We start from the raw sequence: 54877 nt of genomic DNA, 5'->3' as shown, positions 1-54877 counted from the left end.
CATCCGTCGATGCGCGTGCCATCGACCACGAGCCCGATCCATGGCCGCGTGATCGCAGGCGTGGTCAGGTTGATGTACTTTCCGACCAGGCGCGCGCCCTCGCGCGCAGCATCGATCAGGCCGTGCCGGCGGCCATGGTCCCAGTCGAAACGCAGATAGATCCGGCTCCCCGCGATGCGGATTTCCGCGCGCCCCTCTTTCCATCTGTCTGGCGTATCGCCCGCGATGGTCGGATCGGCGCCACCGTTCCAGCGGCTCGCCCAGATGCCTTCGAGCGGGTCCGAGGGCGCTGCGATGGCCGCCCAATGTACCGCGTTGATGTCGGCCGCATCGCCGGCCAGCGTGGCGGTCGCCGCGTAGTCCATGACTTCAGAATCGTCCGGGCCCGGGACGTCCATGGTTCCGAACGGATTGCGGATGACGAGGTGCGTGATGGCTTGCTGCATGGCGATCTCCCGGCGCGAGTTGGCTTGATCGGCCAGCTCTATCGCCGGGTGCCGTGATGCAGCCACCCGATTCCTGCTTTGAGTGGCGCGCGCTACTTCGTCAGATGCTTCGCGAAAAATTCCATCGAGCGCGGCCAGGCGACATCCGAGCTCGCCTTGTCGTAGCTCGGCCGCTCGTCGCAGTGGAAGCCGTGCTGGGCGCCGGGATAGATGAAGACCTCCACATCCGGCCGCTTCGCCTTGACGGTCTCGACGTCGGTCAGGGGAATGCCGGCATCCTTCTCGCCGAAATGCAGTTGCGTCGGCACCTTCGGTTTCTCGTCGGCGAAGCGCACCACGGCGCCGCCGTAATAGCCGATCGCGGCCTTCAGGCCCGACAGCCGCGTCGCCGCGACAAAGGCGACGCTGCCGCCCAGGCAAAAGCCGATGATGCCGACCGGCCCGACGCTCTTCACCGCGTCGATCGCGGCCTGGGTGTCGCGCAGCATCGCGTCCCAGTCGGGACTGGCGACGAACTTGCGCGCCTCGGCGATCTCGTCGGGCGTGTAGCCCGACTGGAAGTTCGGCGAGGTCCGGTCGAAGATCGATGGTGCGATCGCGACATAGCCTTCCCTGGCGATGCGGTCGCAGACCGAGCGGATGTGGTGATTGACCCCAAAGATCTCCTGGATCACCACCACCGCGCCCTTCGGGGCGCCTGAGGGATCAGCGCGATAGGCGCCGAGCTGGAAATTGTCGGAAGCCGTCAGCTTGATGTCTTGTCCCACGCGGGTTGTCCTTCTTGGTTGTCGATCCGAAATTTCAGCTCTCTGCCCTCATCCTGAGGAGCGCTCCGACGGAGCGCGTCTCGAAGGATAGAGGCCCGGGACGCATCAGCGTGGCCTTCATCCTTCGAGACGCTTGCTCCGCAAGCTCCTCAGGATGAGGGGAGGCGGCTGCGCGTCGCACTCACTCCCACATCCAGTTCTCGCCGTAGTCTTCCTTCCATCCCGCCAGCCGTCCGTGACGGAACTGCAGGAACAGGCGGTGACGGTAGGGGATCAGTCCGCTGCCGCCGAGGTTGCGAAGCGCGAGATAGATCTCGTTGCCGGGCCGCCCGCGCACATATTGCAGAGGCTGACCCAGTGCCCGCGCGGTCTGCTCGGCATCCATGCCGAAGGCGAGCGGCGTGTTGTTCGACAAGGTCGCAACGAAGGGCCGGCGCGGCTGCGTGCCGCCGAACGGTTCGGCCTGCGCAGACATCGACAGCAGCACCGCGCTCGCAGCCAGTATCGCTTGCTTCATTGCCAGTGTCCCTGTCCGACCGTCCTATCCCGGCAAGTTCTTTAGGAAAGGCGTCACCGCGTCAATAAAAGCCTTGGGCTGATCGATGTTGACGGCGTGACCGGCGGCGGGGATCACGACCTTTTGTGCGCCGGGGATCTTTGCGGCCATGTAGTCGGACGCGGCGAGGAACGGCGCGTCGTCGGCGCCGACCACGATCAGGCAGGGCACCTTGATGTCGGGGAGCAGCTCGATCACGCGGGCGTCGCGCTGGGTCAGCATGCCGCGTGCGGCGAGCGCCAATCCCCTGGCGTTGCGATGGCTCGCGGTGGCGCGCTCGCGTGTCGCCGACTTCAGCATGTCGAGACCTTCATGGTCGAGCTTGTCGGCGGTCGCAAGCGCCCGCGCATTCCAGGCCTCGCGCGCGTCGTCCTTCTTGAAGCCGGGGCCGGTGTCGATGATCAGCAGGGCAAGGGCGCGTTGCGGATAAGCGCGATAGAACGCGAGCGACATGTAGCCGCCGAGCGAGAGCCCGCCGATGATGGCGTGCTCGGCGCCGACCGCATCGAGGATCGCGGCCATGTCGCCGATGGTGAGCGCTTCGCTATAGGCATGGGGATCGTCGGGATAGTCGGACTGGCCGTGGCCGCGCATGTCCCACAGGACGAGCTTGTGGTCCTTCGCGAGCGCGTCGACCTGGCCATGCCACATCGCCGAGGTCGAGGAATAGCCGTGGGTGAGCAGCAGCGGCGGACCCTCGCCGTGAACTTCGTAGTAGATCCCGACACCGTCCCGATCGACCTTTGGCATGTCTCCCGCCTCTTTATGCTGGTTGTTGTTTTCGCGTCGATCCTAGCCCGACGGGTTACCTGGAAGAAACTGCCTGAACGCGATGGCACGCATGCCTGATGCATTCTCTGTTGCGTCCAGTCGCTGCATCGGGTGCCGTTGTCGCAACGCACAACACTGAGCTGCCGCGATAGTTTCGATCGATTCCAAATTGCATTTGCCTCTGGCTGCGAACCCGATCATTCTTGCGATCAAGGTGGGCGCCAGCCCGGTGGGCGTCCACTGTTCAAGTTGCCGCCGTAAGCGGCTTCATGCACCGGCAGGGGAAGACGCCTATGCCAACTCTCACCATCAACGGGCGGAGTCTGTCCGTGGATGCGGCGAACGACACGCCGCTCCTCTGGGCGATTCGCGAGCAATTGCAGATGACCGGCACCAAGTTCGGCTGCGGTGCCGGGCTGTGCGGTGCCTGCACCGTGCACGTCAACGGCGAAGCCGTGCGCTCGTGCCAGACCATGGTCGGCGATGTCGCCGGCAAGAAGATCACCACCATCGAAGGCCTCTCCGCCAAGGGCGATCATCCGCTGCAGAAGGCGTGGATCGCCGAGCAGGTGCCGCAATGCGGCTACTGCCAGTCGGGTCAGATCATGCAGGCGGCCTCGCTGCTGGCCAAGAATGCCAATCCGACCAAGGAGGAGGTCGTGGCGCATATGGACGGCAATCTCTGCCGTTGCATGACCTATTCGCGGATCCAGAAGGCGATCATGCGCGCCGCCACCGAGATGCGCACCGCATCCGTCTCCGGCAACGAACGGAGGCCCACATGAATAAGCACGTGACAACCATCACACCCGAGACATCAGATCTCAGCCGCCGCTCCTTCCTGGTCGGCACGGCAGCGACCGGCCTCGTGCTCGGCTATGCCGGCGTGCCCGGCATCGGTGAGGCGCTCGCTGCGCCTTCAAACTTCGAGCCGAGCGTCTGGTATGCGATCGCGCCCGATGGCCTGGTCACCGTGACCTGCGGCAAGGCCGACATGGGCCAGCACATCGCCTCCACCATGGCGCAGATCGTCTGCGAGGAGCTCGGCGCGAAGTGGAGCGACATGCGCGTCGCGCTCGCCTCCAACGATCCGAAGTTCAACGACCCCGTGCTGGGTGCGCAGATCACCGGCGGCAGCTGGTCGACCATGATGAACTTCGACGCGATGAGCCGGGCCGGCGCAGCCGGACGGACGGCATTGACGGAAGGCGCGGCCGCCGCGATGGGCGTGCCGGCGTCAGAGCTCGTGGTGCGCGATTCCGTGATCTCGCATCCGAAGTCGAAGAAGCAGATGTCGTTCGCCGACGTCGTGAAGAGCGGCAAGGCGACCAAGACCTTCACGCCGGACGAGCTGAAGGCGATCAAGCTGAAGACGCCGGACCAGTACACCATGATCGGCGTGTCGGTGCCGCAGCTCGACATCCCCTCCAAGACCAACGGCACGGCCAAGTACGGCATCGACGTGATGCTGCCGGGCATGGCCTATGGCGCGGTGGTGACGCCGCCGGTGCGCTTCGGCGCCACGGTGAAGTCGGTCGACGACTCGGCTGCGAAGAAGGTGCCGGGCTTCATCAAGGCCATCACCCTCGACGACAAGACCGGCACGACATCGGGCTGGGTCGTCGCGGTCGCCAGCACCTACGCCAATGCCAAGAAGGCGGCGCAGGCGCTGAAGATCGCCTATGACGGCGGTCCGAACGCGAAGGTCTCGAGCGAGTCGCTGCTCGACGAAGCCAAGCGGCTTCAGAAGCTTGACGATTCCGGCCAGTTCTTCGTCAAGGATGGCGATCCCAACGCGGCGTTCGGCTCGGCCGCAAAAGTGCTGGAGGCGGAGTACACCACCAGCATCAACATCCACGCGCCGATGGAGCCGATGAACGCCACGGCGGAGTTCAAGGGCGACATCCTGCACATCTATTCCGGCAACCAGTTCGCGACGCGCTCCGGCGCGATTGCGGCAGGTGCCGCCGGGATCGATCCGAAGTTCGTGGTGATGCACCAGATGTGGCTCGGCGGCGGTTTTGGCCGCAGGCTCGATGCCGACATGATGGTGCCGGCGGTGCAGGCGGCGAAGGCCATCGGCAAGCCGGTGAAGGTGATCTACACGCGCGAGAACGACATGACGATGGATTTCTCGCGTCCGCTCACCTACCAGAAGGTCAAGGCCGGCGTGGACGGCGACGGCAAGCTCGTCGCGCTCAGCCACGACGTCGTCTCGGCCTGGCCGACCGCGCGCTGGGGCATCCCCGACTTCCTGACGCCCTCGGTCGACAAGAAGGGCCCGCTCGATTCCTTCACGGTGAACGGGGCCGACTTCTTCTACACCGTGCCCAACCATTATGTGCGCGCGATCAAGAACGAGCTCGCGCACAATGCGACGCCGTCCGGGCAGCTTCGCTCGGTGGCGCCCGGCTGGACGTTCTGGGCGGTCGAAAGCATGATCGACGAGATCGCGGCTGCGACCGGCAAGGACCCGGCGCAGTTCCGCATCGCGCTGCTCGACGGCAAGGGCAAGAACGACGGCGGCGCGCAGCGGCTGCGCAACACGTTGCTCGCCGCGATGGGGCTGTCCGGCTACGGCACCAAGCAATTGCCGAAAGGCGAGGGCATGGGCGTGGCCTGCGTCTCCTCGCAGGAACGCGCGACCGCGAGCTGGACGGCGTGCGTCGCCCATGTCGCGGTGGCGCCGTCGGGCGAGGTGACCGTGAAGAAGCTCACGGTCGCAACCGACGTCGGCACGCAGGTGCATCCCGACAACATCCGTGCCCAGGTCGAGGGTGCGGCGCTGTGGGGCCTGTCGCTGGCGATGTACGAGAAGGCGACGCTCAAGGACGGTGGCATCGAGCAGACAAACTTCGACAGCTACACGCCCTTGCGCATGAGCCAGATGCCCGAGGTCGCCGTCGCCGTGATCGCCAACGGCGAAAAAGCCACCGGCGTCGGCGAGCCCGCGGTGACGGTCATCGCCCCGGCAATCGGCAACGCCATCTTCAACGCCTCAGGCGCCCGCATCCGAGCCCTGCCGATCACGGCCGAAGCTGTGAAGGGGGCGATGAAGGCGTAAGGCGAGGCGTAATTGCCAAGTAAGCTGATCCGCCGCAGGGCAACTTCCGGCGGATTTGTTTTGGTAGGCGTCTCCACAATCTCGCTGTCATGCCCCGCGAAAGCGGGGCATCCAGTACGCCGCGGCCTCTCAGCTCCGGCCGCGCCGCCTCGGCGTACTGGGTCGCCCGGTCAAGCCGGGCGACGACAGCGGAGAGTGGGCGAGAGCGCCCCAAATTTCCCTTTCCATCAAGGCCCGTTCTACTGTGCATGGGGTTGTTTTCACCGTTTTCGACTAGAACCGCGCCGCGACCCCAATTCCCTAAAATTGCGCGCAATTCCGCAGGGTTCCATTGAGCACGCCTCTTAAGGGCCGGAGAACCTGATCCGGCTTAGGCTGACGCCAAATACACTCCCGTGCTCTGGGGAAGCCATGAACGCGCCAGCCAAATCCGCCGCCAAACGCCGGCTCTTGCTCGCTTCCGACCGGAGCGACGAGAGCACCGAGCTTGCCAGCATCCTGAAGGCCGTGGGCGACGTTTCGACGGTGACGACGCAGGACATTCCCGAGCAGCCGTCGCGCGATCTGTCCGGTCTCGTGGTCGACATCAATCTGCGCTCGCCCGAGAGCGTGCAGCGGGTGCGCAACAAGCTGCGCGGCGATGCCTATCGCACGATGCCGCGCCTGTTCGTGCTCGCCGATGCCCTGCATCACGGCACCATGCAGGCCTGGGCGCTGGGCGCCACCGACACGATCTCGCGGCCGCTGCAGCCCGATGCGATTCTTCAGCGCATCCGCGCCGCGTTCCCCGACACCGCCACCTATGACGCAACCGATCGCGGCAAGACGCTCAACCGTGGCGTCGAGGCGGCGCATGCGGTGCTGGCGAAGATGTTCGAGAAGCTGCCGCTCGGCGTGCCCCTGACCTTCGACGACGTCATCGCCGCCGAGAGCAAGATCCTGAAGGCGATCAAGCATTCATCGCTGCGCGAATGGCTCACCACCGTCGGCTGCCATCATGTCGGCAGCTACCGCCACTGCCTGTTCGTCACCGGCTTCGCCGTCGCCTTCGCGCAGCATCTCGGCATGCGCGAGGACGACCAGCGTCGCCTGACCCGCGCCGCGCTGTTGCACGACGTCGGCAAGGCCTTCGTTCCCTCCGTGCTGCTCGACAAGCCCGGCAAGCTCACCGACGAGGAGATGGCCGAGGTGCGCCAGCATCCGCGTCGCGGCTATGACGCGCTCGCGGAGCAGGGCGGCTTCCCGCCGGAGATGCTCGACGTCGTGCTGCATCACCACGAATTCCTCGACGGCTCTGGCTATCCGAACGGCCTGTCGTCGAACCAGATCAGCGACATCGTGCGGGTCACGACGATCGTCGACATCTACGCGGCACTGGTGGAGAAGCGCGCCTACCGCATGCCCTTCACCCACTCGCGCGCCTTCACGATGATGGAAGGCATGGGCGGCAAGCTGGATCAGCAACTGCTGCAGGCGTTCCGGCCGGTGGCGCTGGGATCGTTTTGAGCAAGATGCCGTAGGGTGGGCAAAGGCGCAAAGCGCTGTGCCCACCATGCTTCCTCAATTGCGACCCAAATGGTGGGCACGCTTCGCTTTGCCCACCCTACGGCAGCGTGCCGCGTGGCGACGCTCACCCCACCATCTTCCTTAGCTCCGCCTTCGCCACCTTCTCCAGCGTCGAGCGCGGCATATCGTCGACAAGCCTGATCTCGCGCGGCACCTTGAAATCCGCGAGTCCCGCGCCGCAGGCCGCCATCACGCGATCATGCAGATCGGGCGCCGCGCCCGCGACGCCGCCGTGCGGGATGATGAAGACAACAGGCACCTCGTCCAGCATCGGGTGCTTCTTCGCCACCACCGCGGCCTCGCGCACGCCTGCTACCACCGCGATCACCTGCTCGATCTCGGAGGCCGCGACGTTCTCGCCGCCGACCTTCAGCATGTCCTTGGCGCGGTCGCCGAACCTGATGAAGCCGTTCTCCAGCCGCTCGACGCGGTCGCCGGTGAGAAAGAAGCCGTGCTCGTCGAAGCTTTCGCGCGTCGCCTTTTCATTGTGCAGATATTCGGCGAACAGCGACAGCCCGGCGATGCCCTTGATCGCGAGATTGCCGGTGTCGCCGACTTCAGTCGGCCGTCCGTCATCGTCGGTGATGCGGATCTGATATTCGGGAGCCGCGCGCCCGATCGACATCGGGATGTTGGGCTGGTCGACCTCGCCGATGATGCCGTGGGTGATGGTCTCGGTCATGCCCCACCAGCCGATCATCTTGACGCCGAACGCAGCAAACGCCGGCGGCTCGTTGATGGCGGTGCCCCACAGGCGAAATTTGTGGTCTTTCGGGATCTCCTGCTCGAGCAGCGCCTTCATGCAGAACGGAATCGTCGAGGTCCAGGTCGAGCCATGCTCGCGCGCGACGCCCCAGAACCGGCTCGCGGAGAACCGCGGCTGGATCACGCAGGTGGCGCCGACCCACAGCGTTGCCAGCATCGAATAGGCCAGCGCATTGGTGTGGAACAGCGGCAGATAGGTCTGGTGCACGTCGTTCGCATGAAGGTCCTCATGCGCGGCGTTGATCTTGGCGCCCCACAGCGCGTTGGCGTGGGTCCACAGCACCGCCTTCGGGCGCGAGGTCGTGCCTGACGTGTACTGCACGCTGCACGGCGCGAACGGGTCGGTCGCGCGCCTGGGACGGTCGGCGCTGTCGGCGAATAGCGATTCAAAACTGTCGCCGCGCGAGACCGCTTGCGCGGGCGCCGCGCCTGCATCGTGCGAGGTCACCGCCAGCCAGCGGATGTTGCGGCAGCTTTGCGCGACGAGCTCGGCATAGGCCGGCTGCGTGATCGCGGCGACCGCGCCGCAATGATCGGCGAAATATTCCATCTCCGCCGGCGCCGAGCGGGTGTTGGTGGTCACCGCGATGGCGCCGAGTTCGACGCAGGCGAACCAGGCCAGCAGCGCCTCGATGCAATTGTCGAGATGAATGAGCACATATTCGCCCGGCTTGACGCCGCGCTTGGCCAGCCCCGCCGCGAGCGCGCCGACGCGCTCGTGAAACTCGCCGTAGCTCCAGCGCCGCGCCGGCGCATCGAACGGCGCCCAGATCAGGAATGCATGATCGCGGCGCACCGCGGCGCGCATCTTCAGCAGCCAGGGTACGTCGAGCCCGTCGAACGGTCCTACGAGTCCGGATTCGGTGTATTGAGGTGGCATGGCTCCTCCCGTGCAGCCTGCATCTTGATGGCGGCTGCCTTTTGATTATTGCGTCTTCCTGCCATTGGATGACGCAGGGAGCAAATCGGGGGAGGCGTAGCGCCCGCTCTCTCCATTGTCATTGCGAGCGCAGCGAAGCAATCCAGACTGTCTCCGCCGGGGGCAGTCTGGATTGCTACGTCGCAATGGCTCCTCGCAATGACGATGGGGTGGGCAGCGCGGCCCTATCGACCACCGTCCTCGTACGACGAAATCTCGATCAGGCTGCCATCCGGATCCCTGCAATAGACCGAGCGCAGCGCGCCGCGGGCACCCTGCTTGGGAACCGGGCCTTCCTCGATCGCGACGCCATGTGCCGTCAAATGCGCCACCACCTCGTCGGGCGATGCAGACGTGAGGAAACACAGATCCTCGCTGCCGGCGGTCTGATGGTCCGCAGTGAACCACTCGACCTTGTCGGCATCGCGCGGCCGGACGTTGATCTTCTGGTTACCGAATTGCAACGAAGTCCGCGGCGCTTTGCCGCCGTCGGGGTCGAACACCTTGACTTCCATGCCGAGAATCCTGCGGTACCACTCGGCGGTCACCGCGACGTCCGCGACGTTGATGACGAGATGATCGAGGGCTTCGACCTTGACCGGCATGCCTTATCCTTTCGTCGTGATGCGCCGGGCGCACTTTCCGCCTGCGGCAAGCTTTGTTACAACCGCGTCGACGCCATTTTGAAGCCATCTGGCTTTCAAGAACAACACGTTGGGAGAACCCTTGAGATGATCACTCGCCGTACCGCGCTGGGCCTGCTCGCAGCCAGTCCGCTTGCAGCCACCCCGCTGTCGAAGGCCCTTGCCGCCGACTATCCGGCCCGGCCCGTGAAATGGGTGGTCGGCTATCCGCCGGGCGGAGCCACCGACATCCTGGCGCGGCTGATCGGTCAGCGGCTGTCGGAACGGCTCGGCCAGCAATTCGTGATCGAGAACAAGCCCGGCGCCGGCAACAATATCGGCACCGAATCGGTCGTCAATGCCGAGCCCGACGGCTACACGCTGCAGCTGGTCAATCCGGCCAACTTCATCAACGCTTCGCTCTACACCAACCTCAAATTCAACTTCGTGCGCGACATCGCGCCGGTGGCCTCGTTCCAGCGGGTGCCGAACGTGATGACCGTCAACAAGGACGTTCCGGCCAAGAACGTCGCCGAGTTCATCGAATATGTGAAGGCCAATCCCGGCAAGGTGAACATGGCTTCGTCCGGCAACGGCACCTCGGTGCATCTGTCCGGCGAGATGTTCATGGCGCTGACCGGCTGCAAGATGCAGCACGTGCCCTATCGCGGCGCGGCGCCGGCGATCACCGACATGCTCGGCGGCCAGGTGCAGGTGATCTTCGACAACATGCCCTCGATCATCCAGCACATCCGCTCCGGCTCGCTTCGCGCGATCGGCGTCACCACCACTGAGCGCTCGCCGCAGCTGCCCGACGTCCAGGCGATCGCCGAGACCGTGAAGGACTACGAGGCCAGCGCGCTGTTCGGCATGGGCGCGCCGAAGAACACGCCCAAGGAGATCATCGCCAAGCTCAACAATGAGATCAATACGCTCATGAAGGAGCCCGACATGACCAAGCGACTGGTCGAACTCGGCGGCGAGCCGCGGGTGCAGACGCCGGAGGCGTTCGGCGAGGAGATCAAGGCCGAGACCGAGAAGTGGAAGAAGGTCGTCGAGTTCGCCGGCCTGAAGGTCGAGTAGCGATCTTGTGATCCCTGAGATTGGAGCCCTGCCGCCTGGCAGGGCTTTTTTCTTGCGTACTTCGTTCCGTTGATCTGGAATAAAACGGCGCGGCGAAACCTGATGATACATGGCGCGTATCTCGCCCTGTGAAGAGAGGAGTCTGGATCATGCGCAAGACGCAATTGGCGCTGCTGACGCTGGGCGCGACGGTCCTTGCCGGCTTCGTCACCGTCACGCCCGCGGCGGCCCGCGACTACCCCTGGTGCGCCCAGGGCGGCGAGTATGACTATCCCGGCGAATGTGCCTACAGCACCTATGAGCAATGCCAGGCCAGCGTCTCCGGCCGCTTGCTGTACTGCGGGCCCAATCCAATGGTGGCCTATGGCCAGGCGCCGCAGCCGCAACCTCGGCCGCACCGTCGCGCGCGGCCCGTTGCACCGTACTAGCCGCGCGCGCATTGCGCAGCCGCGTATTTTTGCGCGATCGCTCCGGAATAAACCGGCTCCGCGAGCCTTTCACTCTGTGAGGTCGGATGTCGCGCGGCGAACACGGGAGGTCGGTCATGGGCAAGGCGCAATTTGTGCTGGGCACCATAGTCCTTGTGTGGCTCGCTGGCGGGAGCCCGGCGCGCGCGGACTATGATTACGCGTGGTGCATTCAGAACTCGGAATACGGCTATCCCGGCGACTGCTCCTATCAGACCCGCGAGCAGTGTCAGATGAGCGCGTCGGGCCGCAAGGGCTATTGCGCGCAAAATCCTGCCCAGGTGGCCGTACGGCCTCCGCTTCAGCCGTCACTACGCGGTCGGTACGTTCGTCCGTACTAGTCGCGGCTCACACTGAGCACCGCCTGATCACGCAGTCGTGCAGATCCGGACGCGCGGGTTCCTGCTTGACGCCCTCTCGTTCACGTCTATACTAAACCAAATGGTTAAGTATAGAGACGAGACGCTCGACCGGACCTTTGCGGCGCTGTCCGATCCGACGCGGCGTGCCCTTCTCGCGCGGCTCGGCGAGCGGGACGGCCTGTCGGTGAGCGAGCTGGCCGCGCCGTTTCCGGTCTCGCTGCCGGCGATCATGAAGCATCTCGACGTGCTCACGGATGCGGGCCTGATCGTGCGGGAGAAGACCGGACGCACGGTGTCCTGCCGGCTCACCGCGCAGCCGATGGAGCAGGCGATGAACTGGCTCAATCGCTACGCGCAGTTCTGGTCCGAGAAGTTCGACCGCCTCGCCGCCTTCGTGGAGGACAAGACATGGCCAACGCAGCCGTCAGCACCGATCCCCGCACAGCCGAGCGTCCAAGCGAGCGTCCAAACGAACGTCCAAGCCTCACGCTCACGCGCCGGCTCCGCGCACGGCCGGAGAAAGTCTACGCCGCCTGGACGCAAGCCGCGCAGATAGTCCAGTGGTTCGGGCCGCCGAACATGAAGCCGGCGACGCTGGATGCCGAGCTCGATGTCCGTACCGGTGGCCGCTACCGCATCAGCTTCACCGGCGACGACGGCGAATATTTCGAGGCTGGCGGCATCTATCGCGAGGTCGTGCCGAACGAGCGGCTGGTGTTCACCTGGGCCTGGCATTCGACGCCGGAGCGCGAATCGCTGGTGACGATCACGCTGAAGCCGGATAGCGCCGGCACGCTGATGATCTTCCATCACGCCCAGTTCTTCGACGAAACCGCACGCGACAATCACCAGCGCGGCTGGAGCTCGTGCCTCGACAAGCTCGACGCTTTCGTCGCCTGACACCATGGAGGATACCGTGCAGCAACATCAGATCGTCTCGCGCGAGCAATGGATCGCGGCCCGCAAGGCCCACCTGGCGCACGAGAAGGAGCTCAGCCAGGCCCGCGAGCGCCTCGCCGAGCAGCGCCGCGCGCTGCCCTGGGTGAAGGTCGACAAGAACTATGTGTTCGACGGACCGAACGGCAAGGTGACGCTCGGCGATCTCTTCGGGGGCCGCCCGCAGCTCGTGGTGCAGCATGTGATGTTTGCACCCGACTGGGAGGCCGCGTGCAAGAGCTGCTCGTTCTGGGCCGACGGTCTCGATCGCATCGTGCCGCACCTCGCCGCGCGCGACACCTCCACGGTTGCGATCTCGCTGGCGCCGGTCGCCAAGCTCGAGGCCTTCAAGAAGCGGATGGGCTGGACCTTCGACTGGGTCTCGTCAGGGGGCAATGACTTCAACTACGATTACGAGGTCTCGTTCACGCGCGAGCAGATCGACAAGGGCGTGCCGAAGTACAATTTCGGCACCACGCCGTTCTACGGTCCGGAGCTGCCCGGTATCAGCGTGTTCTACCGCAACGAGGCCGGCGAGATCTTCCATACCTATTCTTGCTTCGCGCGCGGTCTCGACATGATGAACGCGGCCTATCAGTATCTCGACCTCACCCCGCTCGGTCGTCACGAGGACGGCCTGCCCTATCCGATGGACTGGGTCCGCCTGCGCGACCAGTACGAGCCGCAGGCGAAGGGGGCGTGCTGCCACGGGTGAGACGGCGGGTGCGCTGTGCCCACACCAACGGTGTCATCGCCCGACTTGATCGGGCGATCCGGTATTCCGAGACGGTCGTGTCGAATCTAGAAGCCGCGGCGTACTGGATGCCCCGCCTTCGCGGGGCATGACAGCGGAGGCTGAAGCGCAGTCTACCGCTTCGCGTCGGCCTGCTCCGTGCCATTGCACGAGATCAGCATCGTGTACGGCCGCGCGTTGCCGGCGATGTCGGTGGTCTTGAGCTCGCCCTTCGGTTCGGAGGTCTGGTAGGGCACCACGGAATTGTCGAGGAAGTCGCGCAGCATGCCGGTCTTGATGGCGAAGTTGATGTTCTCCGGAATGTTGCCGGTCGCAGCGACGATGCGAAGTGCGGGGATCTTTGCGGTGACCACGCCCACGATCTGACCGGTGGTGTCGAACAGCGGGCCGCCGCTATTGCCGGGCTGCACCGGCGCGCTGATTTGCAGGAAACGCGTGTCGTTGCGCATGCCGCTGAGCGAGCTCGCGATACCGGTCGTCACGGTGAAGTCCGACGTGAGCAAGCCATGGAAGGGAAAGCCGATTACGATGACGGAATCGCCGGAGCGGATCGAGCGATCGCGGATCCGCGCAAAGTCCTTGAATGTCGTCGTCGACGGCGCCTGCAACAAAGCGAGATCGTTGTTGACGTCGCTCGATACGACGCGCAGCACCATCGCGGCCTCACCGGTGAGGTTGCCCTTGATGTCGCCGACGCAGCCGTCGATCACATGGTTGTTGGTGACGACATGGCCGTTCGCACTGACCACGAAGCCGGTGCCGGTCTTGGCCCTGGCAACTTTGCTGCCGGCCGGCGGCGCCTGCTTGTCCGGCGCAGGCTGCGGCTTGGCGGCCATCTTGGTGAAGTCGCCGGCCTTGTCGAGCCCGTCGGCTTTCACCTTGGTCACGCAATTGGCCAATGCGGCGATCACCGGCCCGGTCGAGGTAAGATCGAAATTCAGAACGGCGCGGCCGGCTGTCGCCACCATCAGGCTCGCCTTCTGAAACGTGCGCACAACATTGACCGGCATGATGGCCGTGAGCATGTTGGGCTGGTACGCCGTGGCGAACAGCCTGGCTTGCTCCTGCCCGTCAAAGGTCACGTCGATCGCGGCGTTCTCGCCCTTGTTGAAGCGGTAGCTGGGACTCGCAAAGGCGAGTGACCATGTGCCGGCTGCATTTTGGCTCACGACGAGGATGACGCCGTTCGCATAAGGCGTCGTCGCGGCGCAATGGGAGAAAGCGCCCGTCTCGTCATTGCTGAAGGCGCCGCCGATCCAGTTGCCGACATTGACGCTGCCGAATGGTCCTTTCGCATGGGCAGCTCCGACGACACTCGCCTGCAAAAGCGATGCAACGACAAACGACTTAAGCCACATACCATCCCCCCATAATGCTTTTCGATCCATCTTATCCGCGGGAGGATACGCAGTGCAATCGGCAGTTGTTTGTCCGGACAGGACCTCCTCGCCGGGCTTGCCTTTACTTTGCGGTGCTATATACTTTGCAATACAAAGTGACGGGACGGCGGTCCCGGTTAATTGGGCGGAGCGGGGTTTTGGCGTTGCCAATGCGCGATCTCGACAAGGCACTGGCCGACATCGTGGCGATCCGCAACCAGATTGCGGCGGGCACGGCGTTCCGCGGCTACGGCCCGGCGACGATCGCTGCGACGGGCGCCGTCGCGCTTCTCACCGCAATCCTCCAATTCTGGCTGCTCGGCGATCCCACCAGCGAGCCGGTCGGCTTCTTCTTCGGCTGGTTCATGGCCGCGGTGCTCTCCGTTCTGATGATCGGCATCGAGATGCGCGCGCGCTCGCGCCGTCATCATTCCGGCCTGGCCGATGCCATGATCCATCAGGCGGTCGAGCAGTTCTTGCCCGCGGGCGTCGCCGGCGTGCTGCTCGCGGTGGTGATGTGGAAGTTCGCGAGCGAGACGCTGTGGCTGTTGCCCGGCCTGTGGCAGATCCTGGTGTCGCTCGGCATTTTCGCTTCCGTCCGCTCGCTGCCGCGCACCGTCGCGCTCGCCGGCGCCTGGTATTTTGTTTCCGGCTTCGCGGTCGTGGTGCTCGCGAGCCGGACTCACACGCTATCGCCGTGGACCATGGGGCTGCCCTTCGTGATCGGGCAGTCGGTGATGGCGGGCATTCTGTATTTCGCGTCCGGAGACCATGATGTCGAAGACTGACAGCGCACCCTTCTCCTATGAAGGGCTCGACCGCGTCATCCACGAGAAGGCGAGGCTCGGGCTTCTGACCTCGCTGATGGCGCATCCGAAGGGTCTGGCGTTCGCCGACCTCAAGCAGCTCTGCGGCCTCACCGACGGCAATCTCAGCCGGCATCTCGCCGTGCTCCAGGAGGCCGGCCTCGTCGAGGTGACCAAGGGCTATGAGGGCAACCGCCCGCACACGACCTGCCGCCTGACCAAGGCCGGCCGCCGCCGCTTCCTCGACTATCTCGCCGTGCTCGAGCGGCTGGTGCGCGACGCCGCCAAGGCCGCCGGCCGCGACGCGCCGCCGCTCGGCCGTCTCGGTATCATCTCGACCTGATCCCCCCTTTTTTGACCGGAGACTTTGCAATGCAAAGCGACATGACCTCTCGCAACGAGAAGCTTCACGTCGGCATCATCATGGACGGCAACGGCAGGTGGGCGACGCGCCGCGGCCTGTCGCGCCTGCGCGGCCACGAGGCCGGCGTGGAGGCGATCCGCCGCATCGTCGAGGCCGCACCCAAGCAGGGCATCGGGACGCTGACGCTCTACGCCTTCTCAACCGACAATTGGCGCAGGCCGAAGACCGAAGTCGCCGCGCTGATGACGCTGCTGCGCTTCTATCTCGCCAACGAGGTGCAGAGCCTCGCCAGGAACGGCGTGCGCCTCACCGTGATCGGTCGACGCGACCGTCTGCCCGACGGCATCGCAAATGCGATCGCGCGCGCGGAGGACGCCACGGCGCACGGCAGCGCGCTTCACCTGCGCATCGCGGTCGACTATTCCGCGCGCGACGCCATCCTCAACGCCGCAGCGAAGGCGGCGGCACTGACGAGCCTCACCCGCGAAGCCTTCTCGCAGCTCGTCACAGGTGAAGCAGGCCTTCGCGACGTCGATCTCATCATCCGCACCTCCGGCGAGAAGCGGCTGTCGGACTTCCTGCTCTGGGAAGGCGCCTATGCCGAGCTGCACTTCACCGAGCGGATGTGGCCCGAATTCGACGCTGGCGATCTCTCCGCGGCGCTGGTGTCCTTCCACGGCCGTGAGCGCCGCTTCGGCGGCCTCCAGGCGATCATGCCCGACGAGGTGCCGTCACTCTCCCGTGTGTGATGCGCGGCACGGGACAACGAGCTGTTCGTTTTCAGCCGCATGATTGGCAGTGGTGTCCAAGCCGCGGAAGCGCGGTCTCGGTTAGGTGTGCGGTCCACGCAACCTGCCGAGAGCATTACGCATGTCACAGCTGTTTCCGGGAGCCGTCGTTGAGGCGCTCGAACTGGCCGAAGCGAAGGGCATGGTCTGCATCAGGACCGCCAGCGTATCCGACGTCGAGAACCTGTCGGTCTATTTCACCGGCCTGTCCACGACGTCGCGCAACAAGCGCTTCATGGGCGCGCGCGCCGACGTCGCCCTGGTCGCGGCCGAATGCGTGGCGAAGACGGGCCGTCCCGGTCATTTCACCCTGCTCGCCGAAGTCAGGCAGGAAGGGCAGCACACCATCATCGGCGAAGCGAACTACGCCTATGATGCGACTGCACGGCATGGCGAGTTTGCCATTTCGGTCGCCGATGCGTTCCAGCGCCTGGGCCTCGGCTTGCAGATGATGACGGCGATGGAGACGCGGGCGACCGATCTTGGCCACGAGATGATCGCCGCCGAGACTGCGCGGACAAATGCCGAGATGCGCGGTCTGGCGAAGAAGGCAGGCTTCCGGGATACCGGTCTCGGAGACTGGCAGTCGGTTCATCTCGCAAAGCGCTTGTCGCGGTAGCCGTCCGCGCGTTGCCGCCTGGCACGGATCGTGCTCTAGTATCGCCTGGATTTCCCCAGCGATGGGAGCTTCGGCGATGCGCGCAGTTCTGGATCATTGCACCGGCGGAACGGAGCGGCAGGTCAAGGCCGGCACGTCGGTCGTCACCGAGGGTGGCACCAGCAGCGGCCACCTCTACGTGCTCGTCGAGGGCAGGCTCGACGTGCTCAAGAGCGACACGGTGGTCGCGACCATCACCGAGCCCGGCGCCGTGTTCGGCGAGATGTCCGTGCTGCTTGGGTTGCCGCATACGGCAACGGTGCGGGCCAGCTCGGATTCCGTCATCTATGAGTTCGAGGACGCGGCGTCATTCCTCATCCAGCGGCCCGAGGTCGCGCTGCTGCTCGCGCGCACGCTGGCGCAGCGGCTCAACGTTGCCAACACCTATCTCGCCGATCTCAAGCGGCAATATGCCGGCCACGGCACGCATCTCGCCATGGTCGGCGAGGTGCTCCAGAGCATGATCAACCTGCCGCCGCTCGAGGTGTCGCCAGGCTCGGATCGGCAATCCGATCCAAGGATGTGAGCCAGTCCGGCGGCTCCTCGATGGTGTTTGCGGGCCGCTTCAGCGGTGCGGCGAGGTCGATCCACTGCGCTTCGCCCGCAGCCAGCCAGAACGCCTTGTCCGCAGCGAGATCCAGCACGATATGCGTCGGCGGCCGTCCCGGTTGCAGGCCGGCGTTGAACACCCATGTCTGCCCGAGCCGGTCGAACCACGAGCCGTCGGCGATGAAGGGCGACTGGTGCACATGGCCCGAGATCACCATCGACGGCTGATACTGCATGATCCACTGCACCAGATCGACATCACCGAAGAAGCGCTTGCCGCCCCAGCTGGTCGGTGAATTCGCCGGCGGCGCGTGATGGGCCCAGATCCAGCGCTGCGGGCGGCTTTCGGCGGCGTCGCGCAGCTGCGCGACGATGCGCTGCTTGACCAGCGGGCCATCCCACCACGGGCACACCGTGAACAGCGTGTCGCCGATGGTGAGGCTGTCGCCGTCGCAAATGATCCCGAGCTCCCGCACCTCCGAGATCCAGCGCGAGATCTTCTCGCCCTCCGCGTTGCGCTCGTCGAGGTCGTGATTGCCGGAGCAGAGGATCACGCGGGTCTGCGCCGCGAGCAGCGCGAGGTATTTCTTCAGCACCACGATCTGCGCGCGAAAATCCACCATCGAGCCGATGTCGAGCGCATCGCCGGCGAAGATCACGAGGTCGAACTGCGGCGCCGCGCTGGCCAGCCAGTCGAGCTGCGGCAGCGAGTAGTGCAAATCGGCCACGACCAGGCAGCGCATTGAAAATCCATGGGCGGGTTTGAAAAGGTCTGGGAATTCCAAAACGTCATTTACAAAGCAAGAAGCAGACCAGAATGGCTGCCTCTCTTCGTCAAGCCAATGGCCGGCAGCATGCTGCGGTGCATTGGTGTGCGCAAGTAGCCGGGCACCGCAGGGCTGGACCGTGTCATCGAATTCTGATGTCGTGGCGCATCCTCAAACGCCCGTATCCGCATGACCTCCTTCAAGACCATTCGTGCCCGCGCCGAGAAACGCAAGGGCGGCCCCAAGGCGCTCGACAGGCTGATGCCCGAAAAGCCCGACCTGAAGGGGCTGGCCAAGCTCGGCGACGATCGCATCCTCGCCGAGATGACCAGGCGGGTGTTTTGTGCCGGCTTTGCCTGGAGCGTGATCGATTCGAAATGGGACGGCTTTGAAGCGGCGTTCCTGCATTTCCAGCCGGCCAAGCTCACCTTCCAGCCCGAGGATTATTGGGAGGGCCTCGTGCGCGACGCGCGCATCGTGCGCAACGGCGCCAAGATCATGTCGGTGCGCGACAACGCGGCCTTCGTCCAGGAGATCGCGAAAGAGCACGGCAGCTTCGGCAAGTTTCTGGCGAAATGGCCGCCATCCAACGAGGTCGGCCTGCTCGATCTCCTGACCAAGCGCGGCAGCCGGCTCGGCGGCAACACCGGGCAGATGCTGCTGCGCTTCGTCGGCTGGGATGGTTTTGTCACCTCCAGGGATGTCGTCGCCTGCCTGCGCGATGCCGGCCTCGACATCGCCGAAGAGGTCAAATCAAAGGGCGATCTCGCAAAAGTGCAGGCACAGTTCAACGCGTGGGCCGAGGAGACCGGTCTGCCATACACATATCTGTCACGCATCTGCGCGCTCTCGGTTGGCGAGAACCGAGGCGAGCACTAGTTCACGAGAACAAGGAGAAACAAAATGGCAAAAGCTTATTGGGTTGCGACCTACCGCGCGATCAAGAGCCCCGACGCCATGGCGGCCTACGCCAAGCTGTCGCGTCCGGCCATTGAGGCCGCCGGTGGACGCGTGCTCGCGCGCGGGATGCCGGTTGCGGCCTACGAGCACGGCCTGATGGAACGCGTCGTTCTCATCGAGTTCGACAGCGTCGAGCGCGCCAGGGCGGCGTATGAAAGTCCCGCCTACAAGGCCGCTCACGACCTGCTCGGCGACGGTGCCGACCGCGACATCCGGATCGTCGAAGCCGTCGAATAGCGGCATCGACAGGCGGATCATGTGCATCGTGTGGCGATCCCGTGCCGTGAGCGCGGCAGATGAAACTGGCGATCACGAAATGCATTTTTCCGGAACATTCGTGCGCAACACCCGTTCGGGAATTTGAGCCAGGCGACACAGGCGCAGGGAACGCCCGTTTTGGCTCAACTCACTGAAACCCGGCACGACAGAAACGGAGCAGCTCATGAAGCTCACATCCGAACAGGTGAAGCAGACCGTCAACCAACTCGGCGCCCAGGTGCTCCCCGACGAACATCCCGCCATGCCGCAGCTCAACAGCATGTTCGGCGAGCACACCTTCTTCGTCGACGAGACGGGCCTGAAGGTGCTCGAGCCGACGCCGTCGCTCAGCGCCGAGCGCCAGACCGGCGAAGTCGTCAGCCTCGCCAACTGGAGCGATGCCGACCTTACGCGCCTGATGGCCCACGAGCCGGAACCGACGGGCGTGATCGTCGTGTTCGAGCATGTGAGGCATTGATTGGCCCGAGAGGATCGGCCTTCATCGTTGGCGGGTCTGAAAATCCCGCCACCTTCCATGACTGGTCTGGGGCCACGCCGCGGACAAGGATCTCGCTTTCGCGGCGGGGCTTTCCAGGCTGGTTCAAATACCGAAAGTCAGCTGCGGCTCCGCATCGTCCCCGTCCTGGAGGGCAGACAGCGATACCCCCACGAGCCTGACGCGCTTGGGCAGCGGCATTTCGACTTCGAGCAGGCCGCAGGCCAGCCGCTCCAGATCGTCCCGGCCTGCAACCGGCGCTGTGACGGACCTGCTGCGCGTGATGATCTCGAAGTCGGCGAACTTGATCTTCAGGGTGACGGTGCGGCCGCGATTGCCGGTCGTCTCGCAATGGCGCCAGACCTTGTCGACGAGCGGCTTGAGCTCGGCGGCCAGCGCGCCGTATTCGTCGAGGTCGGTCGAGAATGTCGTCTCCGCGCCGATCGACTTGCGGATCCGGTTGGCCCGGACCGGCCGCTCGTCGACGCCACGTGAGATCCAGTAGTAATAGGCGCCCGACTTGCCGAAATTCGCATTCATGAACTCCAGCGTCTGGTTGCGGATGTCGAGGCCGGTGAACAGGCCGAGCGCATTCATCTTCGCACTGGTCGCCGGGCCGATCCCGTGGAACTTGCCGACGGGCAGCGTCTCGACGAAGGCGGCTCCCATTTCCGGCGAGATCACGAACTGACCGTTGGGCTTGCGATGATCGGAGGCGAGCTTTGCAAGAAACTTGTTGTAGGAAATGCCCGCCGAAGCGTTGAGGCCGGTCTCGGCCTTGATCTTCTCACGGATCAGCAAGGCGACGTCCCGCGCCAGCGGGATGCCTTGCAAATTCTCCGTCACGTCGAGATAGGCCTCGTCGAGCGACAATGGCTCGATAACAGGCGTGTGCTCGGCAAAGATGTCGCGGATCTGCCTGGAGATCGCCTTGTAGACCTCGAAGCGCGGCCTGACGAAGATCAGATCGGGACATTGCCGCTTCGCGGTCACCGACGGCATCGCGGAGCGAACGCCGAACTTGCGGGCCTCGTAGCTGGCGGCCGCGACGACGCCGCGTTCCGCGGAGCCGCCGACCGCGACCGGCTTGCCGCGCAGCTCCGGATTGTCGCGCTGCTCCACGGACGCATAGAAGGCATCCATGTCGATATGGATGATCTTGCGGACGGGCGTGGCCTCGCCAGTCACCGTGCCGGATTCGCTCATGGAACGATGATACAATTGCCCGAAGAGAAGCGCGAGGTGATGGATGCTTCAGTTGTTGGTCTTCGTCGTCGGTGTGGTCGGCATCGGCTGGCTGATCGGCGCGACCAATCTTCCGGGAGAGTGGTATGCGGCCCTTGCCAAGCCGGGTTTCGTGCCGCCGAACTGGGCGTTCCCGGTGGCCTGGACCATCCTTTACATCCTGATCGCCATCGCGGGCTGGCGGACTTTTCGCCGTGAGCCGTCGGGTCGAGCGATGCAGGTCTGGGCCGCGCAGCTGGCGCTGAATTTCGTCTGGTCCCCGGTGATGTTCACGATGCACCAGATCGGCGCCGCGCTCGTCATCCTCATCTGTCTGTTCGTCGCGATCGTGACCTACATCAGTCTCGAGACATCACGGGACAGGCTGGCCGCTGCGTTGTTCGTGCCTTACGCAGCCTGGGTTGCCTTTGCCGGCCTGCTCAATGCGGCCATCTGGCGCTTGAATTGAGGCGATTTGTCCAAGGTTCATCAAAGAGCAATCTCAGGCTTGTGAGTGGCGAGCCTAGGCCCGCGTTCCTAAATGGGAGCGCGGAGGACAGCCAATGCAATACAGCTCCGAGCTCATTCAGACGATGCGCCAGGCCCTCGAGACCGTGATGGCGAGCGTGCCGGCCCATCAGTCGGTGTTCGGTCTGAAAGCCGCTGTCGCCGAATGCATTTTGAAGACTGCCGCGCACGGTCATACGTCGTATGACGCCCTGGTGACGTCCGCCTCCGATCAGATCCAGTCGATCATCTCGATGCTGACGTGAGTGCTTGCCGTGGGAGGCAGGCGGCAGATCCGGAGTTCATGCCGACGGAGGCGCCCATAGGAACTCAGGACGAATGCCCTGCTGGATGAGGTCCGTGCCAAGCGACTGAAGTGTGAACATGGCGCCGATGCTGGGTCTTGTACCGCTTGTCCAGCACGTTTGAAGGCCGATCAAGAGCTGCGACAGGGCCTGGTTGAATGCAAGCGACGGACTCGGTGTGACGGTTGATTGCTGAAAATCGAACCAGGTCGGAAACGGGATTGGTGCTCCCGTAAAGCTCCAGTGGCCCGCCGCATCCTGCACCAGCGTTTTCTCGGTGTAGATTTCCTTGAAGACATAATAGTGGGCGAATGTTGCATTGCCGGTTGGGGGTTGGTTAGGAGAGCCTTCCGTACCTTCACCTTCGCCCTTGATCAGCAGGATCGCCGCCTGCGCATCGGCGATGCTCTTGATCGGCGTTGCTTCCCCCGAATTGACCGCGAAAGCGCTGGCATTGATCGCGGGATTGACTGTGGTGAAGCCCTCGGCGATCGCATCGTAGAAATCACCGATCGTCGCGGGTCCCGTTCTTGCGGTGAGCGCGACCGGTGGAAATTCCGGATACTCGATCTGCATGAAGACCTGAACTTGATCTGGCGTAAGCGGCTTCAGATCAACGGGCAATTTTTGCAGAATTTCTCCGGGCAGGACATTGGTCGGGTAGCTCGGAATGAAGGCCGCATTGGCAATGGATGGCACGCCGCCGATCGCGGTCAGCATGTTGCCTGCCAGGGCAAAGTGATACATCTCTTGCACCACAATGTCCTCAATCATACCGCCGACGCCGCCCGGGTCGCTGTTGATCGACCATTGCGCGCAAAGATAAGGCGGGATGGTGGAGAACTCCAATTGCATCGCGGTCTGGAGTGCGTCTTTCAGGTCTGAAAGCGTCGTAATGCGATCCTCGACGAACTGGGCGATGGTTTTCATCTGAAGCACCCCTCCCGACTCGGTTGATTGCGAAGCCCTGTTCCTGGCGCCGCCACTGGATCGACGTCGTCAAGCAGGTGCCGTGTTGGCTCATTGCTTGCGGGACGAGCGCTCCTGGGGTGATTCAGTCCGACAATAACCGGATATCGGTCTGCGACATCACGCCTACAATCGGACCTACCCCGATGATCGCGACCAGAAACATGCTGCGATCAGGCTCATTTTCCGCAACCCATGAACAATAGTACAATTTAAGGGTGCAATCAATTGCGCCGCTGGTCAGAGATTTGTGACCGCTTTTCCATTCGACGTGCTTAGCCGGACGCGCGCGCGACGTTGCGAAGGCCAGATTGCGAGCCGCAACATTTGATGGATGGTGCCGTCACAGCGTCAAAAGCCGGCACACAGTCTCGGTCCGGCACACAGTCTCGGTAAAGAGTAAGGAGACTGGCGCACCCGACACGATTCGAACGTGTGACCTTTGCCTTCGGAGGGCAACGCTCTATCCAGCTGAGCTACGGGTGCTAGTCGAGGTTCATTTAGCCGATTGGCGGGGGGTGGGCAACCTCCGCTTTGCCCGGGCCCGGACGCCCGGCATCGCCCGATTCCTGGTCTTATGCTTCGCTCTTCAATCCCGGAGGGCGGCCGGTCCCGAGATCTCCCCGGAATCGGTCACGAACATCAACGGGCCCGTCTCCGAGGTGGCGAACACGGCCGCGGTGAGCGGGCCGCCAAAGCAGGCGCCGGTATCCAGATTCAACCGGTTGGCTCGCAGATCAGGTGTCCCGGACCGGACCGGCGTATGACCATGGACAACGAAAAGCCCGTGGTCGTGATCCGACGACAGGAAGGGTTCCCGGATCCACAGCAAGTCTCGCTCGGACTGCGACGCCAGCGACACGTCCGGCCGTAGCCCAGCGTGGACGAAAACTCGTCCATGCTCGATTTTCATCAGCGGAAGCGCGCGTATCCAGTCGAGATGCTCGCTCGGCAGGTCGGCGGGATCGTCGATCCCGTAACTGTCGAGCGTCTGCTCGCCGCCGTTGCCCCACCAATTCATCAGGTCGCGGTCGGTGCGCTCCATGTCGGCTGCGCGAAGCAGCATCTCCTCATGGTTGCCCCGCAGACAGACGAAGGGGCGGTCCTGCTTCCCTTCGCTGCCGACGAGAAAATCCATCACCCCGCGGCTTTGGGGCCCCCTGTCGATGTAGTCTCCGACAAGGACGAACTGGGCGCTCCGCAGGCCGCGAATCTGGTCGCACGCGGCGAGAAGCGACGTCAGCTTCTCAAAGCAGCCGTGGATGTCGCCGATCGCGAAGGTGAGCTCTTCGTGCTCGGGAAGATGCAAAGCCAGGTTTCTCCCGCGTGCCAACTTAGATGGTGAGACCCTTTGTCGTGCCTTTGAACCTGATCCGCTCCGGACCCACGCCCACCTTCGCGAGCGATTCAATCACTCTGTCGCTCAGCGTCTTGCCGTCCTTGTCCTTGCGATCGCGTTGAGCCGCGGTGAAATCATACACGAGCAGCCCGACATTGGCGCTGCTCACGTTGATCTTTGCCCCCTTCGCGACGGCGCTGATCGCCGCAGCCACATTGCGGTGTCCGTTGCTCCATTCCGCCATCTCGGCCAGATTCTTCGCAACCAATCGATAGCTGTCATCGAACTCCGTCTTGTGAAGGTCGATCACCTTCTGATAGTCCCCGAGCTGACCGACAATGTCGCCGTTCTCCAGCTCGGGGTTGCTCAACGTCTTGGCCTCCCAGAACACCAGATCCACGCCGGTCGCCGTCGTTTCGAAGTTCGCCAGGTCCATGCGGGGGAGGTTCCGCTTGATGCCGGGGACGCCGGATGCGTTGATCGCAATCTCGACGTCGACGACGGAGAGATTGGACGTCGCGATCTCGTGGACGCCTTCCTTCTCCTGTCCGGAATAGGGCGATGCGGCCCTTTTGAGCTTCGCCAGCGTCTCTGCGCCTTCGTAGTCGCGCGTCAGCATCCTTTGCTCGGCGTTGCCGAAGGCGAACTTCCCCTCGACCAGCGAAACCTGATCCTTGAGGTCCGGATTCAGCAGATATTTTTCATGCGTCGAGGCGGTCACTTTCCCGCCCTTGAATGACACTTTGAAGATGGATTGTCCCTGCCAATAGACGTTCAGGTACTCGTCCCGAATGCCGATGATGAGCGTGGGATCGGCGAGAACGTCTTTCCACCACCCATCCTGCTGGGCGAGTGTCTCGAGTGCCTTGCGAAAGTCGTCGCCCCGGATTCCGCGTCTGAAGCTCATCTCATACCTCCCACCATTCGCCATCGCTGCGTCGCGTGACGTTGTCAAAATATCTGGAGAAACTGTCGCCTTCGAATGTGTGAACGGGCACCAGCCTGTCCGGCTGTATTGCGTTCGCGAGTCGCTTGAGATCCAGGATGCTGGCGTGGCCCGAGGTGTGGATGATCTCGATGGGAACGCTGCGTGTCGCGAGATCCGCCTTCAGTCTGGCGCCAGGACCGTCCTTCAGATATCCGTCCCATTGCGACCAGATCGCTCTGGTGCCGGGCCAGAGATTTGCGGCCTCCACGTCGTGGGCCATTGCCGGACGAAACAGCATCACGGTGCGATCGGCGATCTCGGTGATGCGCTCGCGGTAGATCCGTGCGGATTTGTAGGGATCCAGCAGGTCGAAGCGCTTGTTCCTTGCGATCTGTCGCCGCTGATATTCCGGCACATAGACCGACAAATTGGGCCAGCCGGCGTTCGGCAAGCGCTCGTTGCCGGTGGCCCGCAATATCTCCATCGCATAGAGGTCCAGCAGCAGCGTCCGGCCGCTGCGCTTGCAGGCGCGATAGATACTGACGACGCGATCGATGTTCTGCGCGGACGCCGAGAGGATGACGAAGCCTGGCTGTTTAAAACTCTGGGTCAGCCTCGCCTCGATGTCGTCCTCCGTCGGGAATTGCGTGTGCTCGTCGAGACGGCCGAGGCTCGACCCCTCCATCAGCATCATGTCGATATCGCGGGGCGGATGGCTGACCAATCGCTCGAACAGACCGCCCTTGCGACCGTGGGCACGGATGTCGCCGCTGTAGAACAGACGCCGGCCGGCAGCCTGGATCAGCAGCGCATAGGCATCATAGGCCGAGTGATCGACGAGATAGGGCGTGATGCTGAACGGACCGATCTGGAAAGTCCTGCGATCGTTCAGCTCGAATGAAACATTTGGCACGAAGGCGTTGGGCACGAAAGGAGCCGCCGCACACATGATGCGCGCCGTCGCGGCGCCCATGGCGAGGGGGACGTCGGGTTTGCACAGGGGAAGCAGACCCCAATGATCGCCGTGTCCGTGCGACAGGACGATCGCACGCAGGGTTGGATCTTCGACGCGAAGCCCGGCCACCGGCGGGAGAAGATCGTCGGACGCGCCGTCGGCATCCAGCGGAAGGCCAAGGTCGAGCAGGATTCGCTCGCCCGCGGCCTCGAGCTCGATGCAGGTGCCACCAATTTGCTGCGTTCCGCGGTGGACACGTCCGCGAAACGAACCGGCTGCTTCGGTCATCAGCGGTTGGTCTTGGCGGCCGAGCCGGGTTCGGCCGTCACTCGCGACCAGGCGATGGCGTTTTTGGCGGAGGGGAGGGCACTGCGAGATGGGCGGGGAAATTTCAAAGCGAATACGGCTCCAGGCAACGACTTATCTATATTCAAACGAGCGCCCGAGAAATTGCGGCTTTTCGAGAAGAAAATGTGAGTGTTGTTCCGGCGCAACATCACCCGTTGGTGAGGCCGAACGCAATAGAACCTTCGGTGGGATGAACGTCAGCCGCGGCTGGACCGGCGATTGGCGACGATGGGAATGGCGGGCGCGTCGCGATCGGCGCGCGCAAACTCCGCCAGCAGGCGTTCGGAGCAGATGACGCGGTTGCGGCCGAGCCGTTTTGCCGCATAGAGCGCCTCGTCGGCCGCACCCAGCAGCCGGTCGGGGTTGCCGTCGGCCTCAGTGGGAATATGGCTGGCGACGCCGACGCTGAGGGTGACGTGGTCGCCGGCGCCAGCAGCGCCATGAGCGATCCGCAAGGCCATGACGGCACGGCGGATCTCCTCGGCGATGGCGCAGGCGGCATCGCACTCCGTGTCGGGCAGGATCAGCGCGAACTCTTCCCCGCCATAGCGGCTGGCGAGGTCGAGCGGGCGTACGGCATGGCGGCTGACGACATCAGCGACCGCGCGCAGGCATTCGTCGCCGCTCTGGTGGCCGTGCCGGTCGTTGAAAAGCTTGAAATGATCGACGTCGACGAACAGCAGCGCCATCGGCTTCTGCGTCCGCTGGGCGCGGGCCCATTCGCTCATCAGCATCTGGTCGAAGGCGCGCCGGTTCGACAGGCCGGTCAGCCCGTCCTTGGTGGCGAGCTCCTTCAGCGCCATCTCGGCGCGCTTCTGATCGGTGAGGTCGCGCAGCGTCTCCACCACGGCGATCAGATGGCCGGCCTCGTCGTGGATGGGGCCGGCGTCGATCGCGAGATAGAGCTGGCTGCCGAGCTTGGGCATCACGCACCAGTTCTCCGCGGAAAAGCCGAGCCCGTTGTGGCCGCGTGCGGCATATTCCGAATAAAACTCCGGCAGCTGCTCGGGACGGTCGAGCGCGACCAGGTCGGCGAGGCAGGGGCGCCTGGTCTCGTAGAAGGCCTGCCAGTGTTTCGTCGTGCCGATCACCTCCGCGGCGGGAACGCCGGTCAGCCGCTCGCAGGCTCTGTTCCAGATCACGACGCGGCGCTTGGGGTCGATCACGAAGGTCGGCACCACCAGATGCTGCATCAGCCGCACGGCATAGGAATCCGCGACGTCGACGGCTTTCGCTGACGTTTTCCGCGGCTTCGCCATCTCAGGCCACCGCCGCCACCGGCGCGGCATCGTTCGGACCGAACAGCTTTCGTACCTCGGCGGCCGGCTTCGGTTTGCTGAACAGATAGCCCTGCATCTCCGTGCAGCCGAGCGCGCGCAGCATCTCACGTTGCGCCTCGGTCTCGACGCCCTCGGCGACGGTGGTCATGTGGCTGGCTGCGGCGATGTTCACCACCGCCTGCACGATCACGGGCGCGCCGCTGGTCTCCGCGATGTCGGCGACGAAGCAGCGGTCGATCTTGATCTTGTCGAACGGGAAGCGCTTCAGATAACTCAGCGAGGAATAGCCGGTGCCGAAATCGTCGAGCGCGATGCGCACGCCGATGGACCGGAGCTGGTGCAGGATCGAGAGCGCGGCCTCGTCGTCGCGGATCAGCACGGCCTCGGTGATTTCGAGCTCGAGCCGGGAGGGAGAGAGCCCGGAGGCGGCGAGTGCGCTGGCAATCCGCAGCGCCAGCGTGTCGCATTTGAGCTGCACCGGCGAGACGTTGACCGCAATCCGCACATGCGCCGGCCAGGTCGCGGCCTCGTTGCAGGCCATGCGCAGCACCCAGTCGCCGAGCTCGTTGATCAGGCCGGTATCCTCGGCGATCGGAATGAACTCCGCCGGCGACACCCAGCCGCGTTCTGGATGCCGCCAGCGCAGCAGCGCCTCACAGCCCGACACGTCGTTGGTGCGCAGGTCGACCAGCGGCTGGTAGTGGATCTCGAAGCCGCCGTTCACCAGCGCCTGACGCAGATCCTGCTCCATGGTCAGGCGCGCCTTGGCGCTGGCATCCATCTCCGGTTCGAAGAAGCGATGGGTACGGCGTCCTTCGGCCTTGGCGCCGTACATCGCAAGATCGGCGTGCTTGATGAGCTGGTCGAGATCGGTCCCGTCCTGCGGCGCCAGCGCGATGCCGATGCTGGCGTCGGTGGAGAGCTGATGGCCGAGGCAGTGATAGGGCTGGCGGATCGCCTCGTAGATCCGCGTCACGAACGACAGCACGTCCGCAGAGGACTGGATTCCGCTCTGGATCACGGCGAATTCGTCGCCGCCGAGCCGCGCGATCAGGTCGCTCTTCTTGAGGCAGCCGCGGAGACGGGTCGCGATTGCCTTCAGCAGCTCGTCGCCGACGTGATGGCCGAGCGAATCGTTGATGCCCTTGAATTCGTCGACGTCGATATAGAGCAGCGCGAACTGCCCGCCGCCGGCGACCTTCGCCAGCTCGCGCTCGATCTGTTCGCGGAACAGCGTGCGGTTCGGCAGGTCGGTCAGCGCATCGTAATGCGCCATATGCGCGATCTTCTCGTGGGCGCGCCGCCGCTCGGTGACATCCTCGACGACGCTGATGAGGTAGCGCGGCTCGCCGGACTTGTCGCGAATGCCGATCCGGGTCGAGGTGATGTAGCGCGGTCCCTTGGTCTGGCTCTGCCAGGCGTGCTCGTCCTTGAACAATCCCCCGGGCGCCTGCAGCGCCTTGCTGTCGTCGTCGTTGACGATCCTGGCGGCGGCCTCCGGATACATGTCGAAAGGAGTCTTGCCGACGATGACGTCACCCGACTGGCCGAACTGCTCCTCGGCGGTCCGGTTGACCAGCAGATATTGCCGCGTCAGGGCATCCTTCACCGTGATCTGCGAGGGGATGTGATCGATGATCTCGCGCAGGAACATGTAGTTGCGGTCGCGCTCCTGCTCCAGATTGCGCCGCTCGGTGATTTCCTCGATCGTGGCGACCCATCCGCCCTGCGCCAGCGGGGTGTTGATGACCTGGAAGGCGCGGCCGTTGGGCAGTTCGTGGATCCTGCTGGAGACCTTGCCCTCGGCGACGACCCGCATCACATCGGTGCAAAACGTCTCGACGTCGCCGCCGAACGTGCCACGCTCCTTGCGATGCTGCATCGCCTCGCGGATGTGACAGCCGGGCTTGATGATGTCGTCGGACAGGCCGAACATCTCGGAGTAGCGGCGGTTGCAGGTGACGATAAATCCGGCGGCGTCGTACAGGATCAGCCCTTGCGACATGTTGTTCAGGGCGGTGTCGAGCCGCAGCCGTTCCGCTTCGATCCGCTCCTGGGCTTCCCGGTTCTGCCGGCTGATCTGGCGGATGATCAGGAAGAGGATCAATGCGATCACGATCGCCGAAAGCGTTGCCGTGGTGACCATGAAGCCGGTCTGCTGACGCCAGTCGGCCAGCGCGGCGCTCGTGGTGTTGGTCGCGACAATGACCAGCGGGAAATGCGACAGCGAGGCCCCCGAGCCGAGGCGGTCCTCGCCGTCGATCGGTCCCTTGACGCGCAGCGTGTGCCGGCCGCCCTCGGCCAGCATCTTGCGCATCAGCGGCGCGTCCTTGAAATTCCTGCCGATCAGCTCTTCGACATGTGGATAGCGCGCCAGCATCTTGCCTTCGCGATCGAACAGCGAGATCGCCGTACCCTCGGCAAGCGCGACAGAAGCGAAATACTGCCGGTAGCTGTCCGGATCGATCCGCCGGACCATGGCGCCGAGGAAGGTGCCGTCCGCGCCGCTCAGCCGCCGCGCGACGATCGTGGTCCATTTGCCGATGATGAAGCTGCGGACCGATTCCAGGATGACCGATTCGGCCATCGGATCGGATTTGAACGTCTGGAAGTAGGCGCGCGAGGAGACGTTGATCTTGGGCAGCGGCTCGGCCCGCGACCAGTTGATCAGCTCGCCGTCGGCATCGTAGATCGCGATGTCGCCGAGATAGGAGACGGAGCTGATCTTGCTCCGCAGCATCTGGTTCGTCGCGAGCCCGGACATGCGCTCGCGGAACATCGCCGGCGAGGTGATCTCCGGCAGGTTCATCTGCCCGATCAGGTCGGCGGCGACGACGTCGGAATCCTGGAATTGCTGATCGAAGTGCCGCGCGATCAGCTGCACCGTGTTTTCCAGCTCGCGCTCGCGATTGGCCAGGGTGCGCTCGCGGAATTCGCCGATGGCCATGGCGGTCACGGCGAAGATCCCGGCGACCAGCAACACGCCGCACAGGGTCAGCCAGAGGACAGGACCACGCCGCGCCAAGGCCGCCCAGCCGTTGGTCGCGGCTGATGACATTCCGGCTGTCACCGTGGAAAAGACCTGGCGCATTTCCCCCCTCCCTGGAAGGACAGGAATACACCGCACAAATGGCGCAAACCTTAGGAAAGCCAGTTACCTAAGCATTAATCCGGTTGTGCAGTCGCGCCCGTATGCAGTGGGGCGGGAATCACGTCGCGGTTGTGCCGTGCCCATCACAATCGCTGCGCTGCATCATTAATGCCGGCTTAATGCGAAGCGCCCGCGCTCTTGTCGCGGCCGGCATTGCGCAGACGTCCGACGACGCCGGTCGGGAAGAAGTAGACGCTGGCGATGAACAGCAGCCCGAGCCACAGCAGCCAGCGGTCGGGATGCAACAGCCCCGGCAGCAACGGCAGGCCGGCTTCGCTCGCCGCCTTGGAGGCCACGCCCATCAGCGACTGAAGGTAGTTCTGGGCGAGGATGAAGATGGTGGCGCCGATGATCGCGCCGTAGATCGTGCCCATGCCGCCGATCACCACCATCAACAGAATGTCCAGCATGATCGAGAAGCTGAGCGAGGTGTCGGGACCGGCATAGCGCAGCCACAGCGCGTTCAAAATGCCGGCGCTGGCGGCGACCAGCGCGGCGAGGCAGTTGGCGTAGGTCAGGTGGAAGACGGTGCGAAAGCCGAGCGCCTCGGCGCGAAAGCGGTTCTCGCGGATCGCCTGGAGCACGCGTCCGAACGGCGAGTTCACGACACGCAACAAAGCGAGGATCATCAGGGCCGAGACGGCGAACACCAGGTAGAAGGTGAGGATGCGGCCGTTGATCTCGAATCCGAACAGGTTCTTGGAGATCAGCACCGTTCCGGGCCGCAGCAATTCCGGCAGCTGGAAGCTGCGTCCGTCCTCACCGCCGGTCAGCCAGGAGAGCTGCGAGGCCAGCACCTGGAAGGCGGAGGCGACCGCGAGCGTGATCATGGCAAAGAAGATCGCGGCGACCCGCAGCGAGAACAGGCCGATCGCGAGCGCGAGCAGCGCCGCGAGCGGCAGGCCGACCACGATGCCGGTTGCGACCGCGGCCCAGTTCGGGCCCATCCCGTACAGCGCGATCGCGATGGCGTAGCTGCCGATGCCGTAGAACATGGTGTGGGCGAACGATACCGAGCCGGTATAGCCGAGCAGGAGGTCGTAGGAGGCCACGAGCGCGGCGAAGACGCAGATCTTGGCCGCGACGTTCAGCGCCTTGGCCCCCGGGAACAGGAACGGCGTCGCCGCCAGCGCCAGGATGATGACGATGAGGAGAAGCGTGAGCACGCGGCTCTTCGGCGGATCGCCTGACAGGAGCATCATCGGCTGGTCACCGCATAGAGGCCGCGCGGCCGCCACATCAGAATGGCGACCATCAGCAGGATGTTGGAGACGAGGGCGAGTTTCGGCACCAGGAAGCCGCCGTAATTGGCCACCATCGCGACCAGGATGGCGCCGATGAAGCAGCCGCCGATCGAGCCGAGGCCGCCGATGATGACGACGATGAAAATCAGGACGGTGAGGTCGTCGCTCATGGAGGCATGGACCTGCTCGCGATAGAGCGCCCACATCACGCCGCCGAGGCCGGCGAGCGCCGATCCCGTCATGAACACGCCGAGGAACAGGCGGCGGATGCGATAGCCGAGCGCCTCGACCATCTCGCGGTTCTCGACGCCGGCGCGGATCAGCAGGCCGAGCTTGGTGCGGTTGAGCACGAGCTGGATCGCGATGAAGACGGCGAGGCCGATCAGCATCGCCAGCACACGGTATTTGGCGATCGCGACGTCGCCGAGGATGAAGGAGCCTCGCAGCGAGGTCGGCAGGGGCGTCGGGATGATCTGCGGTCCCCACAGCGCATAGAGCGTCTGCTCAGCGACGATCAGGCCGCCCGTCGTCATCAGGATCTGCTTCAGATGCTGGCCATAGACGGGCAGTATCAGCACGCGCTCGACGACCAGGCCGAGCGCGCCGGATACCGCCATCGACAGCAGCGCCGCCGGCGCCAGCACGGCGAGGTTCATCCACAGTGAATCCGCCTGCATCGAGGCCGCGAACGGCGCGAGCACGAGGGTTGCCACATAGGCGCCGACGGCGATGAAGGCGCCGTGGCCGAAATTGAGCACGTCCATCAGGCCGAACACCAGCGTCAGCCCCGAGGCCATGATGAAGATCATCATGCCCATGGCGAGACTCGCGGCGGTCAGCGTCAGCCAGGTGCTGGGTGACCCCACCAGAGGAATCATCGCAAGCGCCAGCGCGATCGGCAGCAGGATCGGCGCGAGATCGCGCTTCGGCTTCGGCAGCGGATCATTTGCGGCGAGTTCAGTCACTGATGCGCCTCCAGGCTCAGGCCGAGCAGCCGCTCCTGCAGCGGCACGTCGGCGGCGAGCGCCGCCATCTCGCCGCGATGGACGATGGTGCCGTTGTCCATGACCAGCACGTTGTCGCCGAGCTCGCGGGCGGCAAAGAAATTCTGTTCGACCAGCAGGATCGTCGCGCCCTTGCGCTTGATCTCCTTCAGGCACTCGATCAGTGCCATGACGATCGCGGGCGCCAATCCCTTGGTCGGCTCGTCGATCAGCAGCAGCTTGCGCGGCTCGACGATGGCGCGCGCGATCGACAGCATCTGCTTCTGTCCGCCTGAGAGGCTTCCCGCGCGCGACAGCCAGAACCGGCGCAGCGCGGGGAAGAAGCCGAAGATCCAGTCGAGCTGGGTATCGTCGAGCGGCCCGTCGCGCGCCGCCAGCACCAGGTTTTCCTTCACCGTGAGGTCGGAAAACACCGCCATGCTCTCCGGCACGTAGCCGACGCCGAGCCGCGCGATGTCGGGCGTGGCGCGGCTCTCGATGCGCTCGCCTCCGAGCGTGATTTCGCCGCTGGAGGCCTGCCACAGGCCCATGACGGTGCGCAGCGTCGTGGTCTTGCCGGCGCCGTTGCGGCCGAGCAGCATGGTGGTCTGGCCCTGCGGTACCGCGAGGTCGATGCCCTGGAGGATGTGGTAGCGGCCGATATGCGTGTGCACGCCGGAGAGTTTGAGCAGATCGGTCATGCGGCACTCTTTGGAGCAATGCCGAGATAGGCTTCCTGCACGATCGGCGAGGCGATCACCTCGGCCGGCGGCCCGTCGGCGACAAGTTGTCCGTTGTGCAGCACGATGATGCGGTCGGCGAGCGAGCGCACCACGTCCATCTTGTGCTCGACCAGGAGGATGATCTTGCTCTTGTCCTGCTTGAGCTGCGCGATCAGGTTCAGCACGACCGGCACCTCGTCGATGCTCATGCCCGCGGTCGGCTCGTCGAACATGAACACTCTGGGTTCGAGCGCGATCATCAGCGCCACTTCGAGCTTGCGCTGGTCGCCATGCGACAGCGCAGTGGCGGCGACGCCGCGGCGATTGCCGAGTGCGACCTGGTCGAGGATGGCATCGGCGCGGGTGATCAGGTCGCGGCGGACCATCCAGGGCCGCAGCATGTCGTAATGGGTGCCGCTGGCCGCCTGCACCGCGAGGCGGACGTTCTCTTCCACGGTGAGGTTCGGAAACAGGTTGGTGAGCTGGAAGGCGCGCCCGAGGCCGGCGCGGGTGCGCAGCGGCGCGGAATGCTGCGTGATGTCGGTGCCGTCGAACAGGATGCTGCCGTGTGAAGCGCGCAGCTGGCCCGAGATCAGGTTGAAATAGGTGGTCTTGCCGGCGCCGTTCGGCCCGACGATGGCGGTGAGCTCGCCCGGGCGGAACGTGCAGGTGACGTTGTTGACCGCGACATGGCCGCCGAAGCGGATGGTGAGGTCGCGCGTCTCTAGCGTCAGGGCCATCGGGAGAACTCTGGGAATGTGGAAGAAGCCTCTCCCCGCCGATGCGGGGAGAGGGGACTTGATATCAACGCTTGTTGCGGACCGGAACGTCCATGTCCTCGATCTTCAGCTCGCGCACCGGCTCGAGCACGGCCCAGGCGACGTTCGGATCGACCTTGACCTTGAAGTGATACATGCTTTGCAGCGCCTGATGGTCCTCCTTGCGGAACACCATCTTGCCCTTCGGCGTGTCGAACTCCAGGCCTTCCATCGCCGTGATCAGCTTCTCGGTGTCGGTCGACTTCGCCTTGGTGACGGCGGCGACGACGGACATCGCGGCGGCAAAACCGCCGGCGGTGAAGAAGTCCGGCGGCGCGTTGAAGCGCTTCTGGTGCTCGGCGACGAACCAGTCGTTCACCGGGTTCTTCGGGATGTCGTAGTAGTAATAGGTCGCGCCTTCCATGCCGGGCAGGCCCTTGTAGGCGGCCAGTGCCGGCAGGATGTTGCCGCCGGTGGAGAGCTCGATGCCGTAGCGCTTCGGATCCATGTCCTGGAGCTTGGCCAGCGGATTGCCGGCGCCGGCCCAGATCACCCAGATCACCTTGCGGCCGGGTTTGTCCTTCAGAGCGTCGAACAGGCGCTGACCGACCGCGGTGAAGTCGGTGGTCGAGGTCGGGGCGTATTCTTCCGCGGCGAGCGTCGCGCCGGTCTTGGCGAGCGCCTCCTTGAAGGCGGCGACGCCGTCGCGGCCGAAGGCATAGTCCTGCGCCAGCGTGGCCACGGTGACGCCCTGCTTGCCGATCGCGACCGCGTTCGAGATTGCGTCCTGCGACGAGTTGCGCGCGGTGCGGAAGATGTAGCGATTCCACTTCTCGCCGGTAATCTGGTCCGCGACGGCGGGCTCGACGATCAGGATCTTCTTGTTCTCCTCGGCGACGGGGAGGATGGCGAGCGCCGCGGCCGACGAGGTCGTGCCGATCGCGATGTCGGCCTTGTCGTCCTGATAAGCTTCCGCGAGCGCGGCTTTCGACAGGTCGGGCTTGCCCTGGTCGTCCTTGGTGATGACGACGATCTTGCGGCCGTCGAGCGTCATGGTGCCCTTGGTGGCGTATTCAAAACCCATTTGCAGGCCGGTTTCGGTCTGCTTGGCATAGGCTTCGAGCGGGCCGGTCTTGCCGTAGATCAGCGCGACCTTGAGGTCGTCGGCCTGCGCGGAGGTGTTCGCGGCCAGGCCGAGGATGGCTGCCGTGAGAATGAGCGATCGACGCACGATGATTTCCTCCTTGAATGAACTGCCTTGATCACAGCGATTTGCACAAGTGTGCATACATTGCAATTCCACCTTCCGGCGGAGCTTGCACGAGGCACATGTGACAGTCTCTTGACGTGCGCGTGCCGGATCGTCGCAGGCCGCGACGCGTTCGCGTTAGCGATCCCCTGGCTTCACATCAGCCCTTGCGTTTCCTCAGGCTGCCTCAGAGCAAGCCCTGCGCCAGATCCGGAGCTTTGCGCGGGAATGCCTGAAATTGCGGCGGATCGCGCGCGAACGCCACAGGCGAGTGCCGATATGACGGTGTCAGGAGTCCGAGACTCCGGACACGTGCCGTCTCGAAAGTCAGACAGGCGGCGACCCCGACGCCAGTCCGAACTTGGCGAGCTTCTTGTAGAACGTCGCGCGCGAGATGCGCAGCATCCGCGCGGCTTCCGAGATCTGGCCGTTGCTGGCGGCAAGCGCATGCTCGAGCGTCTGCTTCTCGAACTCCGCTTCGGCTTCGGCATAGGGGACGACCGAGCCGGTCATCTGCGTCGCCGGTCCGGGGCCGGCCTCCGCGCTGACCGGCAGGATGTGAACGAAATCGTCGCCGGTCAGGCGCCCGGAATCGCTCAGGATCAGTGCGCGTTCCAGAATGTTGCGGAGCTCGCGGACGTTGCCGGGCCAGTCGTAGCGCGCGAGCGCCGACAATCCGCTCGGCGTGATCCTGGCATTGAGGAAATCGCCGGAGGCGCTGATGTCCTCGATCAGCCGCGCGCAGATGTCGGGCAGGTCGTCGAGGCATTTTCTGAGAGGCGGCAGGTCGATCGAGAGCACGTTGAGGCGGTAGTAGAGATCGGCGCGGAAGGCGCCGTCGCTGACGCGCTTGCGCAAATCCACGTTGGTCGCGGCGATGACGCGCACATCGACCTTGCTGATCTTGTCCGAGCCGAGCGGCTCGATCTCGCGCTCCTGCAGCACGCGCAACAGCTTGGCCTGTAATTGCAGCGGCATCTCGCCGATCTCGTCGAGGAACAGCGTGCCGCCATCGGCGATCCGGAACTTGCCCTCGCGTCCCCTGCGGTCGGCGCCGGTATAGGCGCCAGGCGCAGTGCCGAAGAATTCGGACTCGATCAGCGTCTCCGGGATCGCCGCGACGTTGACACTGACGAACGGCTTTTCCGCGCGCGAGGACGCATTGTGGATCGCCTGCGCCAGCAGCTCCTTGCCGGTGCCGGTCTCGCCGGTGAGCAGCACGGTCACGCTCTGCCGCGCCGCGCGCTTGGCGAACTCCTTGGCCTGCGCGATCGCCGCTGTCGTGCCGACGAAATCGGCAAGGGTGAAGCGCGCCGCGCGGGCGTTGGACAATTGCCGCCGCGCCAGCCGCAGATCGCTCTCGAGCTGGGTGACGCGGGCGAGCAGCGGCTTGAGGCTCTCGAGGTGGTCGTAGAGCACGAACCCGATCGCGCCGATGACGTTGCGGTCCTCGTCCTCGATCGGCATGCGCGTCACCACGAGCTGCTCGCCGTCGAGCTCCATGATGTCGAGCAGGATCGGCTCGCCGCTCTCGGCGACGGTCCGCATCAGGCTGTTCGGGATGATCTCCTCGATCGGCCGGCCGATCGCTTCGGTGGTGTGCTTGAGGCCGAGCGAGGCCAGATATTTCTCGTTGACGTAGATCACCCGTCCGCCGCGGTCGATCGCGATCGCGCCCTCGCACAGATGCTCCAGCCGCTCGAACAGCGTCACCATCGCCCGCGCGCGGACATAGGCGGGATCGCTGACATCGGGGGAGGAGGGCATGGCGTACCTCAGGGAAGTCCGCCTGTGTATTAGCAAAAGGGCAGCAATTTCAAAGGGGGGAAATGGCACGTAAGCAGCTTAGCAATTGCCGTCGTCCCGGGGCGCGAAGCGAACCCGGGACCCATACCCACAGGGAGAAGTTTGGCGAAGACTAGGAGTGGGAGCCTCGCTCCACAACTGCTCCCTGGGGTTATGGGTCCCGGGCTCGCGCTTTGCGCGCCCCGGGACGACGGCGGTACTCGTTGCGCCGTTGTCGCCTTACCGCCGATACCCGCTCGCCCGCGAATAGCCCTGGCGGTTCTGCTGCGTCGGGCGGTTGGACACGCCGGGACGGGATTCGCTGGAGGCGGGGGTCGCGAGCTTGAGCTCCTCCAGGAAGATCGGCCGGGCGAAATAATAGCCTTGCGCGTAGCGGATCTTGGTCGCGGCCTGGAGATAGGCCAGCTCCTCGTAGGATTCGAGGCCTTCGGCGATCACGGTCATGCCGAGCGCTTCGCTCAGGGATTCGATCGCGCGCAAGATGCCCTGGCTGCGCGGGCGCTTATGGATGTCGGTGATGAACGAGCGGTCGATCTTGATCTCGTCGGCGGTGATGTCGGCGAGCGCCGAGAGCGAGGAATAGCCGGTGCCGAAATCGTCGATGGAGATGCCGACGCCGAGCTTGCGGAACATCGGCAGGATCTCGGTCTGGAAATGATTCTTGGCGACGAAGGCATCTTCCGTCACCTCGATCATGAAGCGCTGTGGAAAGCCGGTCTCGTCCAGCGCCCGCGCGAAACTGCGCATGAATTCGGGGTTGCCGGCCTGCTTGGCGGCGACGTTGATGCTGATGGTCGCTTCCGCGCCGAAGCTGTCGTTGATCAGGTCGATCGACTTGACGATCTCGGCGAGCACGAGATGGGTGAGCTCGTCGATCAGTCCCAATTCGCCGGCAAGGTTGATGAACGAGCCCGGCGCCTGGATCACGCCCTCGTCGTCGCGCAGGCGCACCAATGCCTCGATGCCCGTCACGGCCTGGGTGCGGATGTCGACCTTGGACTGGAACGCGCAGCAGAAGCGCTTTTCGAGGATGGCGAGCCGCAGCGACTGCTCGATCTTCATCCGCGCCAGCGCCTCGCGCTCCATGCTGGCGTCGAAGAAGGCCGCCGATCCCTTGCCGCTGTTCTTGATGCGGTACATCGCGATGTCGGCGTTCTGGCGCAGCGTCTCGAAGCTGCGGCCGTGGTCGGGATAGAGGCTGACGCCGACGGAGGTGGAGGCGAAGACTTCCGAATTGTCGATGAAGAACGGTGCGGTCAGCCGCTCCAGCGTCGCTTGCATGAATTCGGCGACTTCCTCCTGGCTCTGGATCGGGGAGAGCAGCAGCAGGAATTCGTCGCCGGAGATGCGCGACAGCATGTCGGAATCGCGCAGGTCGCGCCCGAGCCGCTTCGACAGCTCGACCAGCAGCGCATCGCCGACGGCGTGGCCGTAATAGTCGTTGATGTGCTTGAAATTGTCGACGTCGAGAAAAGCAAGCGCGAAACGCTCGCCTTTGCCGTCGCGCGCGAGCAGGCTGCCGGCGCGATGCTCGATCACGCGCCGCGAGGGCAGGCCGGTCAGCTCGTCGAAATAGGCCGAGCGGAACAGCTGGTCCTCGAAATTCTTCTGTTCGGTGATGTCGGAGGACGCCGAGATCAGCAGCTCGCGTCCGGCAACGCGGACGGGGCGATGGGTGGTCAGCAGCACCTGGCGTGCAGCTCCGTCCTGGAGCGCTTCCTCGGAGATGACCGCCTCGCCGGACCTCAGTGCCCGCTGGCAGGCTTCCCGGCGCGGCGTCGGATCGGGCGACGGACGGCTGCCGTCCATGCCGAGCAGGGCGGCCGCGACATCGTTAACCAGCAGAAGCTCACCCTGCGCATCCTGCACGGTCAGACCGGCAGGCAGCATTCTAACGATTTCCTTGAGAAATCCGAGTTCGGCTTCACTCGCGCCGGAATATCTGTTGTCGTTCATAGAAGTCATGAATCTTGTTGTTTCAACGCGCCTTTGCAATGGACGCGATCTTGCGCAGTTCCCTCTTAGGTTTGGTTAAGGGGTACGGAGAAATACGGGGGTGTTTTGCGGCGATGCGACGCGCCCGACCCATCGTCATTAACGGAGCGTCAACGCGCGCAACGAAACTGCGAGCGGGGCGCGCGTCTCTTGCGCTCGTGCCGCGTCTAACCGTTCTGCGGGATGCGGCATTGCATGATGCAATGCAGGCCGGTCTTGAGATACGAGACCTCGGACTTGCCGTCGAAAGCCGACAGCGCCGACTTCAGCAGCTTGGTGCCGAAGCCGGGCTCGGAGACCTTGTCGATGCTCGGGCCCTCGGTTTCGTCCCAGGTGACGGTCAGACGGTCGCCGCTGACGGTCCACGACACCTGCAATAATCCGCGCGGCGCGGAGAACGCACCATATTTGCCCGCGTTGGTGGCGAGCTCGTGAAACATCAGCGACAGCGTGACGGCGAGCTTCGGCGGCAGGAACAGCCGGTCGCCGTTGAGCGTGAAGCGGACATGGCCGTAAGGTCCGAGCTCTGCGATCAGGAGATCGCGGATATCGCAGCCGCCCTTGTCGATCCGCGAGATCAGATCGTCGGTTGCAGCCAGCGACCGTAGCCGCGGGTCGATCCGGGCCCAGACCTGCGGCTGGTCGTGCAGCACCTGGTGCAGCACGGCGTGCGCGGTCGACAGCTTGTTCTTCAGCCGATGCTGGAGCTCGTCGACCAGCAGCTTGCGGTATTCTTCTTCCTCGATCAGGCGTTTGGAAATCCGGCGCTGTTCCGCCAGCATCCCGCGATAATGCTCGACGCCCCAGATCGTGAGGGCGGAGACGCCCCAATAAAGGGTCAGCAAGGTGAACCTGGAGCGATCGGCAAGAGCGTCGCTGAAATTGACGACGACGCCGAGCACGCCGCCGACCAGCGCGGTGATGATGCCGATCCGCAAGCCGCCGAATGCGGCGGCAAAGAACACGGCCGGAAAGTACGGGGTGAAGTAGACGTCGGGCCGCACATGCGCGAGACCCCAGCGCGCCACCGTCGCAACCAGCAGGCAGGCGACCGCGAAGCCGAGGCTCAGAGCGAGCGATGGCGCTGCCACGCCCTGCCAGCCCTTGCGGAATTCGTCGATCAGCTTCTCCATGCCCGGCCCGGTTGCGCTATGCGCGCGTAAATCGAGAAAGGAGCGGGAATGTTACGCATGTCGCATGCACAAGCAAAGCTTGCCTTGTCGCAGACCGGCAGGAATAGTGACTGTCGCGGCGCCGAGATCGATCGGCGTCCGCCATTTGACATCAAATCATTCGAAAACAGGAACATTCCATGGGTAGGTTGGATGGCAAGGTTGCGGTGATTACGGGCGCGACGAGCGGGATCGGCCTGCGTACGGCGGAAGTCTTCGTTGCCGAAGGTGCCAAAATTGTGATCGCGGGGCGGCGCATACCGGAAGGCGAGGCGCTGGCGAAGCAGCTCGGGGCCGATTGCATCTTTCGCCAGACCGACGTGACGGTCGAAGCGCAGATGCAGGCGCTGATCGCGCTCGCGGTGGAGAGGTTCGGCCGGATCGACTGCCTGTTCAACAATGCCGGCGGCCCGGCGCAGACCGGGGGCATCGAAGGTCTCGATGTCGAGCGGTTCGACGCGGCGATGGCGACCCTGGTGCGCAGCGTCATGCTCGGCATGAAGCATGCCGCGCCCGTCATGAAGAAGCAGGGGTCTGGCAGCATCATCAACAATGGCAGCATCGCAGGCCGTCTCGCCGGCTTTTCCTCCTCGGTCGTCTATGGCGCGGCCAAGGCGGCGGTGATCCATCTCACCAAATGCGTGGCGATGGAGCTCGGCGAGTCCAATGTGCGCGTCAACTCGATCTCGCCCGGCGCGATCGCAACCGGCATTTTCGGCAAGGCGCTGGGGCTGTCGACAGAGGCCGCCGAGAAGACGCCGGCGGTGATGCGTGATGTCTACAAGACCGCGCAGCCGATCCCGCGCGCCGGCATTCCTGATGACATCGCCCTTGCTGCGGTGTTCCTGGCGAGCGACGAGTCGAGCTTCATCAACGGCCACGACCTCGTCATCGACGGCGCCATCACCGGCGGTCGCAACTGGAGCCAGCAGCAGCAGGGATTGTCAGCGTTGCGCAAGGCGTTTGATGAGGCGTAGCGGATAGGTCTCGAGCCCCGGATGCGGTGCGGCGTGAAGTGCCGCTCCGCAGAGCCGGGGCCCGTCTATCCGCAGCTTACCCTCTGGCTTGCTGGGTCCCGGCTCTGCGCAGCAGCGCAAGCGCTGCAGCGCGTCCGGGGCACGAGAGTTGAGCCCGCGATATCTCTGCAACTTTCGTCATTGCGAGGAGCGAAGCGACGAAGCAATGACGGCGAGGGCGCCTACACCGCCTTCACCCGCACCCGCAACCCATCCCGCGGCTTCGGGATCGGCCACATCTGCCAGTCCGGCTTGTAGCCCGGCTCCAGCGATACTTCGAGGTTCTGCAAAAAGTGCCGGGCAAAGCACTTCGCCTGCATGTAGGCGAAGTGCAGGCCGAGGCACATATGCGCGCCGCCGCCGAACGGCACCCAGGCGAAGCGATGCCGGTTGCGCTGGGCTTCCTCGGTGAAGCGCAAGGGATCGAAGCGATCCGGCTCCGGCCAGATGTCCTTCATGTGGTGGGTGTAGAGCGGATTGACGCCGACGGCGGTACCGGCCGGAATCGTAAAACCCTTGAAGGTGAAATCGCGCATCGCACGGCGCGGCATCGACGGCACCGGCGGCTTGATCCGCAGGGCCTCCTTGAACGCCATCTCCGACAGCGGCATTTTTTCGAGGTCGTCGAAGCTGCTCGGCGAACCCGGTGCGAGCCCCAGCGCAAGAACCTCTGCGCGCAGCCTATCCTGCCAGTCCGGATTGGCGGCGAGCTCGCCGATGAAGGAGGTCAGCGACGAGGTCAGCGTGTCGTGCGCCGCCATCATCAAGAAGCTCATATGGTCGATGATGTCCTGCTCGGAGAGCAGGGCGCCATCCTCGTGGGTGGCGCGGCAGAGCTGCGAGAACAGATCGTCGCCGCCGTGATTGCCGCGTCGCAGCGGGATCTGCTCGCGGAAATAGGCGACGATGCGCTTGCGTCCCTTCACGCCGGCGGCCATCTGCGTGCCCGGCAGCGGCCGGCGGATCGGGGCGACGGCAGCCGCGACCATGTCGACGAACGCGCGGTTGATCTCGTCGACCTCCGGCCCGATATCGGCGCCGAGGAACGACGCCGCCGCGAGGTCGAGCGTGAGCTGCTTCATCGCCGGATAAAGCTTCATCTCGCCAGGCTTCGCCTTCCACTGCGCGACGCGCGCGGCGATGCCGTGGTCGAGATCGCTCAGGTACGACTTCATCGGCCCCGACTTGAACGCGACCGACAGCGCCTTGCGATGCAGCCGGTGCTCGTCGAAATCGAGCAGCATCAGGCCGCGCGGAAACAACAGGCCGAGCACCTTGTTCCAGCCGTGCGTCGAGGAGAACAGCTTTTGCTGGTCGAACAGAACGAGCTCGTTGGCCTCGGGCCCGAGCAGCACGACATTGGTCTCGCCGAAAATATGGGTGCGGTAGACCGGGCCGTATTTGGCGCCGTTCGCTTCGATATGTCCCTTGGGATCGGCGAGCACCTGAAAGGTCTTGCCGATGATCGGCCAGCCCTCGTCGCCGGGGATGTGCGTCAGCTCGTTGCGCCTGGGTGCGGTGAACGGAAGCGCAGGGGCGACATTCTGCATCGACATGACGATTGCTCCGGTTGACCGACCGAACAGGCGCGCGAACACAGATGACTACGACCCGCGCCAGCTGACCGGGGTCAGCATAGCACAGGCCGGTATGTCTTTCTTGTGAACGTCGTTACAAGCGTAGTTCCGACGGGCCTACCGCTTCGCCGCTTCCTTCTGCAAATCCGGGGCGTTGACGGCGGGAATGGCGACGCGGCCGGCGCCGGTCACCTTCAAGGCCTCTGCAGCCTTCTCGTTCTCCATGATCTTCGCCATCACGGCCTGCCCGGCGCGTTCGAAGATCGCGCGGTTCTCGATCACGAACTTTTGCGACTTGCGCAGTCCGTCGATATAGCCGTTGATCTCCGGCACGACGTAGCGCGCCACCAGGTCCCAGCTTCGGCGGGTATTTTCGGGATTGGCCCAATCGTGCACGAAGCCGATCACGGCGCCGACGCCGCCCGACACCTGCATCACGTTCTTGATCATCTTGACGAGGTCGTCGGGCGTACCGATCACGGAGGCCGCACCGTCGACGAAAGCGGTCTTGTCCACGGCCTCGTCGGGCGAGGCGAACGCGGTCAGGCCCGGCCGCTGCAGCGTGCCGACATTATATTCGTTGTGCCAGCGCATCAGGCCGGCGCCGGCTTCGCGGCGGGCCTGCTCGCGGGTCTCGGCGAGGTGCCAGGTCAGCAGCACGCGCCAGTTCGCCCGATCCACCTTGGTGCCGTGCTTCTTGGCGGCGTCCTCGGCGAACTGCCATTGCTGTTGCAGGGACATCAACCCCTGCGTCGTCATCGAGCCCAGCGAGATGATGCCGATGCCGTACTTGCCGGCGAGCGTCATGCCCGAGGGCGAGATCTGCGAGGCCACTACGAACGGCATCTCCTCCTGCAAGGGCAGGATCTGGAGCGCGGCGTCGTTCATGGTGAACCAGTCGCTCTTCGCGGTGACGCGCTCGCCGTTGAACAGGCGGCGGATCACGCCGATGGCCTCGTCCTGGCGGTCGCGCTGCGTCATCGGGTCGATGCCGAGCGTGTGCGCGTCCGACGCCAGCGCGCCGGGGCCGGAGCCGAAAATGGCGCGGCCGCCGGTCATGTGGTCGAGCTGCACCATGCGCTGGGCGACGTTGAAGGGATGATGATAGGGCAGCGACACCACGCCGGTGCCGAGCTTGATCCGCTTGGTGCGCTCGCCGGCTGCGGCCAGAAACATCTCGGGCGAGGCGATCATCTCCCAGCCGGAGGAATGATGCTCGCCGCACCAGAACTCGTCATAACCGAGCGCGTCGAGCTGCTCGACCAGGTCGAGATCGCGCCGGAACTGGAGCATCGGATGCTCCCCGATCGGGTGATGCGGGGCAAGGAAGGCTCCGAACTTCAGGCGCGCCATGGCGTTCTCTCCGGCTGAATTTTCTGTTTGTTGAGGCGATGAGGCTACGTGCTGGCGATAGCGAAGGCAATCGCGCGGTGTCCCGCGCGGCGGAATGCAGGCATGCGTTGAGACGCTGCAACGACCTGCCTGGCCTGCATGGTTCGAGACGCCCGCTTCGCGGGCTCCTCACCATGAGGGTCTGAGGCTGCGCCGCGAAACGAGACCTCATCCTGAGGAGACCGCCGAAGGCGGGCGTCTCGAAGGATGGCTGCGAAGAGACTGTTCGATGAGCTTGCGGCTACCGCGTCATCCTGTTCCACGCATCCAGCCCGGCGATCTTGTACGCCTCCGCCAGCGTCGGATAGTTGAACGTGTTCTGGATGAAATAGTCGATGGTGCCTTTGAGGTTGAGCACGGCCTGGCCGATATGGATCAGCTCGGTGGCGCCTTCGCCGAGGATGTGCACGCCGAGCAGCCGGCGCGTCTTGGTCGAGAAGATCATCTTCATCATGCCGCTGTTCAGCCCCATGATGTGGCCGCGGGAGGTCTCGCGGAAGCGTGCGATGCCGACCTCGTAGGGAATGCCGCGCGTGCGCACCTCTTCTTCGGTGAGTCCCGTCGTCGATATCTCCGGCACCGAATAGATGCCGTAGGGGAAGAACTCCGGCGGCGCGAGCGGCTCCATGCCGAGCGCGTGGCAGGCGGCGACGCGTCCCTGCTCCATCGAGGTGGAAGCAAGGCTCGGAAAGCCGATCACGTCACCGGCGGCGTAGATATGCGGCACGCTGGTTTGCAAGGTCACGGGATCGACCGAGATGCGGCCGCGATGGTCGACGACGATGCCGGCCGCCTCTAAGTTGAGCCGATCGGTGGCGCCGACGCGCCCGGCCGCGAACAGCAGCATTTCCGTGGTGACGTGCCGCCCGTCCGACAAATGCGTGACGATGCCACCCTGCGCAGTCTTCTCGATCGAGTTGACCTTGGCGCCGAGCCGCAGCGCGACGTTGCGGTCGCGCAGCTCGTGCACGAACTCGTCGATCAATTCCTTGTCGATGAAATCGAGGAAGGTGGGCCGCGGTTCGATCAGGGTCACGGGCACGTCGAGCGCGCTGAAGATGGTGGCGTATTCGACGCCGATCACGCCGGCGCCGATCACAGCCAGGCTGCGCGGCAGCTTTGGCAGCTCGATGATCTCGTCGCTGTCGAGCACGGTGGTGCCGTCGAACGGCACGTAGTCGGGGCGGAACGGGCGCGTGCCGCAGGCGATCAGGATGAAGGCGGCCGACACCACTTTTACCTCGCCAATTGAGCTCGTGATCTCGACCTCGTGCGGTGAGACCAGCCGTGCCTCGCCATTGGCGGTGCGCACCAGGTTGCGGCTGAACTGATGTTCGAGTACCTCGACCTCATGGTCGAGCGTCTTCTGAAGACGGATCATCAGGTCGCTCGCCGCGATGTCCTGCTTCACCTTGTAGGAGCGGCCGTAAAAGCCGCGCTCGCGCCAGCCGGACAGATTGAGCACGGTCTCGCGCAGGGTCTTTGAAGGAATCGTGCCGGTATGGACCGAGACGCCGCCGACCCGCCGGCCCTTCTCCACCACCAGCACGGCCTTGCCGAGCTTGGCACATTGCACCGCGGCCCGGCGCCCCGACGGGCCCGAGCCGATCACCACCATGTCGTAGTCGTATATCCGGAAAACTTCCGAGCCCGCAAAACCAGCGGGAATTGCCATGCAGCAATCGGGCCAAAGCGGCAAGTCCTACCTCGGAGGTAATCGCGCCAATGACGCCGATCTGCGAGTTTTGCGCGCAAATAAATCGCCGAAGGCTCGCGCGAAAATGCATCAAACCGTCACAAAACAAGTCGATTCGTCGCGCCGCTGGGGCGTGCTGGCGATCGTCGTCGCTGCTCAATTCATGTTCGGCGTCGACGCGTTCATCGTGAACGTCGCCATTCCCACTATCGCGGTGGACCTGCATGCGACGCCGGCGCAGATCGAATCCGTCATCGCGATCTATCTGATCGCCTACGCCACGCTGGTCGTCACCGGCGGCCGCCTCGGCGACATCCACGGCACGAAGAATGTCTTCCTGGCCGGCGTGCTCGGTTTCACGGTGACCTCGCTGTGGTGCGGGTTGGCGCAATCGGGCGCGGAGCTGATCATCGCACGGCTGGCGCAGGGCGCGACTGCAGCGCTGATGGTGCCGCAGGTGCTGGCGACACTGCATCTGCTCTTCACCGACGAACAGCGCAGCCGCGCATTCGCCATCTACGGCATCGTGCTCGGGCTTGCGGGCGCCGCGGGCTTCCTGCTCGGTGGTCTCCTGGTCACGGTCGACCTTGCCGGTACCGGCTGGCGCTCGGTGTTCTTCGTCAACGTGCCCTGCGGCCTCGTCATTGCGGCCGCCGCCTGGCGCATCATGCCGTCAGTGCCGCGCCGGGCCGGCACGCGGCTCGACATCAACGGAAGCATGGTGCTGTTCGCGGGGCTGTTGTGCCTGATCGGACCGCTGCTGTTCGGTCACGATGTCGGCTGGGCGCCGTGGCTATGGGCCGTGATGGCAAGCGGCGGCGCGATCCTTGTCGCGTTCCTGAAGCTCGAGCATGCGGTGGCGCGCGCCGGCGGCATGCCGCTGATCGATCTGACGCTGCTGTCCGATGCAGCCTTCCTGCGCGGGCTCGGCGCGGCGTTCTTTTTCTTCGTCGCCAACCTCTCGTTCTATCTGGTGATGACGCTGTTCATGCAGCGCGGCCTGAAGATCCCGCCGCTCGCAGCCGGCATGGCCTTCATTCCGCTCGCACTGGCTTTCGTGGTCGCGTCGCGTCACAGCGGCGCGCGAGCGCGCCATCGCGGGACCAAGGTGTTGATCGAGGGCTGCATGCTGCAGATCGCGGGCCTCGCCGCACTCGCGCTGGTCACGGGCTATATCGATGCGCCGGCGCCGATCCTGCTCGCACTCGTCATGATCATCTTCGGCTACGGGCAGGGGCTGGTGATGGCGCCGCTATCCGGTGCGGTGCTCTCGACGGTGAAGCCTGTCGCGGCAGGCTCGGCGTCCGGCATGTACGGCACGACGGCGCAGATCGGAAATGCGGCCGGAGTGGCCGCAATCGGCGCGGCGTTCTTCGCGGTTGAAGCGTTGCAATCGGCGCGCGCAGGCTTCTTCGTTTCGCTCGCCGCGTTTGCGGCGTTAATCACGATCTGCGCCGCATTTCTGGCGTGGATGCGCCGCGTCTCTGCACGAAGTTGAGGCATTGCGGTTAATTCATGCGTATTCCTGCGGATTTTTGCGTGATTTCGGGTGATAGACAGCACACGGGCTTTTTATTTTGCACCGCAGCAACTATTTGGTTTGGGTGAACGTTGAACGTCGCCTGCCAGGAGTTGCCGTGTCGCTTGCCAAAAATCTCGCTCTCTTGAGACATCTGCCAAAGGTGGATGGTCTGCGCTTTGCCGAATTCGGCCGGAGCGCGGACGTGTCCAGCCCGTTGGAAGAGGTCACGGGCTTCGGCGACAATCCCGGAAACCTGCGCATGTTCGCGTTCGTGCCGGCGCAACTCCAGAAGCCGCGCGCGCTCGTCGTCGTGCTGCATGGCTGCGGCCAGACCGCCGCTACTTACGATCTCGGCGCGGGATGGTCGACGCTCGCGAAGCATTACGGCTTCGCGCTGGTGATGCCCGAGCAGCAACGCGTCAACAATGGCAACACCTGCTTCAACTGGTTCAATCCGGAAGACACTGCGCGGGACGGCGGCGAGGCGCGGTCGATCCGCGAGATGATCGCGCATATGGCCGAAGCGCACCGCATCGATCCCAGGCGCGTCTTCATCACCGGTCTCTCCGCCGGCGGCGGCATGACGTCGGTGATGCTCGCGACCTATCCGGAAGTTTTTGCGGCCGGTGCGATCATCGCTGGACTTCCCTACGGCATCGCGTCGAATTTGCGCGAGGCGCTCGACGGCATGTTTCATTCGCCGCAGCGGCCGGAGCGCGAGCTCGGCGATTTCGTGCGGCGCGCCTCGAACCATCACGGGCCGTGGCCGAAAATCTCGGTGTGGCACGGCAGCGCTGACCGCACCGTCAATCCCGGCAACGCCAGCGAGATCGTCAAGCAGTGGCTCGATTTGCACGACCTGCCGGCTGTGCCGATGGCGGAGACGATTGTCGATGGCTATCCGCGCCAGGCCTGGTGGAACAAGGACGGCGAGACGCTGGTCGAGTCCTACGCCATCACCGACATGGCCCACGGCACGCCGCTCGGCCTCGCCGACAATGATCAGCGTTACGGCATCGAAGGCGCATTCCTGATCGAGGCCGGTATCTCCTCGTCGTACCACATCGCAAAGTTCTTCGGCCTCACCGGCTGGATTCCGGACGCGGCCGGGAAGAAGGCGGGGCCCGGGACGTCGAAGCCGGCGCTTTCACCCGCGCCGCATCTCGCCCGCTCGATCCGCGCCGCAGTCGCCGAAGAGCCGGCCGAGCCGAAGCGCGCGGCGGCGCGCGGCTTCGATCTCGGCCAGATCATCACGCGCGCACTCACCGCCGCGGGCTTGATGAAGTAGTTCGTCGCTCGATAAGCGACGGCTACGCCGTCTGATCGATCCATTCGATCGGCGCCACCGTCACCTCGCCGCCGGCGACCTTCCGCGTCATCTCCTGATAGGCCTTGAAGAAGTCGCGCGATTGCAGCGCTTTTTGCGCGGCCTCGTCGGTGACGCTGGCGAGGTGGAAATAGCTGGCGTCGTCGCGGTTCTTCAGGACCCGATAGCCGATCCGCCCCTTCAACTCCGGATCGCCCTCGATCGCCTTGATGAAGCGGCCGATCTCCTGGTGCCAGGCTTCCGTCGTGCCGTTCCTGAATTCGTACCTGATCATGAAGTGCTTCATGTGACGCTCCCTGTTCGTCCAGTGCGTCATCATCTGCGCCTTGCAGGCGATCCTGCAAGTATGGACAAAATTGATAGTATGGACTTTTTCGACGTTGCTCCTATCCTCCTGCAAGCTGGCTGCGTATGGAGGAGGCGACATGGCAAGGGCAAACCCGGCGCGCACCTGTCCGGTTACGGCCTTTCAGAAGATGATCAGCGGCAAGTACAAGCTCCGCATCGTCTGGGACCTCAGGGACGGCCCGCGCCGCTATGGCGAGATCAGGAGCGGCCTGCTGCGCGGCGCGGCCGGCAGCGCCGAGATCACCCCGCGCGTGCTCAGCCGCGAATTGAAGGCGCTGACCCAAAGTGGCCTGATCGACCGCAAGGATTTTGGCGAGGTGCCGCCGAAGGTCGAGTATCGCCTGACGCGCAAAGGCAAGAGCTTCGTGCCGGTCGTCGCCGCGATCCGCGACTGGGGCGAACGCAACCTCAGTGACACCGCGGCGTTGGCGGAGGCCGCCGAGTAGCGCTCACATCTCGCCGGTGATGAACGGATTGGTCATCCGTTCCTGGCCGATGCTCGAGCCGGCGCCGTGGCCGCAGATGAAGCCGACGTCGTCGCCGAGCGGCAAAAGCTTGGTCTTGATCGAATTGATCAGCGTGGCGTGACTGCCGCCGGGCAGGTCGGTGCGCCCGACCGAGCCTGCGAAGAGCACGTCGCCGACATGGGCAAAGCGCAAGTCCTTGTTGAAGAACACCACGCTGCCGGGCGAGTGGCCCGGGCAGTGCAGAATGTCGAACTGCAGGCCGCCGATCGACACGCTGTCGCCCTCGTCGAGCCAGCGGTCCGGCTCGAAATTGCGCACCTCCGTCATGCCGAAGCGCGCGCCGCTCTCGACCACGTTGTCGAGCAGGAATTTATCCGCGACATGCGGCCCCTCGATCGGCACCTTCAGCGCATCGCGCAGTTCGGCCGCGCCGCCGACATGGTCGATATGGCCGTGGGTCAGCCAGATCTTCTCCACGGTGACGCCGGTCTGCTTGATCGCGTCCAGAATCTTCGGCACGTCCCCGCCGGGGTCGATCACAACGGCCTTCTTGCCGGGCTCGTCCCAGATGATGGTGCAGTTCTGCTCGAACAGCGTCACGGGGACGATGATCGCGCCGGCCTTGGCTTGTTGGGATTCTTGGTTGTCGTTTTGCTCGGTCATGGGCCTCACAATGCCGATTTTTGCCATGCCGCCAAGCAAAAGATTCGTGCCTCGCCCGGGAACAGCCGCACCCGCCGTCACACGGCCGTCCCAATTCGCCTGCTGGTTTGAACCGCGGCGTTCGTTCCGCGTTCACTCGCGCGAGACGCAGATTTTTGGGTGGGTTTTCCGGCATGGCTCAGGGCGGCGACAATTGGTGGCGCGACGGCATCTTCTATCAGATCTACCCGCGCTCCTTTCAGGACACAGACGGTGACGGCGTCGGCGATCTCGCCGGCATTCTGCGCCGGCTGCCTTACGTGAAATCGCTCGGCGTCGACGCGATCTGGCTGTCGCCAATCTTTCCGTCGCCGATGGCCGATTTCGGCTACGACATCTCCGACTATACCGGCATCGATCCGCTGTTCGGCACGATGGAAGATTTCGATGCGCTGCTCGCGGCGGCGCATGACAACGGGCTGAAGCTGATCCTCGACCTCGTGCCGAACCACACATCAAGCCAGCATCCCTGGTTCGTCGAGAGCCGGTCCTCGCGCGACAATTCCAAACGCGACTGGTACGTCTGGCGCGATCCGGCCGCCGATGGCGGTGTCCCGAACAACTGGCTGTCCGAATTCGGCGGCAGCGCGTGGGCTTTCGACGAGACGACAGGTCAATATTACTACCACGCCTTCCTTGCCGAGCAGCCGGATCTCAACTGGCGCAATCCGGATGTCCGCGCGGCGATCTACGACGCGATGCGGTTCTGGCTGGAGAAGGGCGTCGACGGCTTCCGCGTCGATGTGATCTGGCACCTGATCAAGGATGCCGAATTCCGCGACAACCCGCCGAACCCGCATTACGTCGAGGGCCGGCCGCCGAACGAGAGGATCCTGACGCAATACTCCACCGACCAGCCGGAGGTGCATGACGTCATCGCCGAGATGCGGCGCGTCACGGACGCGTATCGCGACCGCGTGCTGATCGGCGAAATCTATCTGCCGCTGCACCGGCTGATGGCCTATTACGGCAACGACCTCACCGGCGCGCAAATGCCGTTCAATTTCGCGCTGCTCTCGACCTTCTGGAGCGCGCGATCGATCGAGACAATCGTCGACGATTACGAGAAGGCGCTGCCGAAGGGCGCCTGGCCAAATTGGGTGCTCGGCAATCACGATCGTCCGCGCGTCGCAAGCCGCGTCGGGCCGGAGCAGGCGCGCGTTGCCGCGATGCTGCTGCTGACGCTGCGCGGTACGCCGACGCTCTATTACGGCGACGAGATCGGCATGCATCAGCTGGCGATCTCCCCCGAGGACGTGCGCGATCCCTTCGAGAAGAATGTGCCCGGCATCGGAGTGGGGCGCGACGGCTGCCGTACGCCGATGCAGTGGGATGCGTCGCCGGCCAGCGGCTTCTCCGGCGTAAGGCCCTGGCTGCCGCTGCCGGAGGACCATATCCGCGAGAACGTCGCCGATCTCGAAGCCGATTCGCGTTCGATCCTCAGTCTGTACAAGCGGCTGATTGCCTTGCGGAAGGCATCTCCGGCGCTGGTCGAGGGCGACTACCATCCGATCGCCGCGCAAGGCGATCTGCTGGTCTATCGCCGCGAGGCCGAGGGCACGGCGGTGATCGTCGTGCTCAATCTCGGGCCCGACCCGATCGCCGTGACCTCCAGCGCGATCCGTTTCAACAGCGAGATCTTGCTGTCGACGTTTCTGGATCGCGAGGGCGAGAGGCTGGAAGGCGTGCTGGATCTGCGCGGCAATGAGGGCGTGGTGGTGATGCTGCCATACATCTAGCCGCTCGCGGGGACGACGGCCGTGTGCGGAGATGCACCTACCCCGGATGCTTGTTACCCGCGGCATTCCCGTCGATGTCGCTCCGCTTCAGCAAATAATCCAGCCCTCCGATGCGGTACCAGCGATAGCCATAGGGCGCCAGCACGACGCGATGCTGGCCGCGCTTGTCGGCGTGGCTGTGATCTTCCGCGAGCAGGTTGATCAGGTGCGCGCCGGCCTCGCCGGACAGCCCCGCCGAGAATGCGATTTCGCGCGGCTTCTCATCCAGATTGTGAACGAACAGCACGGAATTGTTGCGCCAGTCGTAACGCATGATGAACACGGAGGGATCGCGCGTCGGAATGATCACGAAGTCGCCCCAGCCGATCTCGGGCACCTCCTTGCGCATGCGGACGATGCGCTCGGTCCAGTTCAGCATGGAATTGGGATCGCGCCGCTGTTTTGCGACATTGACGTGCTCGTAGCCGTAGGGGCCCGTGTCGATGACCGGGCATGCCGGCTTATCGTTCTTGGTGAAGCCGCCATGCGGCTCGGTCGACCATTGCATCGGCGTGCGCGCGCAATTGCGCTCGGGGAGCGAGAGATCGTCGCCCATCGCGATCTCGTCGCCGTAGCGGATGACGGGCGTTCCCGGCAACGTGCACATCAGGCTGTAGGCGAGCTCGAGCCGCCTTCGGTCGCCGCCGACCATCGGCGCGAAGCGGCGGCGAATGCCGCGGTCGTAGAGCTGCATGTCCTTGTCGGGGCCGAAGCGCTTGAACACGATGTCACGCTGCGCCTTGGTCAGGCGTCCCAAATCGAGCTCGTCGTGATTGCGCAGGAACAGGCCCCATTGCGCGCTGGCCGGCCGCGGCCTGGTCGCCTTCAGCGCCTTCGCCAGCGGACGCGAATCGCCGGATGCCAGCGCATAGAACAGATGCTGGTTGACGTGGAAGTTGAACATCATGTGCATGCGGTCGCCGTCGCGGCCGAAATATTCCATGTCCGTCTCAGGCAGCACGTTGGCTTCGGCGAGGATGATGGCGTCGCCCTGCCGCCATTGCAGGAATTCGCGGAACGCGCGCAGCATGTCGTATTGCTCGACCGGCTTCTTCACCTTCGCGCCCTTGGTGGCGATCACGAACGGCACGGCGTCCATGCGGAAGCCGGAGACGCCGAGCTGGATCCAGAAGCCCATGATCTTCAGGATTTCGGCCTGCACATGCGGATTTGAGGTGTTGAGATCGGGCTGGAAATCGTAGAAGCGGTGGAAGAACCAGGCGCCGGCTTCCTTGTCGCGCGTCCACGTCGACTTCTGCACGCCGGGAAACACCATGCCCTTGTTGGCGCCGGCCGGCTTCTTGTCCGACCACACATACCAGTCGCGATAGAGCGAATTCCTGTCGCGCCGCGCCTCCTTGAACCAGTGATGCTGGTCGGAGGTGTGGTTGACGACGAGGTCGATGATGATGCGGATGCCGCGCTGCTTGCAGCCGTGGGTGAACTCGACGAAATCGCCGAGCGTGCCGTAGCGGGAATCGACGCTGTAATAGTCGGCGATGTCGTAGCCGTCGTCGCGGCCCGGCGAGGTCTGGAACGGCATCAACCAGATCGTGGTGATGCCGAGGCCGTGCAAATAGTCGAGCCGCCGCAGCAGGCCCTTGAAGTCGCCGACGCCGTCGCCGTTGGCATCCATATAGGTGCCGACGGAGAGGCAGTAGATCACGCCGTTCTTGTACCAGAGATCGTCGATCATGCGCGAGCAGCCTCGATGCTCCGCCGAGGTGTGGCGGCTGCGTGATAAGTGCGTGGGGGAGGCGAGGTTCCCGCACTCCGCTGTCGTCCCGGGGCGCGACGTAGTCGCGAGCCCGGGACCCATAACCACAGGGAGTAGTTTGGCCAAAGCTCGGAGTTACCTGCTCACCCGACAACTTCTCCCTGTGGCTATGGATTCCGGGCTCGCGACTGCGTCGCGCCCCGGAATGACGGGCCCACCGGAATCGGCTAAGCTCCCCCCATGGACAGCCCCGCCCGCAACATCGCTCTCGTTCCGCCGCCCGATCGCCGCCAGTC

At 64.4% G+C, this 54877-nt stretch carries 55 protein-coding genes and 1 tRNA gene (2 of these 56 only partly in view); 26 read left to right on the top strand and 30 right to left on the bottom strand.

What is annotated here, in order from left to right; genetic code table 11:
- The 4 genes from AB7290_RS42500 to AB7290_RS42485 all read right to left on the bottom strand — a co-directional run.
- Positions 1 to 446: the 5' portion of a hypothetical protein gene (locus AB7290_RS42500; protein ID WP_085405076.1), read on the bottom strand. The gene continues 34 nt to the left of window position 1, outside the view; 446 of the gene's 480 nt are visible here — the first part of the coding sequence; the start codon lies at positions 444 to 446; its stop codon lies off the left edge, out of view.
- Positions 447 to 538: 92 nt separating this feature from the next.
- Complete coding sequence (locus tag AB7290_RS42495) at positions 539 to 1213, bottom strand: dienelactone hydrolase family protein (protein WP_135214084.1); 675 nt, start codon at positions 1211 to 1213, stop codon at positions 539 to 541.
- A 181-nt stretch (positions 1214 to 1394) separates the two neighbouring features.
- Complete coding sequence (locus AB7290_RS42490; RefSeq protein ID WP_085405078.1) at positions 1395 to 1730, bottom strand: hypothetical protein; 336 nt, start codon at positions 1728 to 1730, stop codon at positions 1395 to 1397.
- A gap of 24 nt (positions 1731 to 1754) precedes the next feature.
- Positions 1755 to 2519, bottom strand: a complete 765-nt coding sequence (locus AB7290_RS42485) for an alpha/beta fold hydrolase (RefSeq protein ID WP_085405079.1) — start codon at positions 2517 to 2519, stop codon at positions 1755 to 1757.
- A 314-nt stretch (positions 2520 to 2833) separates the two neighbouring features.
- On the opposite strand from AB7290_RS42485, the gene AB7290_RS42480 reads away from it, so the two are divergent.
- The 3 genes from AB7290_RS42480 to AB7290_RS42470 all read left to right on the top strand — a co-directional run bounded on the left by AB7290_RS42480 (position 2834) and on the right by AB7290_RS42470 (position 7110).
- Positions 2834 to 3325, top strand: a complete 492-nt coding sequence (locus AB7290_RS42480) for a (2Fe-2S)-binding protein (protein WP_014491023.1) — start codon at positions 2834 to 2836, stop codon at positions 3323 to 3325.
- A complete protein-coding gene (locus AB7290_RS42475; RefSeq protein WP_085405080.1) occupies positions 3322 to 5604 on the top strand; it encodes a xanthine dehydrogenase family protein molybdopterin-binding subunit in 2283 nt (760 codons plus the stop codon). Before AB7290_RS42480 ends, AB7290_RS42475 begins: the two co-directional genes overlap by 4 nt.
- Positions 5605 to 6015: 411 nt before the next feature.
- Positions 6016 to 7110 (top strand): HD-GYP domain-containing protein, encoded by a 1095-nt coding sequence (locus AB7290_RS42470; protein ID WP_063980092.1) that lies wholly within the window; start codon positions 6016 to 6018, stop codon positions 7108 to 7110.
- Between the two features lie 124 nt (positions 7111 to 7234).
- Here the strand turns inward: AB7290_RS42470 and AB7290_RS42465 are convergent, their stop codons facing one another.
- Together AB7290_RS42465 and AB7290_RS42460 are read right to left on the bottom strand one after the other, a co-directional pair.
- Positions 7235 to 8815 carry an AMP-binding protein gene (locus AB7290_RS42465; protein ID WP_085405082.1) on the bottom strand — a complete coding sequence of 527 codons (1581 nt, stop codon included), beginning with the start codon at positions 8813 to 8815 and terminating at the stop codon, positions 7235 to 7237.
- Between the two features lie 224 nt (positions 8816 to 9039).
- Positions 9040 to 9459 carry a VOC family protein gene (locus AB7290_RS42460; protein WP_085405083.1) on the bottom strand — a complete coding sequence of 140 codons (420 nt, stop codon included), beginning with the start codon at positions 9457 to 9459 and terminating at the stop codon, positions 9040 to 9042.
- A gap of 126 nt (positions 9460 to 9585) precedes the next feature.
- On the opposite strand from AB7290_RS42460, the gene AB7290_RS42455 reads away from it, so the two are divergent.
- The 6 genes from AB7290_RS42455 to AB7290_RS42430 all read left to right on the top strand — a co-directional run bounded on the left by AB7290_RS42455 (position 9586) and on the right by AB7290_RS42430 (position 13040).
- Complete coding sequence (locus AB7290_RS42455) at positions 9586 to 10560, top strand: Bug family tripartite tricarboxylate transporter substrate binding protein (protein ID WP_071908968.1); 975 nt, start codon at positions 9586 to 9588, stop codon at positions 10558 to 10560.
- A gap of 149 nt (positions 10561 to 10709) precedes the next feature.
- Positions 10710 to 10988 (top strand): DUF3551 domain-containing protein, encoded by a 279-nt coding sequence (locus AB7290_RS42450; protein ID WP_071908969.1) that lies wholly within the window; start codon positions 10710 to 10712, stop codon positions 10986 to 10988.
- Positions 10989 to 11074: 86 nt separating this feature from the next.
- Positions 11075 to 11368 carry a DUF3551 domain-containing protein gene (locus AB7290_RS42445; RefSeq protein ID WP_321576601.1) on the top strand — a complete coding sequence of 98 codons (294 nt, stop codon included), beginning with the start codon at positions 11075 to 11077 and terminating at the stop codon, positions 11366 to 11368.
- A 100-nt stretch (positions 11369 to 11468) separates the two neighbouring features.
- A complete protein-coding gene (locus AB7290_RS42440; RefSeq protein ID WP_085405084.1) occupies positions 11469 to 11945 on the top strand; it encodes an ArsR/SmtB family transcription factor in 477 nt (158 codons plus the stop codon).
- Positions 11942 to 12289: an SRPBCC family protein gene (locus AB7290_RS42435; RefSeq protein WP_085405119.1), complete on the top strand. Its 348-nt coding sequence runs from the start codon at positions 11942 to 11944 to the stop codon at positions 12287 to 12289. Before AB7290_RS42440 ends, AB7290_RS42435 begins: the two co-directional genes overlap by 4 nt.
- Positions 12290 to 12305: 16 nt before the next feature.
- Entirely contained in the window at positions 12306 to 13040 is a 735-nt protein-coding gene (locus AB7290_RS42430) for a DUF899 domain-containing protein (protein ID WP_085405120.1), read from the top strand.
- A gap of 152 nt (positions 13041 to 13192) precedes the next feature.
- Here AB7290_RS42430 and AB7290_RS42425 read toward each other — a convergent pair whose 3' ends face one another.
- Positions 13193 to 14437, bottom strand: a complete 1245-nt coding sequence (locus AB7290_RS42425) for a S1C family serine protease (RefSeq protein WP_354115284.1) — start codon at positions 14435 to 14437, stop codon at positions 13193 to 13195.
- A gap of 191 nt (positions 14438 to 14628) precedes the next feature.
- Here AB7290_RS42425 and AB7290_RS42420 point away from each other — a divergent pair, with 191 nt between their 5' ends.
- The 5 genes from AB7290_RS42420 to AB7290_RS42400 all read left to right on the top strand — a co-directional run bounded on the left by AB7290_RS42420 (position 14629) and on the right by AB7290_RS42400 (position 17600).
- The gene (locus AB7290_RS42420; protein ID WP_085405086.1) at positions 14629 to 15246 is read left to right on the top strand and encodes a hypothetical protein; all 618 of its coding nucleotides are present in this window, start codon (positions 14629 to 14631) and stop codon (positions 15244 to 15246) included.
- A complete protein-coding gene (locus tag AB7290_RS42415) occupies positions 15233 to 15607 on the top strand; it encodes a winged helix-turn-helix domain-containing protein (RefSeq protein ID WP_063985952.1) in 375 nt (124 codons plus the stop codon). The genes AB7290_RS42420 and AB7290_RS42415 overlap by 14 nt, the downstream gene beginning before the upstream one ends.
- A 29-nt stretch (positions 15608 to 15636) precedes the next feature.
- Positions 15637 to 16377, top strand: a complete 741-nt coding sequence (locus AB7290_RS42410; protein ID WP_085405087.1) for a di-trans,poly-cis-decaprenylcistransferase — start codon at positions 15637 to 15639, stop codon at positions 16375 to 16377.
- A 121-nt stretch (positions 16378 to 16498) separates the two neighbouring features.
- Positions 16499 to 17035, top strand: coding sequence for a GNAT family N-acetyltransferase (locus tag AB7290_RS42405; RefSeq protein ID WP_085405088.1), 537 nt, complete (start codon positions 16499 to 16501; stop codon positions 17033 to 17035).
- A 76-nt stretch (positions 17036 to 17111) separates the two neighbouring features.
- The gene (locus tag AB7290_RS42400) at positions 17112 to 17600 is read left to right on the top strand and encodes a Crp/Fnr family transcriptional regulator (protein WP_085405089.1); all 489 of its coding nucleotides are present in this window, start codon (positions 17112 to 17114) and stop codon (positions 17598 to 17600) included.
- On the opposite strand, the gene AB7290_RS42395 is transcribed toward AB7290_RS42400, so the two are convergent.
- Complete coding sequence (locus AB7290_RS42395) at positions 17539 to 18366, bottom strand: metallophosphoesterase family protein (RefSeq protein ID WP_085405090.1); 828 nt, start codon at positions 18364 to 18366, stop codon at positions 17539 to 17541. The two genes, AB7290_RS42400 and AB7290_RS42395, sit on opposite strands and share 62 nt — an antisense overlap.
- A 213-nt stretch (positions 18367 to 18579) precedes the next feature.
- Here AB7290_RS42395 and AB7290_RS42390 point away from each other — a divergent pair, with 213 nt between their 5' ends.
- From AB7290_RS42390 to AB7290_RS42380, 3 genes are all read left to right on the top strand, one after another.
- Complete coding sequence (locus AB7290_RS42390; RefSeq protein WP_085405091.1) at positions 18580 to 19269, top strand: DNA-3-methyladenine glycosylase I; 690 nt, start codon at positions 18580 to 18582, stop codon at positions 19267 to 19269.
- 24 nt (positions 19270 to 19293) lie between these two features.
- Positions 19294 to 19587 carry a DUF1330 domain-containing protein gene (locus tag AB7290_RS42385; RefSeq protein WP_085405092.1) on the top strand — a complete coding sequence of 98 codons (294 nt, stop codon included), beginning with the start codon at positions 19294 to 19296 and terminating at the stop codon, positions 19585 to 19587.
- Positions 19588 to 19792: 205 nt separating this feature from the next.
- Complete coding sequence (locus AB7290_RS42380; protein ID WP_085405093.1) at positions 19793 to 20086, top strand: hypothetical protein; 294 nt, start codon at positions 19793 to 19795, stop codon at positions 20084 to 20086.
- A gap of 123 nt (positions 20087 to 20209) precedes the next feature.
- Here the strand turns inward: AB7290_RS42380 and dinB are convergent, their stop codons facing one another.
- Positions 20210 to 21310 (bottom strand): DNA polymerase IV, encoded by a 1101-nt coding sequence (gene dinB, locus AB7290_RS42375; RefSeq protein WP_085405094.1) that lies wholly within the window; start codon positions 21308 to 21310, stop codon positions 20210 to 20212.
- A gap of 43 nt (positions 21311 to 21353) precedes the next feature.
- Here dinB and AB7290_RS42370 point away from each other — a divergent pair, with 43 nt between their 5' ends.
- Positions 21354 to 21797 carry a TspO/MBR family protein gene (locus tag AB7290_RS42370; RefSeq protein WP_085405095.1) on the top strand — a complete coding sequence of 148 codons (444 nt, stop codon included), beginning with the start codon at positions 21354 to 21356 and terminating at the stop codon, positions 21795 to 21797.
- A 94-nt stretch (positions 21798 to 21891) separates the two neighbouring features.
- Positions 21892 to 22101, top strand: coding sequence for a hypothetical protein (locus AB7290_RS42365; RefSeq protein ID WP_085405096.1), 210 nt, complete (start codon positions 21892 to 21894; stop codon positions 22099 to 22101).
- Between the two features lie 36 nt (positions 22102 to 22137).
- Here the strand turns inward: AB7290_RS42365 and AB7290_RS42360 are convergent, their stop codons facing one another.
- The 5 genes from AB7290_RS42360 to AB7290_RS42340 form a co-directional block, all read right to left on the bottom strand.
- Positions 22138 to 23070, bottom strand: a complete 933-nt coding sequence (locus tag AB7290_RS42360; RefSeq protein WP_085405097.1) for a ferritin-like domain-containing protein — start codon at positions 23068 to 23070, stop codon at positions 22138 to 22140.
- A 448-nt stretch (positions 23071 to 23518) separates the two neighbouring features.
- Positions 23519 to 23595 (bottom strand) — tRNA-Arg (locus tag AB7290_RS42355).
- Between the two features lie 103 nt (positions 23596 to 23698).
- On the bottom strand, positions 23699 to 24418 hold the full coding sequence (locus tag AB7290_RS42350) for a metallophosphoesterase family protein (RefSeq protein ID WP_085405098.1): 720 nt from the start codon (positions 24416 to 24418) through the stop codon (positions 23699 to 23701).
- A 25-nt stretch (positions 24419 to 24443) separates the two neighbouring features.
- Positions 24444 to 25355, bottom strand: coding sequence for a hypothetical protein (locus AB7290_RS42345; RefSeq protein WP_085405099.1), 912 nt, complete (start codon positions 25353 to 25355; stop codon positions 24444 to 24446).
- Position 25356: 1 nt separating this feature from the next.
- Positions 25357 to 26499 (bottom strand): MBL fold metallo-hydrolase, encoded by a 1143-nt coding sequence (locus AB7290_RS42340; protein ID WP_244623071.1) that lies wholly within the window; start codon positions 26497 to 26499, stop codon positions 25357 to 25359.
- Here AB7290_RS42340 and AB7290_RS42335 point away from each other — a divergent pair.
- Complete coding sequence (locus tag AB7290_RS42335) at positions 26392 to 26808, top strand: hypothetical protein (protein ID WP_244623072.1); 417 nt, start codon at positions 26392 to 26394, stop codon at positions 26806 to 26808. The two genes, AB7290_RS42340 and AB7290_RS42335, sit on opposite strands and share 108 nt — an antisense overlap.
- A gap of 68 nt (positions 26809 to 26876) precedes the next feature.
- Here the strand turns inward: AB7290_RS42335 and AB7290_RS42330 are convergent, their stop codons facing one another.
- The 10 genes from AB7290_RS42330 to AB7290_RS42285 all read right to left on the bottom strand — a co-directional run bounded on the left by AB7290_RS42330 (position 26877) and on the right by AB7290_RS42285 (position 41000).
- Positions 26877 to 27938, bottom strand: coding sequence for a sensor domain-containing diguanylate cyclase (locus AB7290_RS42330; RefSeq protein WP_135214088.1), 1062 nt, complete (start codon positions 27936 to 27938; stop codon positions 26877 to 26879).
- Position 27939: 1 nt separating this feature from the next.
- Entirely contained in the window at positions 27940 to 31050 is a 3111-nt protein-coding gene (locus AB7290_RS42325; RefSeq protein ID WP_085404083.1) for a bifunctional diguanylate cyclase/phosphodiesterase, read from the bottom strand.
- A 176-nt stretch (positions 31051 to 31226) separates the two neighbouring features.
- Positions 31227 to 32312 (bottom strand): branched-chain amino acid ABC transporter permease, encoded by a 1086-nt coding sequence (locus AB7290_RS42320; RefSeq protein WP_028149341.1) that lies wholly within the window; start codon positions 32310 to 32312, stop codon positions 31227 to 31229.
- Positions 32309 to 33319, bottom strand: coding sequence for a branched-chain amino acid ABC transporter permease (locus AB7290_RS42315; RefSeq protein ID WP_085404082.1), 1011 nt, complete (start codon positions 33317 to 33319; stop codon positions 32309 to 32311). The genes AB7290_RS42320 and AB7290_RS42315 overlap by 4 nt, the downstream gene beginning before the upstream one ends.
- On the bottom strand, positions 33316 to 34038 hold the full coding sequence (locus tag AB7290_RS42310) for an ABC transporter ATP-binding protein (RefSeq protein ID WP_085404081.1): 723 nt from the start codon (positions 34036 to 34038) through the stop codon (positions 33316 to 33318). Before AB7290_RS42310 ends, AB7290_RS42315 begins: the two co-directional genes overlap by 4 nt.
- Entirely contained in the window at positions 34035 to 34799 is a 765-nt protein-coding gene (locus AB7290_RS42305) for an ABC transporter ATP-binding protein (RefSeq protein ID WP_085404080.1), read from the bottom strand. Before AB7290_RS42305 ends, AB7290_RS42310 begins: the two co-directional genes overlap by 4 nt.
- Before the next feature lie 64 nt (positions 34800 to 34863).
- Positions 34864 to 36048: a substrate-binding domain-containing protein gene (locus AB7290_RS42300; RefSeq protein WP_085404097.1), complete on the bottom strand. Its 1185-nt coding sequence runs from the start codon at positions 36046 to 36048 to the stop codon at positions 34864 to 34866.
- 345 nt (positions 36049 to 36393) lie between these two features.
- Positions 36394 to 37833: a sigma-54 interaction domain-containing protein gene (locus AB7290_RS42295; protein WP_085404079.1), complete on the bottom strand. Its 1440-nt coding sequence runs from the start codon at positions 37831 to 37833 to the stop codon at positions 36394 to 36396.
- Between the two features lie 258 nt (positions 37834 to 38091).
- Positions 38092 to 39828 carry a putative bifunctional diguanylate cyclase/phosphodiesterase gene (locus AB7290_RS42290; RefSeq protein WP_085404078.1) on the bottom strand — a complete coding sequence of 579 codons (1737 nt, stop codon included), beginning with the start codon at positions 39826 to 39828 and terminating at the stop codon, positions 38092 to 38094.
- A 206-nt stretch (positions 39829 to 40034) separates the two neighbouring features.
- Positions 40035 to 41000: a sensor histidine kinase gene (locus AB7290_RS42285; RefSeq protein ID WP_085404077.1), complete on the bottom strand. Its 966-nt coding sequence runs from the start codon at positions 40998 to 41000 to the stop codon at positions 40035 to 40037.
- Positions 41001 to 41179: 179 nt separating this feature from the next.
- On the opposite strand from AB7290_RS42285, the gene AB7290_RS42280 reads away from it, so the two are divergent.
- Positions 41180 to 42016, top strand: coding sequence for an SDR family NAD(P)-dependent oxidoreductase (locus AB7290_RS42280; RefSeq protein ID WP_085404076.1), 837 nt, complete (start codon positions 41180 to 41182; stop codon positions 42014 to 42016).
- Positions 42017 to 42237: 221 nt separating this feature from the next.
- Here AB7290_RS42280 and AB7290_RS42275 read toward each other — a convergent pair whose 3' ends face one another.
- From AB7290_RS42275 to sthA, 3 genes are all read right to left on the bottom strand, one after another.
- Complete coding sequence (locus tag AB7290_RS42275; protein ID WP_085404075.1) at positions 42238 to 43611, bottom strand: cytochrome P450; 1374 nt, start codon at positions 43609 to 43611, stop codon at positions 42238 to 42240.
- A gap of 138 nt (positions 43612 to 43749) precedes the next feature.
- The gene (locus tag AB7290_RS42270) at positions 43750 to 44985 is read right to left on the bottom strand and encodes an LLM class flavin-dependent oxidoreductase (RefSeq protein ID WP_014491084.1); all 1236 of its coding nucleotides are present in this window, start codon (positions 44983 to 44985) and stop codon (positions 43750 to 43752) included.
- A 280-nt stretch (positions 44986 to 45265) separates the two neighbouring features.
- The gene (sthA, locus tag AB7290_RS42265) at positions 45266 to 46657 is read right to left on the bottom strand and encodes a Si-specific NAD(P)(+) transhydrogenase (RefSeq protein WP_071908996.1); all 1392 of its coding nucleotides are present in this window, start codon (positions 46655 to 46657) and stop codon (positions 45266 to 45268) included.
- Positions 46658 to 46805: 148 nt separating this feature from the next.
- Here sthA and AB7290_RS42260 point away from each other — a divergent pair, with 148 nt between their 5' ends.
- On the top strand, positions 46806 to 48218 hold the full coding sequence (locus tag AB7290_RS42260; RefSeq protein ID WP_085404096.1) for an MFS transporter: 1413 nt from the start codon (positions 46806 to 46808) through the stop codon (positions 48216 to 48218).
- A 139-nt stretch (positions 48219 to 48357) separates the two neighbouring features.
- Entirely contained in the window at positions 48358 to 49530 is a 1173-nt protein-coding gene (locus AB7290_RS42255) for an extracellular catalytic domain type 1 short-chain-length polyhydroxyalkanoate depolymerase (RefSeq protein ID WP_441254489.1), read from the top strand.
- Between the two features lie 22 nt (positions 49531 to 49552).
- On the opposite strand, the gene AB7290_RS42250 is transcribed toward AB7290_RS42255, so the two are convergent.
- On the bottom strand, positions 49553 to 49855 hold the full coding sequence (locus AB7290_RS42250; protein ID WP_223153830.1) for a hypothetical protein: 303 nt from the start codon (positions 49853 to 49855) through the stop codon (positions 49553 to 49555).
- Between the two features lie 139 nt (positions 49856 to 49994).
- Here AB7290_RS42250 and AB7290_RS42245 point away from each other — a divergent pair, with 139 nt between their 5' ends.
- The gene (locus AB7290_RS42245) at positions 49995 to 50363 is read left to right on the top strand and encodes a winged helix-turn-helix transcriptional regulator (RefSeq protein WP_085404073.1); all 369 of its coding nucleotides are present in this window, start codon (positions 49995 to 49997) and stop codon (positions 50361 to 50363) included.
- Between the two features lie 3 nt (positions 50364 to 50366).
- Here AB7290_RS42245 and AB7290_RS42240 read toward each other — a convergent pair whose 3' ends face one another.
- The gene (locus AB7290_RS42240; RefSeq protein WP_085404072.1) at positions 50367 to 51047 is read right to left on the bottom strand and encodes an MBL fold metallo-hydrolase; all 681 of its coding nucleotides are present in this window, start codon (positions 51045 to 51047) and stop codon (positions 50367 to 50369) included.
- A gap of 173 nt (positions 51048 to 51220) precedes the next feature.
- Between AB7290_RS42240 and AB7290_RS42235 the strand changes: the two genes are divergently transcribed.
- Complete coding sequence (locus AB7290_RS42235; RefSeq protein ID WP_085404071.1) at positions 51221 to 52825, top strand: alpha-amylase family glycosyl hydrolase; 1605 nt, start codon at positions 51221 to 51223, stop codon at positions 52823 to 52825.
- A 37-nt stretch (positions 52826 to 52862) separates the two neighbouring features.
- Here the strand turns inward: AB7290_RS42235 and AB7290_RS42230 are convergent, their stop codons facing one another.
- A complete protein-coding gene (locus AB7290_RS42230) occupies positions 52863 to 54560 on the bottom strand; it encodes an alpha-amylase family protein (RefSeq protein WP_085404070.1) in 1698 nt (565 codons plus the stop codon).
- Between the two features lie 261 nt (positions 54561 to 54821).
- Here AB7290_RS42230 and AB7290_RS42225 point away from each other — a divergent pair, with 261 nt between their 5' ends.
- Positions 54822 to 54877, top strand: partial view of an MmcB family DNA repair protein gene (locus tag AB7290_RS42225; protein WP_085404069.1) — the 5' end (the start) only. Its footprint extends 436 nt past the window's final position; only the first 56 of its 492 coding nucleotides appear in the window; its start codon is at positions 54822 to 54824; its stop codon lies beyond the right edge, outside the window.

It is taken from the genome of Bradyrhizobium sp. 613_E4_N2_2 (assembly GCF_052075995.1).
Lineage (GTDB): Bacteria > Pseudomonadota > Alphaproteobacteria > Rhizobiales > Xanthobacteraceae > Bradyrhizobium > Bradyrhizobium barranii.
The sequence above is the reverse complement of the archived record's forward strand: the minus strand, read 5'-3'. Positions and strand labels throughout refer to the sequence as shown.

What these genes read in the sequence shown, in the direction of transcription:
- AB7290_RS42440 (WP_085405084.1), top strand. Translation starts at nt 11,469, where the DNA reads ATGGTTAAGTATAGAGACGAGACGCTCGACCGGACCTTTGCGGCGCTG.
- dinB (WP_085405094.1), bottom strand. Translation starts at nt 21,310, where the DNA reads ATGAGCGAATCCGGCACGGTGACTGGCGAGGCCACGCCCGTCCGCAAG.
- AB7290_RS42325 (WP_085404083.1), bottom strand. Translation starts at nt 31,050, where the DNA reads ATGCGCCAGGTCTTTTCCACGGTGACAGCCGGAATGTCATCAGCCGCG.
- AB7290_RS42485 (WP_085405079.1), bottom strand. Translation starts at nt 2,519, where the DNA reads ATGCCAAAGGTCGATCGGGACGGTGTCGGGATCTACTACGAAGTTCAC.
- AB7290_RS42320 (WP_028149341.1), bottom strand. Translation starts at nt 32,312, where the DNA reads ATGATGCTCCTGTCAGGCGATCCGCCGAAGAGCCGCGTGCTCACGCTT.
- AB7290_RS42295 (WP_085404079.1), bottom strand. Translation starts at nt 37,833, where the DNA reads ATGCCCTCCTCCCCCGATGTCAGCGATCCCGCCTATGTCCGCGCGCGG.
- AB7290_RS42385 (WP_085405092.1), top strand. Translation starts at nt 19,294, where the DNA reads ATGGCAAAAGCTTATTGGGTTGCGACCTACCGCGCGATCAAGAGCCCC.
- AB7290_RS42405 (WP_085405088.1), top strand. Translation starts at nt 16,499, where the DNA reads ATGTCACAGCTGTTTCCGGGAGCCGTCGTTGAGGCGCTCGAACTGGCC.
- AB7290_RS42235 (WP_085404071.1), top strand. Translation starts at nt 51,221, where the DNA reads ATGGCTCAGGGCGGCGACAATTGGTGGCGCGACGGCATCTTCTATCAG.
- AB7290_RS42465 (WP_085405082.1), bottom strand. Translation starts at nt 8,815, where the DNA reads ATGCCACCTCAATACACCGAATCCGGACTCGTAGGACCGTTCGACGGG.
- AB7290_RS42470 (WP_063980092.1), top strand. Translation starts at nt 6,016, where the DNA reads ATGAACGCGCCAGCCAAATCCGCCGCCAAACGCCGGCTCTTGCTCGCT.
- AB7290_RS42290 (WP_085404078.1), bottom strand. Translation starts at nt 39,828, where the DNA reads ATGAACGACAACAGATATTCCGGCGCGAGTGAAGCCGAACTCGGATTT.
- AB7290_RS42360 (WP_085405097.1), bottom strand. Translation starts at nt 23,070, where the DNA reads ATGAAAACCATCGCCCAGTTCGTCGAGGATCGCATTACGACGCTTTCA.
- AB7290_RS42240 (WP_085404072.1), bottom strand. Translation starts at nt 51,047, where the DNA reads ATGACCGAGCAAAACGACAACCAAGAATCCCAACAAGCCAAGGCCGGC.
- AB7290_RS42280 (WP_085404076.1), top strand. Translation starts at nt 41,180, where the DNA reads ATGGGTAGGTTGGATGGCAAGGTTGCGGTGATTACGGGCGCGACGAGC.
- AB7290_RS42425 (WP_354115284.1), bottom strand. Translation starts at nt 14,437, where the DNA reads ATGTGGCTTAAGTCGTTTGTCGTTGCATCGCTTTTGCAGGCGAGTGTC.
- AB7290_RS42230 (WP_085404070.1), bottom strand. Translation starts at nt 54,560, where the DNA reads ATGATCGACGATCTCTGGTACAAGAACGGCGTGATCTACTGCCTCTCC.
- AB7290_RS42415 (WP_063985952.1), top strand. Translation starts at nt 15,233, where the DNA reads ATGTCGAAGACTGACAGCGCACCCTTCTCCTATGAAGGGCTCGACCGC.
- AB7290_RS42245 (WP_085404073.1), top strand. Translation starts at nt 49,995, where the DNA reads ATGGCAAGGGCAAACCCGGCGCGCACCTGTCCGGTTACGGCCTTTCAG.
- AB7290_RS42395 (WP_085405090.1), bottom strand. Translation starts at nt 18,366, where the DNA reads ATGCGCTGCCTGGTCGTGGCCGATTTGCACTACTCGCTGCCGCAGCTC.
- AB7290_RS42285 (WP_085404077.1), bottom strand. Translation starts at nt 41,000, where the DNA reads ATGGAGAAGCTGATCGACGAATTCCGCAAGGGCTGGCAGGGCGTGGCA.
- AB7290_RS42345 (WP_085405099.1), bottom strand. Translation starts at nt 25,355, where the DNA reads ATGAGCTTCAGACGCGGAATCCGGGGCGACGACTTTCGCAAGGCACTC.
- AB7290_RS42260 (WP_085404096.1), top strand. Translation starts at nt 46,806, where the DNA reads ATGCATCAAACCGTCACAAAACAAGTCGATTCGTCGCGCCGCTGGGGC.
- AB7290_RS42380 (WP_085405093.1), top strand. Translation starts at nt 19,793, where the DNA reads ATGAAGCTCACATCCGAACAGGTGAAGCAGACCGTCAACCAACTCGGC.
- AB7290_RS42445 (WP_321576601.1), top strand. Translation starts at nt 11,075, where the DNA reads ATGTCGCGCGGCGAACACGGGAGGTCGGTCATGGGCAAGGCGCAATTT.
- AB7290_RS42250 (WP_223153830.1), bottom strand. Translation starts at nt 49,855, where the DNA reads ATGAAGCACTTCATGATCAGGTACGAATTCAGGAACGGCACGACGGAA.
- AB7290_RS42310 (WP_085404081.1), bottom strand. Translation starts at nt 34,038, where the DNA reads ATGACCGATCTGCTCAAACTCTCCGGCGTGCACACGCATATCGGCCGC.
- AB7290_RS42390 (WP_085405091.1), top strand. Translation starts at nt 18,580, where the DNA reads ATGACCTCCTTCAAGACCATTCGTGCCCGCGCCGAGAAACGCAAGGGC.
- AB7290_RS42270 (WP_014491084.1), bottom strand. Translation starts at nt 44,985, where the DNA reads ATGGCGCGCCTGAAGTTCGGAGCCTTCCTTGCCCCGCATCACCCGATC.
- AB7290_RS42305 (WP_085404080.1), bottom strand. Translation starts at nt 34,799, where the DNA reads ATGGCCCTGACGCTAGAGACGCGCGACCTCACCATCCGCTTCGGCGGC.
- AB7290_RS42370 (WP_085405095.1), top strand. Translation starts at nt 21,354, where the DNA reads ATGCTTCAGTTGTTGGTCTTCGTCGTCGGTGTGGTCGGCATCGGCTGG.
- AB7290_RS42475 (WP_085405080.1), top strand. Translation starts at nt 3,322, where the DNA reads ATGAATAAGCACGTGACAACCATCACACCCGAGACATCAGATCTCAGC.
- AB7290_RS42420 (WP_085405086.1), top strand. Translation starts at nt 14,629, where the DNA reads ATGCGCGATCTCGACAAGGCACTGGCCGACATCGTGGCGATCCGCAAC.
- AB7290_RS42400 (WP_085405089.1), top strand. Translation starts at nt 17,112, where the DNA reads ATGCGCGCAGTTCTGGATCATTGCACCGGCGGAACGGAGCGGCAGGTC.
- AB7290_RS42365 (WP_085405096.1), top strand. Translation starts at nt 21,892, where the DNA reads ATGCAATACAGCTCCGAGCTCATTCAGACGATGCGCCAGGCCCTCGAG.
- AB7290_RS42480 (WP_014491023.1), top strand. Translation starts at nt 2,834, where the DNA reads ATGCCAACTCTCACCATCAACGGGCGGAGTCTGTCCGTGGATGCGGCG.
- AB7290_RS42410 (WP_085405087.1), top strand. Translation starts at nt 15,637, where the DNA reads ATGCAAAGCGACATGACCTCTCGCAACGAGAAGCTTCACGTCGGCATC.
- AB7290_RS42335 (WP_244623072.1), top strand. Translation starts at nt 26,392, where the DNA reads ATGATCGCCGTGTCCGTGCGACAGGACGATCGCACGCAGGGTTGGATC.
- AB7290_RS42275 (WP_085404075.1), bottom strand. Translation starts at nt 43,611, where the DNA reads ATGTCGATGCAGAATGTCGCCCCTGCGCTTCCGTTCACCGCACCCAGG.
- AB7290_RS42455 (WP_071908968.1), top strand. Translation starts at nt 9,586, where the DNA reads ATGATCACTCGCCGTACCGCGCTGGGCCTGCTCGCAGCCAGTCCGCTT.
- AB7290_RS42490 (WP_085405078.1), bottom strand. Translation starts at nt 1,730, where the DNA reads ATGAAGCAAGCGATACTGGCTGCGAGCGCGGTGCTGCTGTCGATGTCT.
- AB7290_RS42450 (WP_071908969.1), top strand. Translation starts at nt 10,710, where the DNA reads ATGCGCAAGACGCAATTGGCGCTGCTGACGCTGGGCGCGACGGTCCTT.
- AB7290_RS42460 (WP_085405083.1), bottom strand. Translation starts at nt 9,459, where the DNA reads ATGCCGGTCAAGGTCGAAGCCCTCGATCATCTCGTCATCAACGTCGCG.
- AB7290_RS42330 (WP_135214088.1), bottom strand. Translation starts at nt 27,938, where the DNA reads ATGGCGAAGCCGCGGAAAACGTCAGCGAAAGCCGTCGACGTCGCGGAT.